Raw genomic sequence first — 57,671 nt, forward strand, 5'->3', positions numbered from 1 at the left:
TTGCTTCTTCAGCTCACGGATTTCAATTTGTTCAGGGGTAATCGGAGATGCTTTTGGTGTGCCACCCTGGCGTTCTAGTTTTAACTGTCTCACCCATTTATCCATAGTGGACTTACCTACGTTCATCGCCTTTGCAGCTTCGATGATGCTATGGTTTTTATCGAGGACTAATTGGGCTGCTTCAAGTTTGAATTCAGCACTAAATGTTTTTCTGGTTGTTGCTCTCATGTATTCACCTAAAGTCATCTACGAGGCAATAATATCACCTCTATTTAGGTGGCCAAAATTAGTGTGCCACTACACACGCACTACCAGTGAGATGCAAGGCTAGATTAGCGCGAATATCTATCGCAATATCGGGATCAACTTGATCAATAACATGTTGTTGCGGTAACCAATGCCTTAACTTTCGACCAGTTCTTCCAGCATTAGATACTTCAAGAAATGCTAGTAGGATTTCAAACACTAGAAGTTTTTCCGGTATGTCAGGATAAAAATTCATATCAATCATCAAGATTTTCTGCAAATCAATGCCTAATGATTTAATACAAGTAAAACTCAATTCCAACGAACCATTGGACGCCGCTTTGTTGAAAATGCTTAGCCAACTGGCGATTGCAGTCATATCTCTATCAACTGGTTCAGCAATATCATCTACAAACGTTAAGTCCTGTTTGCGTAAAAATGCTGGCATATCAAGGCAATCAAGCACTGAACTGCTATACACTGGCGCGGCAAAACAAAGAGATACAACCCCAGCCCCTACCGAACCAAACCCCGCTTCACCGGCTGCACGAGTGTGCCTTATAGTTCGCAACTCTGGTAAACCGTCAGCTTTTTGGTCCCGCACGGCGACCAACACACAGCAGGTTTGCTCACAAAGCAAACTATACTTAACGGTAATTTCCTCAGGATCCTTGCTGCTCGACAATCTTTGGTAAGCTGCCAGACGTGACAGTGTTCCAGGACCAATCCCTCGAAACTGTCTTACCGGGATTACCTGTTTTTGCTGCATAATTTCAATATTCACGTAGGTTTTTGGTGATATTTCGGTCTCAGATGTGGCATAGCATTGATAACCATCACCCTTAAACAGTAACTGTTTATCAACTTGCTCATTAATTGGTATCGGCCAATGTATTTTAAGATCTGTTATCTCTGGCTGACGGCATCGTTTAAATTGTCCCACAGTCGCATCTGCCATCGACTCGTTTGGCGATACATAGATGGCTGAAGCGCCAGTACTGCGTGACAATTTATTCAGAAAAGCTTCGTTTACTGCAGAACCCACGCCCACACTGAATAATCGTATATTTGCTTTTATTGCATCCGCGATTATTGCCGCGGTATCCCACACTTCACCATCAGTGATCAGCAACATTTGCGTCGCAAATTCTGCATGCCGTCCTGTTTTGCGAGCCAAGTTTAATGCTGCTGCAATTTCAGTTCCCCCCATGTTGGCCTCTAGCTGGTTGATGTATGCATGAAGTTTTGCAAGATGCTCACTATCGGCAGGAACAGGGGATGGAAACAAACTTTGTGCTTGAGACCCAAAGGAGATGATGTTGAACCAGTCTGATGGCTTGAGAAGTGTTTTAATTGCGACGAAGGCCTTACGCACCTGCTCAATAGCATCTCCACACATTGAACCTGAACGGTCAACAATAAACTGGAAGCACTGAGCTGACTCATGGTGGTTATCTAATGATGGTAATAGCAAGTTGGCGCAGTACTGCAACCCAAAAGCACTCTTTTCAACTAGAATTTCGCCAGTAAATGAAGGTAATGCTTCTAGTGTAATTATGATGTCCCTATCAGGAATAACCCTATCCCCTGATAAGATTAAAGAACTCTCTTCTCGTTTTACCGTTAATGAATGACTTGGACTGGTGACTAATGAGGAAGATAATTCACCGTTAATCGTCAGATTAAATGTTAAGCGTGCACCATTATCTAGTGTATGCTCAATCTGTTGATAATCTTGTAAATTTGCTGATCGCTGATGTCCGTAGCGGTCACCAATTGTACACGGAAAATAAAACCGCAGTTTACGCTCTTGCCAGTTCAGGACTTGGGCATATTGAATAGAAATGGTAACGTCATCATTAGGTAGCAAATTACCAACATTGAGACAATATAACCCATCATTCCACCGCTCCAGTAATACAGCACTGTCACCTTCTGCTATGGCGCCTTCGTATTTATCAGTTCCAATAGCTTTTAGCATCACTTCACCTGTGAACTGACGTTCACCAATCGCCATGGATAACCCTAAAATGACCGCATCTAGTGGTAACGTAAATGAGAATATGGCTTCAATAGGGCAAGTTTCACGATTTACAAATTCGTGAACCAATTCGACTTCACTGATAGCACCATTCAGTTGCGCATTAACTAAACTGTGCTTTAAAACAATGTCATGATCAAACCCAAACCCTTCAGAACTACCTAGCGCTATGTTATTCATCACATTGTTGTTCATTTTCCACCCCACCATTATTTTTAGGCAAAGAGCACTGCATAACCTGCTGATAGCTACTTATCATTGCAGGTACTAACATCCTTAACTGCTCACTACTCACACCTGCCGCAATTGGGTCAATCATTAGCGTCAGCCCTTGGCCCAGATGTAAATGACTGATTACACGCATGTCCCCAGCTTTTGGTTGAATATCAGGCAACTCAGGTTCATTTGCATAATTCAGTAACTCTTGAATTCGCTCTAAAGACAGCCCCGCACTTTGCCAACGTTTAATTTTAAGCAATTGCTCAACATGTTCTGTGTCGTACCAGGCTCCACGACCAGCACCATGAGGCCCTTTAATCAGCCCCTTTTGCAGATAAAACCTGATCGTTCTAACTGGAAAGTCGAGCAATCTCGCCAGATCGCTGATGCCATATTTTTCTTGCATCCTGTACCTCCATATAAACTTCACTTAAATTTATACACCAACAATGTACAGTTCAAGTGTAATGAATAATATTTTTTATGAAGTTTGAATCAATAGAGAAAAAATTAACAATAAGGATAAGTTGGTTAGCTTAAAACTCTATCGGTAACTTATGTTCTTTCTGGTATTAAAATTTTTCTATGTAAAATCTAAACCCGCCTTATTCAAAGCTTCTTTGATATAGCCTCATGACATTGACCAATTCATATTTTTTTTATCTATTGCACTTTTTCCAAATCTTTTCAGATATATATCACTCCTGTGCATAAGCCCATTAATGCTTTCAAGGAGCCTGATATGTCAACAAAAGCGATACCCACCAAAACTGAACCTAACAACTCGATAGACCAGCCAATCAACCCGTGGCCGCAAACTGCCGATGAGGTCCTCGCCTCTGCCGCCAATATCATTGCCGAGCGCTATGTGAAGAAGGACGCCTATACCAACCCTCAAGCCACTAAGGATTTTTTAACTTACAAACTCGGCGGTTATGAGCGGGAGGTGTTTGCGGTGATGCTGCTCGATAATCAGCATCAATTACTGGAGTTTAAAGAGCTGTTCTTTGGCACTTTAGATGCTGCCAGTGTCTATCCACGGGAGGTGGTTAAGGCGGTATTGGCCATCAATGCCGCAGCGGTGATCTTTGCCCACAACCACCCATCCGGTGAATCTGAACCTTCGGCTGCAGATAAGCACATCACCAAACGGTTAACCGATGCATTAGTACTTATCGATGTGCGCGTGCTTGACCATATTGTGGTTGGTCGTACACCGGTGTCCTTTGCTGAACGAGGCTTACTTTAGCCAATGTTTAAACCTGCCACGCCAAATCAAGGAGTCCATCATGATTGAATTTACCGACAGTTTTTCGCAGGCCTGTGTCGCCGAAGCCTGCGCCGCTTTTCCTGAACTGCGTAACCGCTTAGCGGTTGAGCTAATTTTGCCGATGTTTGTACGCCCGCTAAATGCCATGGGCCAAGTGATTGGCAAGCCAGTCGTTGCACCACACCGCGAGCTACATAAAACCGTATTATTTGTTTTTCACCGTGATGTGGTTGAGCACTTGCCCAGGGAGATCAGCTTTTGCCGCTATGTTTGCCCCTGTGATAGTTATGGTGTGCCAACAGGTGAATGGCAGCGTGTGATCAACGGTGTGTACTTCAACCATGGCAGCAACGAGCAACCGAATTGGAGCGTACACACCTAAAGAACGTTACCTGTCATCACCCACTCCACTAGTCGGCTGTATTAACCGCTCTTATCACCCACTCCACTAGTCGGCTGTATTAACCGCTCTTATTAGCACTGGTATTTATCACTGCTCTCGCTAGTCAGCTAACGAACCCTACTCCCTAAAGTTCTTTTCAACCATTGAGGTCACTATGACAACGCTAAAACTTTTCGATATTGAGCACGCCTGGGGCTTGCCCCGTAAAGTATCTCCCCGCTTTGGTGCAAGGCTGATTTTACGTGGTCTGCACTTGGATTATCTCAATGACCGTTCAAGCTTTGTCGGTGAATTTCCACCAGCAATTAAACAACAATTTATCGAGGCCTTTCCCGCCATGGTTAAACAGCTTGAACGGCTGGTGGCCACCGGCGATATTGATGCCACTGAGCAGCACTGCGTCACCATTGAGCACGTTGGCTTTACCTGTGAGGCTGACACCTTAGGCAGCCACGGCTATTTGTATATTGCGATTTATCAAACCGAAGCTAAACCACTAACCACCAGCAACCAAGCCCTGACTCGATAAACCGTTCGATCTAGCAAGCCTGCACCAATCAAACACCTTTCCTAAACCCCAGCTTAGACCCCAAGCAAGTAACGCTTTACCTACTTGCACAAAGCCGCTTGGCCAACACCCGTTTTATTAACCAAACCGCATAGACAGCAAAAGCCAAGGCGTGACTGCGCCTTGGCTTTTGCGTATGCCCGTTTTTAAATAAGGAATATTCCATGACATTAACTATCAAGCGTAATCAACTGCCAGCGATGCCTGATCGTTTTTACCAAGTGATTGAAAAGGAACTGACTGAAGTCACACCAAAAGACGCCAACGCCATCACCCTTAATTTTCGCGATCCTGGTTACAGCGCCGAAGCTGGCGGCTTTCATCCCGTCGAAGTGCGGCTTGAGAAACAGCAAGATCATTGGCGTTTAGTCTACGTCACCGACTTTGCTTTTCGCGGTCATCCCTTCCCTGAACTGGTTAAAGACATCGATATCTGCTTTAACAGCAAGCAGGTCTATAGCCTATTTAGTGGCTGGATTACTGAGCGGGAATCACAGGGGCTGATTAAGTTGTTCAGCGATAACTTTGTCAGTTACTACCAGATGGAAGTCTATCAAGTAGAAGTGAGCTTGGATTAACCCGCCTCGCCGTCATTTCACGCGAGCATCCTAAGCCTATCTACCTGTTTCTGCTCTATCGCAATCAACGGGCCAAGCACATCACACCCGCGCCCTTGTAACCTAAATCATTACGACAAGCCCCTGTCGTTAACAACAACCTACCCCGCCCGCAACGCCCGTCGTTAGCGGGCTTTTTGTTTTGGAGTCCACCATGAACATCTACCGCGAAACCATCCTGCCACTGCCAGAGCAATTTTATGAATTGTTAGAACGGCAACTGGCCGCACTTAATAAGCCCAACCTCAACATCGTCACCTTTAACTACCGCGATCCCGACTACAGTGCGGATAGAGGTGGTTATCACCCAGTGGAGATCAACCTCTACCGCCAGGGGGATTGCTGGTATCTCAATTACTTCACCGACTTTGCTTACTGCGGCGGGCCCTTCCCTGAGCTTGAGAAAGAAATGGAAGTATTGTTTCAAGAGAAGCAGGTTTACAACAGCTTCTTTGGTCGCTGTTACCTGGAACACGCCGACAACTTGGTACGGCTGCTACTGGAGAACTTCTGCAACTACATCGAGATGGCGGTGTACCAGGTTCAGGTCAACGCCGACTGAACGTGGTGCCCACAAAGGTATTTTGGGAACCAAGCAACGCAGGCCCGATGCGGGTTTGCAATATGCTGGTGCCCACAATCATCACATAGCTAATTGAGGGAACCAAGCATGAACGAAGTCGAAGCGGTCAAGAACCGCGACACCATCAAGCTTATCAGTTACCTGCTCGAACGTCACTTTGGTGAGCAGATGGCCGATGTCTGGAATATCGGCCTTAACCTGGCACTGCGTATCTCTGACTTACTGGCCATCAAGTTCAGCGATATCGACGGCGACCGCTTAAATATCATTGAGCAAAAGACCGGTAAACGCGCCAGCATCAAACTCAACCCGAAGACACTGGCGTTGATTGAGGAGATCCACCAGCGTCATCCCGAGCATATTTACCTATTTCAATCCCACCGCTCGAGCCAAGCCAAAGACCGGCAGGCCCCCGCCAAACCGCTGACACGGCGTGCAGTCGCCAAAGCGTTTGCCTTTGTCGGTGACGATATCAAGTTAGCCCTGGGCACCCATTCGATGCGTAAAACCCGGGGGTATCACCTGTATCAAGCCTGCAAAGACATTGGCCGGGTGATGCGCATGCTGCGGCATCAATCGGAAGCGGTCACCCTGCGTTATATCGGCATCACTCAGCAGCAAATCGATAAAGACTTTGTCGAGCTGGAAATCTGAGGTCAATCAGCACGCCCTATTCAACCCTATTAGCAGATGCGACCTAGGGGTATCTGCGTTGTTTTTCTTGGAGTACATACCATGTATAAATTTCATCCAGGTGATCATCTGGTCACCAATATCGATCCGCTTGGCTTAACCGAACACCATGGCCTCTATGTTGGCCATGGCAATGTGATTCACTTATCTAAGCAGGGCATCATCGAAGAAATCGATCTGCAGCAATTTGCTGGTGGCCACAGTATCAGAGTGAAAAAGTCCACGCTGTTTCCCCATCAGGCCATTGAGCTAGCGCGCAGTCAACTGGGTCACAGCCCATACGGCGTTGCTACCAATAATTGCGAGCACTTCGTCAATGAATGCTTAGCGGGAAGTAGCACCTCCAATCAAGTCAGTAATCTCACCCACATTGCGCTGCAAGGCTCCGCCAGAGCAGGCTTACTGGGGAGGAGCGCGTCAAAGCTTGCCACGGGGACTGTCGCAAACGTCGTGTTAGCCTCTACCGCCATCAAAATGACCGGTGAATACCTAGGGCTACCCGACAACGTCAACACACTACTAGGGACACCTGGAGATCTTGTCGCTAAACCTGCCGAATGCCTACTAAAAGGCACCAGCCAAACTCTAGGTGAAAGTTATGCTTGCTTACGTCAAGGAGAAATAACTGATGCAGGGATCAAGCTCGTCACGGGCAGTGTAGAAACCGGCTTAAACACCGTGCTGACGACAGCAGAAGTGGGCATCAATGGCGTAAAAGCCGGTGCTGAGCTGATAGCCGATGCATGGCATTGGTTAAGGTCATGATGCTTCACCTGCAATATTGAGAGTACTCAGTCACCCATTAGCCAACCCCTCTAAACGAAGCGGCATCACTTGCCGCTATCGTTTTCACTCCTATTGCGATTACGCTCAGTGCGTTAACGCTAAAGATTAGCCTTATACTGAAGCACCATTTATGCCCAGTTAAGCGATACAAACTATGTTCTATCATCCTTGAGCTTTATGGCGTTGCTCGAGCTGACGAGTAAACCGTGTAATCATTATTTTTTTGTACCACGTTATGCTAAGGTATTACCTAGTAGTACTAAGCATTACCTATGGAGTAACAGATGAGCACAATCAAACCCGTGTCGGTTAAATTAGATGCCGATATTAAAGCCAGAGTCGAGCATTTAGCCGAAACTCGTAAACGTTCATCACACTGGATGATGCGTGAAGCGATCCGTGAATACGTTGAGAGAGAAGAGAAACGCGAGGCACTGCAGCAAGAAGCGTTACGCGCATGGGAAGAACACCAGACATCAGGCTTGCATGTCACCGGTGACGAAGTGGTGAGTTGGCTGGAGTCCTGGGGAAGTGAAAATGAAAAGGCTGCCCCTACCTGCCACAAATAGTCTTCACAGCCACTGCGTTAGCTGATTTAGAACGCTGACCTTTAGCTCTTCGTATTTAAGCCTGACGCTCGATGAATTAACTGACCGCTTTACCTTTTAAATTTAGACTGTATCACTGATGATAAAAAAGGCCTGTCCAATACTAAAATAATCGCCATAATATATCTGCAGCTCACTCCACTATCAATTAGGAGATAGATAGACTTCCGAGTTAAATACACTAGTCTCAAAAAACCTAATTTCACCTGCAGTCAATGAATGTGCTAAATTCGATAATTTCATGTAATTTTTATCATCCCAATGTTCCTCCGGTACCCATGTTTTCATTATTGGAATGCCTGAGTTTTCTTGACGAACAAAAGGTATATAGCAATTTCTTGTAACCACAACAAAATCTTCAAATTTCACATCGGCATCTGAGTAAATCATTCTAATTGTATTCTCATTAAATATACCTGCTACCGTATCAACAACGACTTTAATGCTCTGTTTACTATTACGAGTAATCATTCTTGCCATTGCATGCTCAGATATATACACTAATGCTCTGATACAATATCCATCATTTCGCATAGGCCGTTTTTTATCCACTATGTGGGAGCAAAGTGGATAAAAATGTTCATCTTTTGTATATTTATAACCTTCTATGTCAATAGCCGTGGCGCCAACATATATATATTCTGTTAGCTCTGCGGTTTTTCCCTTGTTAAAAGTTTTATGTTCAATCAATAACTCAGACAAAGATTCTCGATTGATATCAAGTTGTAGTTGATAAAAATTTTTCAATGTTTTATTTTTTCTTTCAAACGCTAAATTATGCTTATCATTCACCGAATTAAAAAGCTCCCTAAGCCGTCTAAACTCTCCTCGTATAAAAGCCTTTGCAGCACTTTCGTTAGATATTTTGATTAGTTTACTGTTATCCATATACACTCCTTTGCTAACTAAATAACATATAAGTAACGTCACATAAATTTTGTAAATTCTGGACTCGAAAAATACCTATCAATATCTACCTGACTACAGCTACTCGTTTGTTCATGGGCCAACAATTTATCTATTGGAATTATCACACCTTCAACATCTGTCGTTGACGTAGCTTTCAGCCTAAATGCATACCCCGAATCTTCACCAGATTCCCACACAAAGACGCATGACACAGAACCATAATCATCCCATTTTTTTCCGACACGCCCTTTTATTCTCAACAAGTTTAAGGCTCCATCAGGGCCTTTAATAGCCATTTCTACCGATGAATGTCGTGCTTTTCGCCATGGACTGCGAGTATGAATAGCTCGATAGTTTATCGTCATTGCTTTGCTCCCTGCCTCTATCGGTTGTTTCGTTTAAACTATCTATTATTTTAGCAGGCTTCATATCAAGGCATGTCAAAAAATTCACAACAAGTGACCGTCTTCGTTAGCTAGTTTATTGTAATTCCGAAAGTGGTCGTCCTATCTATGGCAATGACTATTGTTTTAGGGAACTGCTTATCGACTTTGGTGACACCGGTTATCTGGCAATGTACCAGTATGATGGCAGCGAACGATTGACCGTGTTGTGTATCCGCCACCAAAAAGAAGCCGTCTATTGAGAGATGCATCAGCAAAGAGGTCTTCGCATGGATGAGCGATTATGAATATACTGCTACTCTCTATAAACACAAAAGCAAGGGATTTGAACCCCTTGCCCTTTACTTCCCTATTTGTACTCGCAGCAATCGTGCTAAGTAAGTTAATCACCAACTTTGTAACCGACCCGAGATACGACTACAACCAAAGTTGTGATTGCCATTCCCATAAATTTTCGTGTCAGTTTTAGCAAAATAACTTAATCTTTTAAACAAGTCTTGGTAAATGTAAATGAAATCAGCTTGGTTACGACACAGTAAATATTGAGCATTTTCTGGGAAATGGATCAACCCTTGAGCATTGAAGATATCTAACCTTAGTGCACTCGCCCAAGCTTTGTGTATTCTGTTATACATATTAGCCCGACCCAATTCAAATTTCCCTAAACTTTTATACGCATGGCCATTGAAGAACAAACAGACATGGTAATGACACTTATCCCTTCCACTCATCTCTTTAACCCAAATGTAAAATAACTCACTAGCATGAACCTGACCGTCAGTTGTGTTTCGTAGTTTCGCCTGATAATCCGCTTTTAACTGGGCTTTTAATGATTCGAAGAAACGGGTGATCACTGCTGTATCACTCGATTCAAACGTATCAGGAAATCGTAGATCAACTCTTATCGCAAACACCTTTGAATACTCCATAACCACGCCATTTATAACCTTTGAAATTTTATTCAGATATTCTTCAATAGCACCATTCTTAAAATAAAGTGTTTGCAATCCATCATATCGAGGTGTTGTTAGCACCGTTAAATTCCTATTGATAATACTATCCATAACTCACTCTCCCATCATTATTTAAAGGGTGTAGTTAACCACTCAAAATTAACACACTAATTTTGATGAATACAAAACAACCAAGTAATACACCAGGCAACCAAATTAAAAACATTAAGCAAGAAACATATAAAACACAGATATAATACTATTAAAACCCTAAATTAAAACTACCGAGAACCAACCAAACTCAAGCGATATTTTAAATTTAGATAATAAAGTTCACTGCAAAAATATTTATCACCACTCTGAATTAATATGCATACTATGAGAAAAAATAAATCTTGAGAAACAAACCATAAACGTTAAGCACTTATGTCGATTAAAAAGTAACACTCATAAATAGCGCGCCAGATTTTCAGCTAGTTGAGCATTGTCAGGTTCTTGATTGCAAAATAAGTCCATTACTCTAGTCTTACCTATAAAAACTTCAGCCATTGGGTTGCTTTGCTTTAAATAATCTAATGCAGATTGTAAGTCGGCTTTTTTACGAATACAGTTTGGACCATATTGTAAAATATAATTCTTTCTTATATATCTTATTCCCGAAGCGGTAAATGGCTGAAACCATGCGATCAGCTCCTGTGAATCCAGTACATATTTAGGCGGAGGGCAAAAGACTCGCATAAAATCTCTTGAGAAATAACTTAACAACTCAACGGCTAACCACAAAGATTGTGAAGATATTTCAAAATCGTCTGGATGTTCAAAACAATGGATCAAGGCGGCAACTCTGGCAATGTTCTCTGATAACTTGGATGCATGGTCTCTTGCACATGCATACATGCCCCCGGGAGCCATTTTAGTTTCGATGTCATTATAAATATTCCACCAGATTTTTTCAGCTGCCGAAGAAAAAACCACCTTTTTCCGATGCCAATAATCAACTAATCCCAAAGACTGCTCGAGTAGTTGTCTAATCCTGCAATTAAACTCTTCGATACCCTCACGGGAATGCCGATGACCATTAGCTTGGCGAAAACCACAGGTAGAAAGTGGCTCGCAGATCAACATCCGAGATAGAAATCCATTATCACGGACATTAACGTTAGACTTATTCAAAAAGTTCTGTAACGTATCTGGTTGCACCATGATATGCATCGATAGTCGAATATCGTTTAATTTAAATGATGGTGAGGTTTTTCGATTTACCGTCATATCATCACCACTCCACATCGGGTTAAAATTAGCAGCGTTGCTCATAACCCTACTTTTAAATATTAGATCTCCTTCACTGGAGCCGAAAAAAACATTAGGCAGATCATTTTTTAAACCATCAAGTAACGCTTCACTGGTGGTATCCTCATATATCACTCTAGGGGCTCGAGGTTTTGTAGGTTCTTGTTCAGATAATGCTACCAATTGCTGGGTCGTCTCTTCATTTTCAGCATTATCCAGCGTAATAGTCTTTTTTAATTTTGCTTTTTTTGCCTTATGTATATCCATCTGAATGTTGTACTCTTTTAAAATTTGCTGATAAACAGCCTCTTGTTCTTTTTCAATACTTTTAATCTCTCCCATGAACAAGTTATCAACGGTCGATTTACGTTCACCCGATTGTGCTATGGTCATTACCATGAGTGATACGGGAGCGATTTTCCGAGTAGGTATTTCAACATTGAACACCCCTTGCATGGCAGTTGCCATCGACGTTAACTGACAAGCCAAGATCATACCATCGGGTGCTTGCAGCAATGCTCTTACTTCTTCAAACGCTTTCTCCATCTTAGGAGCGACGGTTAGATTTGGAACATAACCGTAGGAGATTGGAAATAATTTCTGGTAATAATAACTATTCATAATCCACCTTTATTTAATAAGTTAATCACTCTTAAGGTCAGTAAAATCTTCTACCTTGTAGCCACTGTTCGACTTCTTGCATGTACCAGCCAACGGCACGAGCGCCAAGGCAAACTTTTCGAGGAAAAAGTGGATCAAACCTGGGGGATTTGGGATTGAGTTTATCGTAGATAGTTGAACGCGAAAGCCCTGTAAGCTGAACCAAGGTCTTCAGTCTAATAATGGAATTGCTTGTGAGAGTTGTGTTCATAATCGTCCTCAGAGTTGTGAATAAACGTCTACAACCCTGAGATTAGATGGTTATCAAGCATGAATAAACGGGGTAAAAACGGTCCCCCTAGCTCACCTAAAATGCATTATTAATTGTATTATATGCGTTTTTTGGTGCCCTAAGAAATTCTCTCGGTCTTAAAATTAATTCAGCATATTTAGCATTATCACTCGAAAAGCCTTCTCCCTCTGATCCCTCTAAAAACTTTTGTATTTCAGATGTTATATTTTTATCGTAAGCCTGCTTATGATGCCAAAAATGCTCGAGGCAGTGAGTTAAGTATGGAAACTGGCAACCATCTGCAATCGATTTAGTTTTACCGCATCGACCATCAGGATTAGGGTTGAGAAAAAAAGCCGCCGCTTCTGCCTTTTTTTGAGCATAACCGAGTTGATTCATAATCAACTCTACCAATCCTTTAGCTTTAGGTAGCTTAGCTGTTTTCCCCCAATAATAACGGAAACCTAAGATAGATAATTCGTCAAGGTCTGATTGTTTACGTAACATGTCATCAATATAGTAAGGACTATCTATTGGTATATCGCTTATAGATGTTTTTTTATCTACATCTTCGACAATAAATTTAACAACATCCATTTCATACACATATACTGAATCAACAGATGCCTTTAAATCTTTAAACTCATTTTCAATGCAATTATTTTCCTTCCATTCATTTACTGATTTAGCTGAAAAAACAAATTCTACTTCAATAGAATTTCTAGCAATAAACATATCAAACTCAGTCATCGAACCTTGTTTTTGGCGTAAATATTCTGTTTGACATCCCTTTCCATCAAGAATTTCAATATCACCATTTGAATCAAAAAACAAGATAGCGAGAGGATTTCTTACGCTGCATCGCCTTTGTTTTAAAAGCAAATTTAAATCTTCTTTTTTCAACTGAACATATGAAGCATGTTTAATTAAGTGAGCATCAAATACTGGTTTAACGACATTAGGTTTACCCTTAAACCTAGTATGAGCATTTAAGCCACGGGTTGTGCGCAAATTTCTTCTGAATAAACTTTTATCACCTTTGTAGGTAACCCAGACATTTATGTTAGCGGGAACTTCAATTAAAACAGGTTTATTTTGTTCAAATAGATAAACCAAAACACTGGTAAAATCTGTGTTTAACTTTATTTTCGATAACTCTATAATTCGACCCATTGAAGCTACCACTCCACATTAACCTGCTATTTTTACTACTAATAGCAGAAATAGCACCAAAATCCCATTTCATTCTAAAATTTGAGACAAATCTTTTGCTTAGATAAAATAAGGATAAAATCACAGTAAAGCCACGAGGATGACCGGAGTGTTGGCCTAACCTAAATCCTCTCTAAACCACTTTCAGATCTCTTAAGCCAGTTACTGACAAAGAGCCCACTGCTGCAGTGGCAATATGATTGCTCCACCACTCCATTAACTTGGTACGTCGCTCTAGATAGGTAGTGCGATTATAGGCACTGCGGATTTGGTTTTTATCAACATGGGCTAACGCGGCCTCAATGACATCACCATCAAAGCCTTGTTCGTTTAAGGTAGTACTCGCCAGCGAGCGTAAACCATGACCCGTTGTTCTTCCCTTTAATCCCATGCGCCCTAATGCTTTGTTGATGGTTTCAGGATCTGTGTGCTTTTTGGGATCTTTAGAAGACGGAAAAACGAATTGGCTGTGTTCACCAATCGGCTTAACAGTTTCCAGTATCGCGAGGGTATGCTCTGTAAGCGGGATAATATGCTCACGATTCATTTTCATGCGCGATTCAGGAATAGTCCAAAGTTTGGCATCAAAATCGATTTCTTCCCAACGGGCTCCGGCCGCTTCATTTGGCCTGGTCATTGTGTGCAATTGCCATTCAATCAAACACCGGGTCGTTAACAATAAATTGGCGTTTGCAATAGTCTGCAGCAACTCAGCTAGCTCTGCTGGTTTTAATGCTTTCAGATGTTCTACTTTGCTCTTTCTAAAAACTTCTCGAATACCTGACAACGGATTAGCATGAATGTAACCAGAGTTAACTGAAAAGTTCATGATTTCATTCAGCAACTGAGCGGTAAGTTTAACCGTTTCAAGGTGCCCCTTCTGCTCTAGGGGCTTGAGCGCGGCAATGGCTATGGGAGCCGTGAGTCTGCTAATCGCAATACTCCCCAGTTTAGGGAAGGCATACAGCTCAAGCTTACGCCAATTGCCTTCGATGGTTTTAGGCTTAATGCTTCCCTGCTTAGAGTCCATCCACATTTGCGCAATATGCTTAAGAGTTTGAGCGTTCTCTGTTGCCGCTTTTAATTTGTTTTCAACTTTAAGTAATTGAGGGTCGATGCCTTCGGCCAAGTTTTTTCGCGCTTCTAGCGCTTTATCTCGCGCCTCAGCTAAGGATACGTCAGGATATGAGCCTAAACCAAAATAGGTGGGTTTGCTGGTGGAGGGGCGTATGTATCGAAATTCCCATGTTTTCCCTGCTGTACGCACATAGAGATATAGATTGCCACCATCTGACAATCTATAGGGCTTTGCTTCCGCTTTAGCATTGAGCACCGCTTTTACAGTCAGCTTATTTGTAGTCCTTCCCATACCGTTCTACCCCCTCAAATTAAGCCCCAAAGTAATGCTTGATTTTGGCATTATTTCTAACTCTAAAATCAAGCATTACTTATTACTGAATAAATTAAGATAAATCAGGATATTGCCAAGTTAAATCTGGGCTATAAAATCGAGAAAATCAAGTAAAAAAACGACATAAAAAATGGGTATTTTTTGAAGTGAAAAGTAATGCATAAATTTGCCAAATTTCCTTGGCATTACTTTTGGCATTACTAAAGATTTCGGATGCTGTAGGATGGCATTAAACAATATAGGATGGTAAGTTATTGATTTTTATAAAATACAGATAAGAAAAAAGACGCCCTAGGACGTCTTCAAACTTGAATTTGGCGGTGAGAGAGGGAGTCGAACCCTCTAAAGTACCGTATTAGCGCCATTTATGTGGCTTTCGGAGGGTCTGTGAGGGTCTATAAGAACCTGTTTGGATCCCAAAAAGTTCCCAAAGAGATCCCACTCGGGATCTTCTTAACACTCAGAAAAAAATTTTAAATTCACACAGATGTTTTGCACAAAACTGAACCATTGAATCCCCAAATACGACAATTTATCACACCATGTTTCTAGTTATTCAGGACATACTTTCCTGCAAAGCGAGAAACCACGATGATGCAATCGACTGCGTTTGAACAACAAGCCCACAATCTGCTGATGGTCTTCGAATTGATGACCTATGTAATTAAAAAAGAGATGCCTGATATCAACACCTTTTCTTACGAGGACAACGTTGAGCAAGAAATACTCCTGCACATGCTTAAACAACGCTTAGTGCGTGAAAAAATGTCCGTCGTTCAGATTGAACTCGCAATTTCATTTGCTGAGCAATTTATGCAAACAGGGCTAATTTCCATGGCACAGACCTAAGTAAAAGTTGAAAGGCCAAACCAATAGGAGTAACAAATGGAACACTCAACTTTTATTCATGTAAATCAGCTTAAAACATTGAGTCCTTGGAATGAACACTGCAAAGTCGTGTTACTTGCAGATATTAAACTGAACGACCAAACCTCAATAGAGCTGCAGTTTACACGCTACATTTATCTTCACTTAAATATAGATGGTTATGTTCTAGGTGTGAGTATTAGCCAATCTATTTTTGAGGAGCATCCTGAGTTTAGCTCTCAGTTTTTAAACAACTTAGAAATGATGCAGCTATTACTCATGTATGTTGATGATATAACAAATTTTTGCCAATTATTTGCCGCAGAGTTTGAGTATGTCTTAGGGTATCACCCGACAGTCTACTTTGAAGCCGCGGAACAATATTGGGAAAAGCAGATTATTGAAGCACAATCTAACGCGCCTCAATAATCACCTACTAGCGAACCTCACGGTTCGCTTTTTTTGCTTAAAGCCTTAGCTCACATCTAAGCAGCCAACGCCCACAAACAGCGAACTATCAGATAAAATCAGCAATACACTGTACATTACAGTATCCGACCTGCAACCCACGTTTCCAATACATCAGCCAGTTTAATGAGTTGTTCTTGATGCTTGGATTTGTTTTTCGCTAGGTTTTGGATATTCAATAGCTTCCATCTCACCGCAGGTAGTGCCGCAACGCTCGGTTCATCAAACAATGACCAATCAGGCTGACCCTGTTTAAAGGATAATAAAAAGTCTCTGTCTCTTACAGTAAAGTGATGCTGCAACGCTGTTAGCATTTCTGAGCGAGTTAAAACCAGCTCATCGAGTTTAATCGGCTTTGTCGTCATTCCATTGAATTCAGTTTGAAAGCTTTCATCAAGCGGTTTCCAGCGTGGAGACATCACTTCATTAATGGGCCTTGGATGGCTAAGTGTATAAGTGAGAAAGCCGACTAAAATCTCTCGAGTGATCCCCTCTTCCGCCAGCAGCATTTTCACATCGAAAAGATCCCTTGGGTGCTGCCTATCCATCGCTGCACATAACTTACCACCGTATAGATCAGGCAGGCTTACGACGGGGATCTCTGCATACCCAAATTCTTCTTCAACTAACTCAACGACTGGCATTAATACCGCTTTGTGTAGCGTACCTCTAGCAACAGGAGAGACTTCAATTTTTATTGTGACTCTATCACTTGTCACGACAACCCTGAGCTCATCATATTTATTGTCTTGAAATACTGCACTAAGGTTCGGTTGTAGATTGATCTGCGCAGTCAAACGACCAAGCGCTTCCTTCACACTTTGTAGCGCTTGTTCCCTTGGCTCCAAAGGAAGATAAGCCAAATCGATATCGACCGATAAGCGTGGGAAGTTGCGCACAAATAGGTTGATAGCCGTACCGCCCTTTAGGGCAAATACCTTCTCTTGGGCGACGAGCGGCAGCATCCGAATAAGCAAGGTCACTTGCTGGTAGTATATCGATGACTTATTCATATCGATTTTCTTCTGTCTTAATAAACGATGCTGGCACTGTTATTTGATAGCGTCCATCGTAACGGCCATGAGCCACCACCTGACGCTTTCCCGCGCCTAGCGTGATTTGCTGCTCATCTAGCCTTTTGCTCCACTGGTGTTGATAGTAGTGGCCTAAAAAGAGAAATACGCGATTAGCTTGTACGGCTTCACTTCGATTCAGTATTGACTGTATTTTACGTGGGCTGAGATTCACTAACCCTTGAAACAGCTCCGCGGCATGCTCAAAACTGATATGTTTGCCAATGGCATTGACGACCTCATAGGCTGCAAGCTCCGCACAACTTGCCTTAACTTCCCTATTGTTCACCCCTATAGTTATAAAGTCTTTTTCCAACGTTTGGCTCAGCTTGCTACTGGTATAGAAAAGCCAGTTTTGCTCCTCCAATTCGCGGAACCACTTTGGCAACGCCTGCTTACTTTGACAGCCAACCCAAACTTGCTCGCTGCTTAGTTGAAGATAATGACTAAGCCCTTGATGCGTTAGGCTACTGACTCCCGCAAGGTGAACAGGAAGCTTTAGCTGCTCATTCACAGCCTTGAGCGCTTCAACCCAATGAGGCTGTAACTTGCCTGTTGACTCAGGACGAACGTAAACCCCCGCACTTATCTTGTACAACCAACCACTCTGCACATATTTTCTCACCAAAGATGAGCTGATCTCATTTTGTGTCAACCACGACTGAAGCACTACCGCACCAGGACTCGTATGATTAATAAGCCAGTTTATTTTTGATGACATAGTTGCACCATAAGTACCAAAATATAGAGTAAATTAAACCAACTATAGAAGTAGAGTTTATAAATTGCAATTACTTAGTACCCTAGGTACATGTTTGTTGAAAAATGCAAACTAGCAGATTGAGGGGAAGATTAGTTACCAGCAAAAGGCTAAGAAGGGATTCTTACTTAAAACGTTAAACTTAACCCCTGAACCGACAGAATTTCCGGTGCCCAATTCTAGTTATTGATAAGGACAATAACGAGGAGTTAATAATGAGTCAGTCACCGTTTATTCGCGTATATCAACGAAAATCAAAAAGCCCTTGGGATGATCATAGTACCGTCTTGTTACTCGCTGACATTGACGAAAATGATAATAATCCTAGAGCCTTACAATTCACTCGATATATCTATCTTCATCGCGACATCAAAGGACAACACTTAGGCATTAGCATCAGTAAATCGCTTCTTGAGGAACATGCTGAGTTTGATACTCAGTATTTAATGGGCTTGGAAATGATGATGCTATTGTTGATGTATAAAGATGATATTTCTGCCTTTTGCGAGTTGTTTACCGCGGAGTTTCAACAGATATTCGGGTTACCACCGAGCCTCTATTTTGACGCTGCCGAACAATTCTGGGCTGAGCAGATTATTGAAGCCGAAGCTTAAGCTAACATTCAGCCGTAATGTTAAGCGTTAGCCACTTACTCGCGAACCCGAAAGGGTTCGCTTTTCATACCGAATCAAACTTGTGCACAAATTAAGTCCATAGATCATATTTGATGATGCTCTAGCAACATGTTACAACACAAACGCTTTGGGACAAAAACGAGCTAGATTACTAACTCTAATTTATGAGTTTGGGATTAAAATTTGTATGGGGTAACGCCGCAAAAAGCCAGTCAGACTAGTTTGATTGTTATACTTTTAGTAAAATCCATACCGAGACTCCATATAGCTCATTAACTCTCTCAACGAGGATTCTATAGTATGCATAGAACTTTCTAGGTACTGATAAGATATATCAATAACATCCGACTCTATGGAGAGTCCAACTACTTTGCCTGAAATACTTTTTAGTTTTTCGATTTTGTCCTCACTAAGAGATCCTATATTTCCATTGCAGTGGGCTATATAATTCCTTACTGTATTGATTTCTCCTATATCTTCCATTATTTTTTTGGAAAACTGATATTCATAACCCAAAACGTGCTTCATATACTTATTTTGAGTTGATATTGGAGATTTTCCATTAATATCTTTCAGGGATAACTCTTTTTCTTCTTTCATCTTCGCATAATCAAGAAGCCGTGCAACTGAATTTTCGAATATCGCGTAGATGGTAACAATAAATGGAATCCTAATAATTCTTGGCATTTCGTCTTCGGCAATTTGATATACATGCTGATACTCGTGGCAATCCGAATCTGAATATTTTTTCATTTCCGCTGAGATATAGCTTTCACACACAGATTTTACGCCATTTTCTATCTGCGAAAGATAAGCTTGTAGTACGATCAATTCGACCTTGATCTCAATGCCTGGATACCGAAAATCCATATTCAATATACCCATACCATCTTACCTCCGAAGCATAACATTTTATTAGTACGCATGCGCGTTGTTCAAACCTACCTCCCAACCGTCACTACCATTAACAATCTTATTTTAAATGGCTTAAATCAATGCGTCTGAGGTGTGACGCACGAATGTGTAACCAAACGGCCTCAAAAACCAACGTTCTCAAATACAACTATATGCCTATCCAGTTACGAACACTATATGACGAAGAATTAAAAACAGTGGATACTAAAAATTTGTAGAGTAAATAGTGCATAAGTTTTCGATTCGCCAAACGCTTGCTAACACGCTTTGGGGCAAGAATAAGTTAATCACTTTCACTACCACCCAGATATTAACTTCAGGAGAGACAGTAACTTTTTATGTACTTTGTTTGATATTCAAGCTCAGGAAATAATGTAGCTTCGTATACTCCACACAACCTAAGTTCTCGAAGTATATCGATTTTGCACTCTTTAGGGACTATGAATGATTTTGAATACCCATCAAAACTATCGTTAACCTTTACGTATTGCGTGCCATGAAAAATCTTTCCAGTGTGGCATGTAAAGCATCCTTGTTGTGTTATTAGCCGTTTATTGATGCGTTTGGGAATATACATAAACCCAGCATGTTTTATGAAATCATTATTACTAAAACCCTTGGAATCAAATCGTAAATCCAGTCCTATTGGAAATTTATCTTTAGGGGATGATGATTTTTTATCGACATATTCCCCTAATTTATAACCATCGATGTATAACTGCTCTAATATAAAACTGGTACCCCTTTCATTTATTTTATGTATGGATGAAAACATAAAATAATCAAAATCATCAGGGTCGCTGTAAATAATTAATTCTTCTGTAAATTTAGTTCCAAAATTAGAATTGTAATAGTCAAAAAAGTCTAATTCTTCAATGTAATTGGGAAGAAAGAACAACTTACCATCATTGTTATTGTCATTACTGCAAGCAAAATAGAGTGCAACTAAAACGTTTTCAGTCCAGTCAAGAAGTCTTGTCGGCAAACCATAATGCTGTGCGTAGGTGAGCAGTTCAAGTGTATCAACATGCTTCTCTCTCGCTTCAGGATGCATTCGTAAGAATTCGTCAATGAGCTTATTCTCGTCATAAAACTTACCATCTACGGGGCGAAATAAACTTGGAGTCAATTTATGACAAGAATTAGACTGACCACGGAACCACCAATGATCAAGATTGTGTGATGTTTCTGTTTTGGCCAGGTTGATAGCATCAGCAACACAGGTGATTTTTAGCTTAATAACAGTATTGCTTTCTGACATCGTTGTTCGCTCTAATCTATGAATAATCAATATTGATTCAATAATCACTTTGTATCATTAGAAAAGTTTGGTCAACAAACCTTTGCTACAATTTTAAATTTACTCGCTACAAACATACTTTGGGGCAAAAGTGAGTTAGGTTCCTAACTCTAATTCGTGAGTTTCGGATTAAAATCTCTATGGATTAACGCCAAGCTAACCGGCGACGTGCTGGCGCAATTTTTGCGTCTCTTTGCGAAAAAATGTGACAGTTTTGGCCGTCTGCTTTAGGTTTTTGCTAGCGAATCCCCAGATAAATTCGATGGGATTCAAATAAGTAGACACGCATGATGCTGTTTGATCTAATCAATTTCGCCAAAAACCTACTAGATCCAACATCATGCGTGATATCGACATATTACACGATTTACTCAAAAAACAATGCCCTCAAATACACCAAAAACGCCTTAATTCTCTGATGGTTGCTACTGAGTCTTTACTCGATGGCAATCAACTCTCGTTAACCCAGTTAGGACGGAACATAACGGGTAACGTTGCACCAAAACACAATATCAAGCGTATTGACCGACTGCTCGGAAATCTACATGTTGTCAAAGATAAGTTCGCTATTTATCAATGGCATGCACAGTATCTCTGCGGCTCAAATCCGATGCCAATTATTCTTGTGGATTGGTCTGATGTGCGCGAACAACTGCGAATGATGACCTTACGCGCATCAATCAGTGTTAAAGGTCGCTCCATTACTTTGTACGAACGCACTTTTCTGTTTGAAGATTACAATGCCCCACGCAGTCATAACGCTTACTTAGCTGAGCTTGCTAACGTATTGCCGCCAGGATGCTGCCCGCTCATCGTCACCGATGCAGGTTATCGCAATACTTGGTTTAGGGAAGTCGAGCGCCATGGCTGGTTTTGGCTAGGTAGAGTTCGCGGTGATGTCAGTTTTATGCTCAACGGCCAAACATCATGGCAGTCAAATAAATCCCTCTATCCTAAAGCGAATTCAACCGCGAAATACATGGGTAGCGTCAAGTTAGCGCGCAAGTCTCCGCTACAATGTTACCTGCACTTGTTTAAAGCTAAACCTAAGCTGCGTAAGGATAAACATTCTTCTAAAGCTGGGCGAAATCACACCGCACAAAAGAGTTACAGCTTAGGGAGTAAAGAGCCTTGGCTACTCGCAACAAATCTACCGCCGGACTACTTTGGCCCTTCAAAGGTCGTCGATTTATATGCTAAGCGAATGCAAATTGAAGAAACCTTCCGCGATTTAAAAAGTCCGCAATATGGCATGGGCCTTAGACAAAGCCGCAGCCGTTGTCCAAAGCGATATGATGTATTGCTGCTCATCTCTATGCTGGCTGAAATCGTGTTGTGGTGTATTGGGTTAGCGGCACAACACCTTGGATGGCAAAGATATTTTCAAGCCAATACAGTGAGAAAGCAGGCTGTGCTATCAATTGTTAGACTTGGAAAGGAAGTACGCAAAAGAGACAAATATCCGGTTAAGGAGACAATTTTTCGCTGGGCATTAATCGAATATATAAACTTAGTTCATGACGCTGGAAGACCTCAATTATGAGGGGATCCCCCCAGAGGTTTTTGTTATGTGCGACTTCATTAAGCTACAGTTTATTTTCGATATATAAATCTAAAGCGACCACCGCCTTGTAGTGATCGAAAAATGAACTTTCAGTATAACAATAATCATTAAAATGCTCGTATTGTTGAGTTGAAATTTTTATGAAGTCTGAGTATTCAATTTTATTGATTAACTCAAGTGCTGTTTCATCTAGCAACACATTAAACTTGTCTAACATTTAAAATGTTTAGCTTTATCGTTTAAACAAAGGCACACAAGCTGTTCTTTATAAGTATGAGGCTGCATCTTCATACCTAGAATGTTCATTCTTACAGAACTACGTTCGACATCAATATATTTATTTAATGCGTTGAAACCGTCTTTAATCAATAGTTAATGGCTTATTATGATATTTATCATACAACAACTTATTATCAACTTGATTTGGAATAAGTAATGAGTTGCTGATATTAAATTTAAAATCATAGACTATTTATTTTAGTAATGGCCTTAGCGTTTCTCTTCTCTTTTTACGCGTATTTATCTTGGGAATAAAAGTAGAAACCATATAAACAATCCAACCCGCCAAGTAGGATAAAGAAAAGTTTACTATAATGTCAGAAATTTCTTGCCCCTGAGTGACAATTTCCCGCCAGTCAGATGCAAAAAATTGAAACCAAATAATTATTGCTATACAAAAAACCACACCATAAAAAAGGTAAAAATATTCCTTATCAATGTATCGTCTAATTCCATTCACTTCAAAAACCTTATTAATTGACAATCAAACTAGGCAACAATGGCACATAACGCCAAAATAACGGGCTTAAAATGGTTTGTTAAAATGCTTGAGGAACGAAAAACAACAAACTTTTTTAAGTCCTGTTGATTTTCTTGTTAGCCATCATTTTCACCAAGCCATTTTTCAAATGTTTCTTTAGAAGCATTGGTGAGAACTGAACTGAATACATCTTTATTACCATAGTACAAGCAGTGTCTTATCATGGTATATGGATTTAAAGTATCTTTTGAGTTTCCATTGGCTTCAAAGTCAGCTTTATAGCGTTTTACTTTTGCAATACCTTCCTTCATGTAGGTATTCAACTTAGTTCTTGTTATATCAGGTTCCAAAGAAACAATTTCATCTGTAAACCCATCAACTTTATGTGCTTCAGCATCAAAACCAGAGAAGAAGTGATTAGCTATTTTTAGAAGTCCGAATGCAGTTAATAATCCATTCCCATTAGATGATATTAAATTTTTTGGGCCTGCAACGTTAGAGTCTAATGCTTCATCTGTATCATCATCTTCGGCTTTTTGTATTTCAAGTTCAGTCTCATTTCTTATTGCAAGGAATTCCCTATCAGCCAATTCAAATAATGCAGCCAATGTATTTATTCTTCTTTTTAATTTATTTGGGATTTTTTTCTTGTATTTGATTTTATGATCCAAAACGCTCCATGAATCTTGAACGATAGTTCGTATTTGAATTTCAAAGTTAAAACCCACAAATGCTTTATATTCAGGCATCTCACTGCGATCGTCTCCTAGTTTTAAGTCTAAGTGCAACCCCTTATAACCGAATGAATCTTCAGTTTTCTCCATTAGAGAAATTTTATCTGTCACGTCAATGACTGAAAAATGCCGATCTAATACCGCCTTAATTTTTTCGATGTCATCCTCATATAAGCAAACGACTCTGAGGCCAATTAAATCTGAAATATGGTCTTTAATTTCATATTCAGTTTCATTCGCTTCAAGCTCTTTACGATACTTTAGATTAAACTTTCCAAGGCATTCTTCTTTATCTTTGACTCTGCCTTCTATTTTGGAAATTGCGATATCCCCAGAATGTGAAACCAAAGCATTTATCAATGCACAGAACGAAGTCTTTGCATCATCAAGAGTTTTCAAGTTATCACTATAAAACTCTCTAAAATAGTTTTTTTCGAAATCGTAATCTAAAGATGCCACTGGAACTCCTTTTGATGGCTAACGTCTTAGTATTTATGCGCTGCGCTGTTTGTAGGGCATAAATCGCTTAAACATTTTATTAGCGCGCATGCGCGTTTACCTCGTTGTACCAGTGAAAATGCGCACACTTAACTATCTGTATGCAAACAACTTATCAGCTTTCTCGGTGTTTTTCAAGATAGTTGTCACTCTTTGTTTAAATATTAAGCTGCATTTATTACGCCTTCTTCTGGTGCCTTATCTGGGTTGAGTGTTACAGCGCCAACCGCTTCACAATTTCTGATCTCTGTAGACCAACGCATCGGTTTTCTTTCCTTCGCCGCCTCAAGCACTTTCTTGCGCTTCGCTAAAATAGCGCCATCTTGCAGTGCATGACGTTGCCCTGGTGAGACAAAATTTAGCTGGCTGTGTTTATGCTCATCGTTGTACCAGGTTACAAACTTTTCCACCCATTCTCTTGCTGTTGCTAAGCAGCAAAAACCTGATGCCGGCCACTGTGGGCGGTATTTCAACGTTTTAAATAACGACTCTGAAAAGGGGTTGTCATTACTCACCCGCGGCCGACTTAATGATGCCGTAATACCAAGCTCTTCCAGCTTGGCTTTCATGGTCAGTGACTTCATCGGCGCCCCATTATCAGAATGCAGCACTAATGGCGTGTTAAAGCATTGCTCGCGTAACAGACAGCGTTGGATTAGCGCAGCGGCATATTCCCCACTTTCTTGCTCATGAACTTCGTAACCCACTATTTTTCTACTGTAAATATCTTCAAACAGGTACAAATAGTAGAACTGGCCTTTGACGATTGAGGCTAAATAAGTGATGTCCCATGACCACACTTGATTCGGCCCATCTGCCCGATAACTCAACGGTTTGCTTCGATTGACCGCAGCCTGAGTGCGGCCACGATGGTTAAGTTGACCATGAGCATTTAACACTCTGTAGAAGCTGGATTCCGAGGCGATATAAATCCCGTTATCTAATAATGTTGGCACAATTTGCGACGGGGGTAAGCTGGCGTACTCCGCTTGATTGCACACACTTAATATCTGTTGTCGCTCAGTTCTTCGAGTTTATTTGCTGGCTCTGGTCGAGCTGCTGTTGGCCTTAAATCAGCTTGCACTTGACCTTCTCGATACCAACGTCGATAGGTACGCTTACTGAGGCCCGTTTCAGCACAAGCCTTATAAAGGCGAGCACCCTGGGTATACGCCTCTTGGATTAAGGCAATCAATGCTATGCGCTCAGGCAAGGGGGTTAGCTCTCCTCGCTGTCGTCCCCCCAGAGCGCATTGAGCTTTTTTCTGAGCACCAGTAACGCAGCAGCTTCAGCCAGCGCTTTCTCCTTATAGCGCAATTCCCGTTGCAGCGATTTGATTTCGGCTTTGTCAGCCTTAGCCTGCTGTTTAATGGTTTTAGTTTGTACTTCTGAGGTTTGAAAACCAGCTAAACAATCCTGTTTCCACTGCTGTACTTGCTCGCGGAACAAGCCCTTTTCACGGCAATACTGGTTTATCTCCGCTTCCGACAGCGGCGCTGTTTCAATAATCACGGCAAGTTTTGCTTCAGCCGACCAATCATCGGCTGTTAATGTTTTACCTGGCACGGGGCGACCTTCTTTTCTGGCAATATCTCGCCAATGATACAAGGTTTGCACCGCGATGCCTTCTTCCCGAGCGACCTCTGCGACCGTTAAGTTGTGAGGAGGTAATAATTTTTTAAGGATCGCCTCTTTACGTTCTGGTGAATACCGAGCCATATCGTTCTCTTTTGCCGCACCCTGTCTTTAAACATAATGATTATTTAGGGGTGACAACAATCCTGACACAGGGGGTTCTGTCAAATACACCATCTTGAAAAACGCACATGCGCGTTTTCCAAACCTATCAACTAAAAGCCGACCAGCATAGTTACTTGATTTTATAGAATTTTATTTGTTCTCGATTGAATTAATGCGCACTGATTTTGTCTTCAAATCCCCCCTAAATATCTAAATTTAAATACGACTGTATACACATACATTGTTAGTCGATTTATGGTCGGGCCAAACATAGGCAAATAGATAAGAATTTGTAGGACAACAGGAGTAAGAATTTTCGATTTAACTAACGAGCCGAAACACGGAATGGGGCATAAATGAGTTAACCAACTAGCCCATTTGGGAGGCAAAATCCTGTAATACATCACCGTCCTCGCCTGGAACTTATGCGAGGTTAATTATGACTTTCCAAGATAAGGATACAAAAATTCACTAACTTCTCTTGAAGCGATACCAATATCAACTTTTATGCCCTCTTTCTCTAGAGCATAAAGACCCTTTCCATTGTTCCTTTCATCAGGATCTAGAATAGCAACTACAACTCTCTTAATTCCTGATTTAATGATTACAGAAGAACATGCCGGAGTTCTGCCAACAAATGAACATGGCTCAAGAGTGACATATGCAGTCACTTCTTCCATAGGGCCATCATAAGCACTAATCGCTTCGACCTCAGCATGGTTGCCACCAATTTTCTGTGTGAATCCTTCGGCAATGACTTGCCCGCCTAGAACGAGAACGCAACCTACCGGAGGATTAGGTTGGCACTCAGGCAGAGCAGCCCGAGATACTTCCAATGCTTTAAGCATAAATGCCTTGTCTAGATTCATCTAAAGTTCCATTTCATTGAATATGTAGTCATTCAATATCACACGTTTGAAAAGTAACTTTCGCGTTACTTCAGGGACATCTACTTCATTACACACGGATTCAAACTCTTGGATAATCGTATTAATTTGCGAACTAATAATTTCTTCCGCTTTTTCGGCCTTAATATTGAAGCTTGGTGCTGCTTTCAGACAAAGTGATAACAGAGACAAATTTGAATTGTCGAAGAGCTTCATTCCATGATTCGCCACCCCACCGCTATGGTTTTGTGGACAAATATCATAAGCAGGTGATAGAGATATTTTATCCCCTTCGACAAAGAAAGCGTGATTACGAGCATGGTCATCCGAATTGCCGATCAGCACGTTAAATACCATCCGTGCAAATAGCTCTTGGCTATCAGAGGCAAATGCGATGCAATACTGCTTCATAACGTTTACTAGGTCTACATAAGAAGCCTCGCTAGCCCATGCTTCATCTAAGCCTAAAACTGTCAGTCCGGACACCATAGAGCGACGACACCAAATACCACCAATCAACTCTCTATCGAATCGTTTAACAAGAAGAACATCTTTGCCTAATGCTTTTTTTAATACAACTTCGGCCACATTGAGTCCGGCTAACTTAGCTAACTTCATGGCTACGTATTCTGAATAAACAACCTCGTAAGTATCATTTGGGGATGAAAACTTAGCAATATACTTAGCTTCGCCACCAGTGATCATCCCTTTCGGACGAGCACCTCCCAGCGATGTACAATGCATAAGTGCTCTATCCAAATCCAACGGGATTTTCTTACCTTGAGCGACGATTTCAGACACCAGGTATAACTCTTCAAGCGTGGCTGCATCAGTAGAACGATCAACATACTCAGTGGCTGAATCTTGAAAGTCGAGAGAACCGATCCGGTCTGAAGCGGAATGCATCAAATACGTCATTTCGTTAAACTCAGCATCGTAGCCTTTGCTCATCAGCCGAGAAATAATGGCCCTACGTCCCCAAGCATCAGGAGCTGCATCACGCAAGCATGAGAATATAGACATGCCTTGAACTGGCCCCATAGTACCAGCAGAAAGCGGTAATTCATGTGAGTAAATTGGCTCTGCATCTGGACGCTTCAAGTAAGACTGACCATAGGTAAAGTGTTGGCCAGATTCATCAATAGTGAGTTTACCAGCTACCACAGGTTCTGAATGTCCTCTAAGCCATTTCCAAACGAAGCATTGGTTACTAGAAGTCGTCATCCAAAATTACCTTTTTCCTTCTCACTCGATTAGGCAGCAGTGCTTCTATTTTCGCATTTGTTTTATGTTTAATAGCAAACCGATTTTCATCGGGTTCAAATAAGGAAACACCTAACACCCAAGCAGTTTCGAAGTAAAGTCCGATACTTACAGACGGATCACCCTTAAGAATCTTTATCATAGTGGGCTTAGATGCCCCAACTCGTGAACACAGCTCTTCTACTGTGATTTTCTTTTCCTTACGCTGGATTGAAAGCAGAGTGGCGAAATGAGCTAGTGCAGCACTAGCAACAGTGCCAACTTGAATTTTATTCCTTCCCATAGAAAATTACTCTTCACCATAAACCAGTTAGAGTAAACAATAATTTACCAAAACCCAAATGTCAAAATAATAGGCCAAGTCAGATTGGTAAATACTACTTTACCGTAATCGTTTAAAAGTAAACTGTATTTTACTAAGTAAACAGTCGTTGAGACTGCAGTAAATGAACAACAGAGATCCAATCTGAACTCTTTATTGAGTGATTGGTTTAACACGCTTCGGGGAAAAACGTTTTAAGGTATCAATCCACTTCTGGATATTTTCCAAGCTACAATTTTCAGCTGATATATCTATCTTCATCGCGATATTAAAGGACAGCACTTAAGCATTGGCATCAGTAAATCACTTTTTGAGGAATATGCTGAGTGTCACTTAACTAACAAAATTCACTTAATCCCAGCAGCGAACAAGGTGGTTAACTCATTCAACCATTTTCGTTACGCCTAAAAAGTGCACTCACGCTAAATTCTTAAGATAAACATCAGTAAAGGTAAACATGATCCATTGAATTGATCGAGAAAGATTCGCTTACAGCAATTAAGTAAGCTTAAACCACTTCGTATCTCATCTCAGCGTAAATAAACCCTCTAAGAACATAGGACATCAACCATCATCTTTTCGTGTTGAATCATCGCTGGTTGATTTTCTGGATCCCAGTGTTCATAACTCATCATAAAGACCAGCTTGAGGCTTTCAGCCAATTGTTCTCGGTTCAACTTATCCTTTACCTGATTTTTTTTGGTGGCGGGATCGTTATTACTAAATTTGGAATTATCGCTATGGCTGATCAAACATAAATTACCAAAGCTATGGAGTATCGACTCGTCCATCGGTTCACCCGCTATGGGATGCTGCGGAAAATAATGTTCCACTGACGTTCTAAAAGTAAAACGGAACTTATCTAAAAATGACTTTACAAAGTCCATATCGACATCAAACTCATGACCATCTTTCAATTTACGCCACAAGCGATAATCTAGGCGATTAAAAATAAAATTCTGGATATGCGTTCCTAATTTGAGGTTATGATGATCAAAGTCGTTTTCTGGCATAACATCTTCAAAACAAATATCAAAATACTCAATGGGTTGCTTGCCAAAACGACCATAGAAAAATTTATTACTCAACTGATCTAAAAAAGCAGGGTATTGACTAATGCGAAACTCACCGAGTTGATGCTGCTTTAGCAAATAATACAACACCGCACTTAACCAGTGTTTATACACCTGTGTAGGAAAGGAAACATGGAACATAGACAACTGCATAATCAACTGTTGATTAAAATCGCCACCACTGGAAACATAATGATGCCTTGTTTCATTCGGTTTTAACTGTTCCAAACTCCAGTCGAGATCATTTTTTCGCTTAATAATATAACGATCAAACAATAGCCGACATCTTAGCAAATTCATGACAAATTCACGGGAAAACGTTGCTATATCCTCATCAGTACGATTGCTAAACCGCTCAAACGCGAGCAATAACCGCTTATCGTCTAATGGCACATCCGTATCAATATGGCTTACATGGGTAATGCGCAACACGTGCAGTAAAAAGTTAGGAAAACTAATAATTGAAGCATATTGTTCAGAATCGTCATTAACTGGGTTTTCTTTCTTGTCTTGCAATACTGGATGTTGAACTATCTCTTCCAAGCTAACTAATGGCGCAGGGCTATCAGAGTTCACCATTTCTTGCCTGATTGATTCAAAATCAACAGGATGTTGATCCCAGTTAGCGCCAAACAAGGTGCAGCGCAAACTTTTCTCAAAACCGAGTTGAGCATATCTGTCCATACTGGCACAGGCATCCCAAATCGTCGAAAACACTTTACGTTCATCGATACCCAGAGGCCGCATCAGCCTAGCTTTAAGCACCTCGTGCTTTTCAAGTTGCTCACCTCGGTTATTCATAATCTCAAAATAATGGTTAAGATCGGTTCCTTTAGGAACGGCAACGCGCAAAATAACCACATTGTTCAACAAATAATCCGTGAGAGTGCATAACTCCTGCTTATGCTCTTCAAAAAAACGAACCGCAACATCATAAGCCCCATGCATAGAGGCCTGTTCACAGCCAGTCGTTATCCCCTGTGCTAATAAGGCTAACGTACTGGTCGACCGTTTACGATTGGTAAATGATAAATTAAGCGATAGCGAGCTAAGCTTTTGAAAAGGTGTATCTTCGGTTGCTTTAACGTTTAAACAACTTTGCTGATTTATGCTATCAGCAAACTCGTTTTTTAATGCAGATAACACCACACACAAAGTGGTATGGCGCTGTTGACCGTCAATCGTCTCAAACTGACCTTCGCCCCTTTTATCGACAACTAAACTACCAATGTAATACTGGCTTGCTGGATGACGACTGTTTTTAGCTCTACGCGATTCATCAAGAATATCTTGCAGTAACTGTCTAACTTCAGGCTCGCCCCAAGCGTAGTTACGCTGATAAATAGGGATAAAATAATGTCCTTGGTTGAACAGCTCAGCCACAGTCAACGGGGTAATATCTGGATTATTGGGCATCAATAAAATACCTTTTCGCTTTGAAGCATTCGAGTAAATCTTCAACTTGTGTTTGATTACCATCTAGATCGTTAGCGCTTAACATTGGCACCATAAATGACAATACTTCTTTAGGATGCAGCGCATTAGCAATCACTTGGATCAGCCCTGCATCAAACTTACCTTGCCCACTGCCAGCATTATCAACGGTGATAAGCTGAACAGTATGATGAGTAAGCCTGATGCGGTAACTCCAGAAAAAACACAACCACACCACTTGTTCAAGAGAATGCTCACCGAACTTATCAACATAAAAGAGCACGGCACATTCAAACAGATTGCGGACATAACCATCACCGGTTCGATGTTTTCCCGGATAATGATTAAGCACCTCAAGTACAGGCTGTAAGACGGGATGAACTTGTACAAACAAACGGTGATGTAGCGCGATGTAATAATGAATATATTCAAAAAAACGTCGACCATTAACCATGATTTGATCAATCTGAAATGGGAAGTGACGTTGGTTCAAATCCCACTGCCGCGCGGGATCCGCGTTGTAGAGATCCACGGCATAATTAGCGGCCCTGAAACGATCAACAAAGGGGAATACTGTATTGGCAAGGTTAACCCCTTTAAACACCCCAATCTCTTGATTCGTAAATGTGCGCCCAGATCGCCCGCGAGCCCATCGGCGCAGGCGGTAAAGGTGATGAGACATCACAACTTGTAACTGTGAAGGTTGATTATTTTCAACAGACGTTGCTGCTAATTCCCATGCCTCAACACACCCCGCCTCAGCATGTTTGTCTTGAATACCTATCTCACGCAGATGATAAGCTTTCAGTAAATCATAGGGCGCAAGTGGCTTACCACGGGCATTTTGTGAGTCAAAAAACTGAAATGCTTCGCTGAGGTTATCCAAGGTGATACAAATGAGCTCACATTGCCCCAACAAAAATCCGAGTAGTTTATTTTGCTCATCAAAGGTTAAGCGCCGTACCCGACTCTGCAATAGCGCTGCGTTATGCGACAGGTTTTTGATACTTTCAGGCGAGCTAAATTGGGTAGACAGTAAACCCAACTTAAGCGGTCGCGGCGTTGATCTTGATGTTGCTGATGATGTTAGTGCTAATTCCCGATACAAGGCATCAATGAACAGCGTCAAAGTGAGTAAACGTTGCTGACCATCAACGATGTCAAACTTCCCACTATGTTGCTCGCGACATAACACCAGAGTGCCCAGTCGATAGGCTGCTTGTTCACTATGGTGCATCACATCATCGAATAGCTGGTTAACATGCTCAGCTTGCCATTTATAGGGGCGCTGGTAATCAGGGATCGCCAACGCCATGTCCATAATGCCTTTAACAGCGATCACATCCTTGTTAATAATTGCCATCGTTTAAACGGCCTGTTCGACGATGGCGTCGGTGAGGTGCAGTTGGGTGGTTTGCGCATCCGCTAAACGGACTTTGAGTTGATCACAAAGTGCCATTAACTCTTCGACTTTAGCGACGATGCGGTGTTGTTCTTCGAGTGGTGGAAGAGGCACTATTGTTGAAGCAATTTTACCTACATTTAAATTTGGTTGTGCTCCACCAGCAGCGTGCTCTCTCAATTCTAAGTATGCTTTTCTAAAGAATAACTTCACATAATCTTTATGATTTACAGATTCATCTACAAGCCTGATGGCTGCACAAGCTTGGTTAGTTCCCGCAGGCTCCAATAACTCTGTTATCTGTCCTCTCGTTTTTCCCTGCCCATACATAGCTACAATTAACGTACCTGCTGGGTAAATTGACACATTTGTCTCTTTGATGGCTAACTCTGAAACTCTTTCTTTTGTTTGAGTTACAAAGAAATTTGAAGTTTCACCACTCGAAACCCAGTTGATTTCAGCTGGTTCCCAGTACAATGGATTACTTCTTGATGGTGTTGATCCCGTACCGACTATCCCAAATGTTCCAATTCTTTCATATGCCCACCCACTCGGTAGTTCAAACTGTTTTTCTTCGTCGGTGATGGCGGGCAGTGGCTTCTGCTTTTTGATTTTCCCCTCTTTGAACAGTTGGGCTTTTTCTTTGGCGATACGCGCAAGTAGTTTGGCTGCTGGTTCGTCATTAGGGTCTTGTTTTACTAGCTTACCCATCACGGCAAGTTGGAGGATAGTTTGTTTTAGGGTGTCGATGCTGGCGCTAGTAGTGAATAAGGTGTCGAAGTGCTCGGCAACACGTTGCCAATCCTTAACAAAGCTATTTGTAAAAGGCCGTTCAAGGCTGATATCAGATTGACTTGCCGTATTAGCAGCCGTTTGTGGCAGTAGCAGCGCATTGAGCAGGGTTTCAACTAAGGTTTGGTGTGCCGCAATGCTCGCTTCGGTTTGTGCTTCAAGGGCATCACACAAACTCATCAACTCATCGACTTTAGCGACGATACGGTGTTGTTCTTCGAGCGGAGGAATCGCCGCAACATAATTCAATAGCTGATCTTGAGTTATTCCAGCAACCGTAGTTCCAGTTCCTTCAATTTTTATCGTCGAATAATAATTAATGAAAAACTCAATATTAATGTGAGTAGACAAAGTAACTGCTTTTAAATCTTGATTGAAGGCTAATGGTTTTTTTACAACTGCAATTTTACCAAGACCCATTCTGGTACAAATAAGCAGATCACCAATATCAGCCAGTTTACTGCCGTTATCTAATCCTGCCCGTGATATAAAGTCTTGGGTGGTCGATATACTTCGACTTGACCCCAAGTCTTTAACACTTGCCCAAGGAATATCACCTCCCCAATACGAGCTTTCTCTTTTACTTGGGGTTCCCCCACTCATAATAGATTTAAAAACAGTACCAATTCGACCCCACTCCCATCCGTTAGGCAATTCAAACAGCTTTTCATCTTCACTAATCTCAGGAAAAGGCTTCTGTTTTTTAAGCTTCCCCTCCTTCACCAATTGCGCTTTTTCAGCAGCAATGCGCTCGAGCAATACTGACGCGGGTTCATAGTTTGCACTATTTCTCGCCTCGCGGCTGGCCTGCGGCACTAACTTACCACGCACGGCGAGTTCTAAAATCAGTTCACGCAGTTTTTTGATGCCATAAAGCGAAAACTTATTGGAGCTACCACGGCCTGCTGAAGACTTTTGCTCAATGGCGGTCGTCCAAATATCAAGGTGAGTGGTAATTAAATTTTCAGCCGTTGGCGTGGCTTTGATATTGCGAGAGTAAGTGTCTGTTATGGATAAATCAGCCATTACTTGCCCTCACCGTCTGATGCTGCCGAAGGTGACGATAATGCCGCAGACAAGATGCCTTTGAGTTGGTCACGCAAGGCTTGAATATCCGCTTGTTGTTTAGCGTAATCGGCTAACAAGGCTTGCGGATCGTGGCTTACTACCTCGCCCACATGCGGGTTTTTAATATCAAGGTTGTAGTTACGGGCAATAATGTCGTCGATGGAGACTTGCCACGCTTGCTCGTTTTCGACCCGCGCAGCAAAACCATCGGCTTCATCGCCCCACCACGCGAGTTCTGTCTCAAACTCTTCGAACTTCATAGGCTTGGTTTTATTGTAGTTTTTTACCCCTACTGGGTAGGGATGCTCGTAAAACCAGACATTTTTAGTCGGCGTGCCTTTAGTGAAAAACAGGATATTGGTTTTAATGCCAGTGTAAGGATTAAACACACCGTTAGGTAATCGCACTATGGTGTGCAGATTACATTCTTCGAGCAGCATTTTTTTAATTTTGGTTTTAACGCCCTCACCAAACAAGGTGCCATCGGGCAATACCACGGCTGCGCGGCCGCCCTTGCCATTTGTTGCAGGGGCAAGCACTTCGATAATCAACTGCAGGAATAAGTCGGCAGTTTCGCGGGTTTGGAACTCGCTAGGGAAGTTTTTTTCAATCCCGTCCTCTTCGGTGCCGCCGAAAGGCGGGTTGGTGATGATGACATCGATATCTTCATCCCAGCTTGATAAGGGTTTGTTTAAGGTATTGCCGTGTTTAATTTGTACGGGCACTTCAATACCGTGCAACATCATATTGGTGGTACACAGTAAGTGCGGTAATTGCTTTTTCTCTACCCCATGAATTTGCTGTTGCAGAGTTTGGTGATCATCCGCTGTCTTGACGTAATTTGCTTTTACATGATCAAAGGCACAGGCCAAAAAGCCACCGGTGCCACAGGCCGGATCCATAATCGACTCGCCAAGTTTTGGGTCTGTTACGGCCACAATAAACTTGGTGATGGCACGCGGAGTATAGAACTCGCCTGCATTACCCGCGCTTTGTAAGTCTTTTAAGATTTGCTCGTACAAATCACCAAACAAATGCCGCTCTTTTGAGTCGGTAAAGTCGATTTCATTGAGTTTATTGATGACTTGACGCAGTAGCGTGCCGTTTTTCATGTAGTTAAAGGCATCTGAAAACGCCGCTTTTACCACATAACCGCGGGGATTTTTATCTATCGGGGCGGTGAGATTTTTAAGATCTGGGAATAGCTCATCATTCACAAATTCAAGCAGCTCGTCACCTGTGATCCCTTCGTTATCGGCCGCCCAATTACGCCATAAAAAATCACTCGGGATAGGTGTACTGTAATCATCGAGTTCTAGCTCTAACTGCTCTTCTTGGGCATCGAATACTTTTAAGAACAGTAACCAAGACATTTGGCCTAGTCGCTGGGCATCGCCATCGACGCCGGCATCTTTACGCATAATGTCTTGAATGGATTTAACGGCTGAACTGATAGACATAAATTTCTCTTTTCGTTTTTAATGCTTAACGCTTATTTTTTAGTTATAAGTAAAACGCACCAAAATATGCACGGCATTATCCAACCTGCTTATTAGGCAGATTATTGTGCTATTTGGTAGATTTCGGCTTCTAACTCACTAATGGCTTGTTCGTATTGGGGTTTGCCACCAAAGCCTTTTTTGATGATGTCACTTAAACTGCCTATATCATTAAATGGCTGAACTTTAAGCACTTGCAGATTTTCAATTTCTTGCACGCCCACATCGGCGTATTTTACCAATAAATTCTCGAGTACGGCTTGGGCCGTGTCGGAATATTTAGTGAAATAATTGCGTTTTTTAACGTTTGAAGCGCGCTCGGCACGGGTTAACGGCGGTTGGTCGTAGACGACATGGCAAATCATATCGAAGGGATCCATGTCTTTACCCACTTCTTCCTCAAGTGCTGACCAAATAATCCCCTCTTGCGCCAGCTCATCGATGACCGCTTGTTTACGGTCAGCGTCATTCCAACGCCTGACAAACTCATCAAGCGAACTGAACTGTTTCGCCATGGTTTTACGGGTGTAATCCTTAAAGGATTCAGTGACCAGTTTGCCGTCGCTGTCATAATACTGCACCCGCTCGGCAACTTTGCTGACTATCACGCCAGATACGCGGTACTTGTTAACCTTACGAGTTTCGCCTTCGTCCCATTCACTTTCATCAAAGCTACCATCGCCTTGAGGGTCATTTTTGGTGTTGTCTTGGCCTTCGACTTGTTGCTCATCTTGAATGTCCCCCAGAACATCTTCCTCATTTGGTTCATCATCAGCGGCATCAATATCCACGTCTTCATCTTCAATGTCTTCAGGCGTCACTTTAATGATTTTTTCAGGGGTGCCATCAAAACGTTCGTCGGCAAATAACTCGGTTGCCTTTTTGAAATCCAGAATGGTAAACCATAACTTATTGTATTTATCATCTATTCGAGTGCCGCGACCGATGATCTGCTTAAATTTAGTCATGGATTGAATATTTTGATCGAGCACCACTAACTTACAGGTTTTCGCATCGACACCTGTGGTCATGAGTTCTGAGGTGGTCGCAATGACCGGATAGGCCTTTTTAGGGTTGATGAAGTTATCCAGCTGGGCTTTGCCGAGTTCATCATCACCCGTGATCTTCATAACGTATTTGTCATTTTTCGCCATTTGCTCAGGGTTAAGATTGGCAAGTGCGCGTCGCATCCGTTCGGCGTGATCAATATCGTTGCAAAAAACAATGGTTTTACCCATAGGATCGGTGCGTTTAAGGTAGTTAGTTATGGTTTCGGCCACCAACTGAGTACGCTCATCAATCACCATAGTGCGGTCAAAGTCTTTTTGGTTATAGATCCTGTCTTCGATCACTTCGCCATTGTTGTCGATTTGGCCCTTTGTAGGTCGCCAGCCTTGTAAGTCCACATCAATATCCACACGAACCACTTTATAAGGCGCTAAGAAACCATCGTCGATACCTTCTTTGAGCGAATAGGTGTAAAGCGGATCGCCAAAATAATCAGAGTTAGAGACCTCATCGGTTTCTTTTGGGGTTGCGGTTAAGCCCACTTGCGCGGCACTGCTAAAATACTCGAGAATTTCGCGCCAAGCGCTGTCGTCACTGGCACTGCCACGATGACATTCATCAATAATGATCAGGTCAAAAAAGTCTGGAGCGACTTGTTTGAACGCTTTTTGACTCTCATCAGGGCCAGTCAGTGCTTGATAAAGTGCTAGATGGATTTCATAAGCAGGATCGACTGTTCGGCCAGTAATTTTGGTCATCGATGTGCCAAAGGGCTGAAAATCGTTTATGCGAGTTTGATCGACCAAAATATTACGGTCAGCGAGGAATAAAATGCGTTTCTTGGCACGGGATTTCCATAACCGCCAAATGATTTGAAATGCTGTGTAGGTTTTACCTGTGCCCGTTGCCATCACCAGCAATACCCGATCTTTACCCGATGAGATAGCTTCAACGGTTTTATTGATGGCTTGCAACTGATAATAACGCGGGTGCTTACCCGTGCCGTCATCGTAATAGGCTTCGTTAATGATAGGTAACTGCGCTGCGGTATAACCTTTCCAAATACAATATTTAGCCCAAAGTTCTTCAGGACTAGGAAAATCTTCTAAGCGGATTTCGGATTCAAGGTTGTGAGCCTCTGGGGTGCCTAGTTTGGTCTTGTCGTGGAAGATAAAACCATCGCCGTTAGAGGCAAACACAAAGGGAACATCGAGCAAATGAGCATAATCGAGTGCTTGTTGTATGCCCTTACCGACTTCATGCTTATTCGCTTTAGCCTCAATCACCGCCAGCGGCATACTCGGTTTATGGTAGAGCACAATGTCGGCTGACTTAACCGTTGTGCGCATGCCCATTTGACCCCGAACAATCACCTTACCATCACGCAACTTCACCTCCTGGCGAATTTGCGTCATATCATCCCAACCCGCATTTTTTACCGCAGGCATGATGAACTTTGTGATGATGTCTGTTTCGGTTAACTTTGCTTTATTGATGCTCGCGTTATGGTTGACCATTACTAATCCAATTCCCTCTAGATAGATAACCGAATATTCTGGTTATTGAGTTTGCCACAAAGCCCTTAAGTAACCTAGGGTTAGAACAGCAATTACCCTGTAATTATCTTATTTTGTGTTTTACATCAAAACCAAATAACGTGGACATTTCATCATAAATATCCAATCAACTGATTAATTTGCCCGAGGATGCGCTTACTTATCAATGTGGGGAACAGGGACGACCTCGCAATGAAGCCTTAACAGGCTGAAATAATAAAAATTATTATTTCAGATGGCAGTACCAAAGTGTGCAGCCGACTTCATCTACTGGTAATGCATTGTAAAATCTTTGTATACCCTTCAAAAGGCACTTAGGTGCCTTTTGTCGTTTTGGAAATTAGAGATTGTTTGTTAGCGATAAAACCGTTCGGTGAGTTCATCACACAGCAGAGTACGATAGATAATTCGTTGCTTAAGTGATGCCGCATCTTGCGCGGTTAATAAAGGCTGACGAGTCTTTTTATCAGGCCTTGTGGTTAGCTCATCATAGAGCTGCTCATGAAGTCGTTTAATGTCGCTAAAAATGTGCAAGGATTGAGAAAACAGCATGACCTTATCGTAATAGCCTTGCCCTATCCCATCATGCCATTTCAATAAAATGGTTTGCCGCGCGGCTTTTGCCTTAAAGGAATGCTCTATTTCGACGGCACAAATTGTTCCATCCACCTCCCTCACTATCCCATCCACATTTCGCACACTGCTGTGAGTAAAACGCCGTTTAAACTCGGGCTCAGTCATCATGGCACACCATAGCGGATTTGACTCTCCATTAGGCTTGTGATGATGGATGCCTTTCAACAACACAAACTGCATGATTAAGTCGTGCATTAAAGTGTTCTGGTTCACTTGCAGCGCCGGATGCTCTTTCGCACGATAATAGACTGCAACATTCAGTAACTCTTCGGCGTATTTTGCGCCACTGTAAGTGAGTGTATAAACACGGCCATCGTGGGAACGATGGGTAGTAACAAGGCAAAGCAGTTGCTCTTGGACAAGCTTATTTAAATGCTCCAGAGATTGCCGATGGCTGATGCCATAGAGCCAAGCAATGTTACTCGGTGAAATCAGGCCAAATCGAGCCACCAATTTCATGGTGAACTCGCGGCGGATTTTCCCCGTTTTATTGTTATTTACACCAGGTCGATATTGCATATCGAAATTCAAAAACGGGTCGTATCGAAGTGGAAGATTCGCGACAGATTTATCCTTTACGCTACTGTGTGATGTCATTAAAAATACCTTTGATTAAATGGGTACAATTAACTAGCCATCGAGGGGACAAATTTAACGCATTGATGATATTTTTGAGTGAATAGTTGCAGATTTTCATCACGATAAACTGCTTTCATCCTATCGGAATGAAAATAGCGATGAACATCGCTACCAAGCCAGCCTTTGGCTGATGAGTCACTTGCTGCGCAAACGACTCAGATGCCCTGAAGCGCCCGCCAGCTCTGATGACTCGTCATCGACGCTGGCTTACGAACTCCGTTCTAGCACTTCACGACATCAGACGCGCATGCACCGAGCTACGCTCTGTACTAACCGCATTTTCGCCGCTCACGTCGAGGGGGCGATGTGCCATCTTATTCCCCCTCGCGTCTCGCTCACTTTTCTCACGAAAAGTCTGGGGTTTAGCGGTGTATTTGTGCCAAATTCACCCCTAAATTTTGCTGAGGCAAAACTAAAATGCGGTTAGTACAGACCAGCTGTACATGCGCGTGCTCCTTTGAGCCATTACTGCGTAATCGCCCAAATCCGCGCTTGAAAGCTTGTTATCACAAGCACTTTTGTCGCAGAAAATCGTACCGATTTTTGCTCGTCAAAAGCACATTCTGTTAACGCCAACCTGCAAGCTCAGCATTAAAATGTCGTCAATAATGTGAGTGTGAAGTCCGAGACAAGATAAAAAAATGAAAGAAAAACTACAAAACTCACTCAACATTTTTATTGTCCACCATTGCGAAAAATATGCTTGAAAAAGTGCTTTTTTTCATTAATGTCAATTTAGGAGCTTTACTCTTAATCACATTAAAGGAATAACAGCATGACTGACAATAATCACAACGGCCCGATCGTAAACATTGATGGCACACCTATGATAGGTAACACAGGAGTCGATGTGCATGGCAACCCATTTGGCATTACTGAATCCGACACATCGACGTGTAATAGCAGCATAAGCGATGATGCTTGGTCATTGCCTAACGACACATTTAGCTGCGATTTCGACAGTGGATTTGGGGATGGTTTCTAATTATGCGCCGTCATCTAAACGACAAAACACTTGCCAAATGGATACCTTTAGTCCTTTTGAGCATTATCACCATCATGTGCTTTTGCTGGTTTATCTATACTGAGGATATGAATTGCCTTTTACCTCCGTTAATACTGCATATTAAGTACGCCTTCGGTGTTTTAGCCTATGATAGACGTTATGCAAATACACCCGAGCCCGAGGATCCATGGGTGCGTTTTAAGTACATGATGTTCCGGTTTTGCTAAACATCAATGTAACTAACCAGACAAATTAGTGAATGACGCCTATAGGGCGGTTAAGGAAAAATGATGGAATTTTTACTACCAATTGCACTAATGATTATTGGCAGCATAGTGCTTGTGAAAAGATGTAAGCCAAAGAAATAGATAAGAAAAAACTCAGAAATCCATGACCATAGTAAGGAATCTGCCTAAATGTTAAAGCAGTTTCCTTATTTAAATCGCATCGAAATCAATCTGGCTCAACCACCACTTCGAGCCAACAACTTTCGCCAGTTAGCTTGACTATTAAGTAAGGCGTCATCATCTGAGAAAGTTATTAAATAACTCAATCTCAACAGCACTCCAGTCTGGAAAGCGTATTGAACCAAACTGCCACAAATCCCCCTTAAAAAACTCTTGGCCCTTTCCTTCAACGTGGTCGTCGATAAGAATATCTCCCTTCAGCAATCCTTTGTTCGGAATGATGATAAGACGACTGACATATTCCATGCCTAAGTGTTGCTCTACCCAAATACGCTTCTCCATATAACACAATGGATTTTGCAAACTTGGCGCTGTGGCTATGTAAGGTTCAATTTCTGGATGTTCGAGCATCTTTTTCATCACAGCAATGCCACCTACTTTAGGGGCTAAGCAGCTGAAAAATCCCAATTCAGCTTGAGGGTATGCCTGCTCAGGTTTCTGGAGTTTTTTAAAGGTTACAGCTTCTGTATAATTTACAAGCACATCGTCCATATCAACATATACGATTTTTGGCATATATTAACCTTAATTAATTTCAATCATTTAAATCATTTAAATCAAAACGTGAAGGCTTTTTCAGCCATTTCTCTCATGCAGTATTTTTGCGTTGGTAGCCACTTACCATAGTGTTTCTCGATCATCTTTATGCTGGTATGCCCCATTTGCCGAGCAACCCATGATAAAGGTAGTCCTGCCGAAATTAAGTGCGATGCAAAGGTATGCCGCGTTTGACTTGGCCCTCTAAAACGAATCCCAGCTTTCTTCAAGTGGTAACAATAAAATCTTTGTCTCAAGTGGGCATCTGAAGTGTATGCTTTTCTAGTATTACTATTACAAAATACAAAGTGAACACGCTGCCTCTCTATAGACTTATTGTCCTCTCGAAGCACATTAATCGTTTCTAGTGCAGAATAATTATAATTATCACGCTGATCAATGAGTATTGTTTTTGCCTGCGGGAGTAACTCTATATGCCTGTTACTAGATAGGTTTTTTGGCTTTTTGTAAATGCCTTCAACGACTGCACGCGAGATATGAATTGTATCGTTCTCTAAGTCAACATCTTCCCATGCCAACGCCATCAACTCACTGACCCTTAGACCGAGAAAGCAATTACAAATGATCATATTGACTTCAGATTGTCTATCTGTGGCCACTGATGCTATTTGGGTTATCTCTTCGGCTAAGAATGGATCTGGTACTTGCGTTAACACTTTGAGATTTGTAACGTTAGTCGATTTTAACCTATCCAGCGGATTAACCGATATTGCCTCATCCAACAGCGCAAAGGTAAATATCTGATTTAAAATGCTTAAAATCTCCTTAATCGTTTTGTTACTCAAATACGCTAGTTTAGTATTCATCCATGATTCAATATCTAACGGCTTAATTTTATCAACTGCATCATTTGCAAAGCGAGGCACGATATGCGTCAGAATCTTATTCTCGTAGTTTTTAATCGTACATGGCGCTAACGTTATCCTTTTCGCGTTCAAAAAAGCGTCAATGTAATGATTGAATAATTTAGCTTCAAGTTGTTCCTCTCGAATGAAATGATAATTATCAAGTTGCTTCAAAAATTGCTCATGATTATATTTAGCTATATTTTTCAAATCACTAACGATTACTGATGCGCGTAACAATCCTTGTTCTGTGCACTCAATATCATCCAATGCCATTCGGTATAGTTTTGAGTTAAGTTTAAACATCATTCGGACGCAGGTACTTGAGCGAATATCTAGATGTTTAATATTTTTTTTCTTACAAAACAATTTCGCTTGCTCAACTGTCATTAACATCTGGTCTATCCAAAGTATGAAATATACCTTGATATTAACTTAAATTAATGATATTAAAAGGAATCTTCACTGTGAAACTCAGCTTAAATTCCTTCCTAAACAAAATAATCACTCCAAGAACTGCCCTAAAAAGTAGTCAATTCAAAAATATTTTTTTTAAATATCAGTAGTGTTGCCTGGTTCGACAACAAACCTTAAGTCAAAACAAAATAACTAAAAATCAGCAACATAAAAAAAACTATGAAGCTTGGGTTACAAAAATAAAAAGCAAAGAAAGCATAATCAAAATTTTCAGAGCCAAATCACTTCGATGACAATAACCTCATACCAACAAAATGCGAGGTTAAGATATGTCTCAAAAACTAGGATGGGTCACTGCAGAAATTTTGGAACGTTACAAAGGGTTAACTTATAACGCAATTAAGAGCAAAATTCGTCGTAAGGTGCTGATTAAAGGGATTCATTACAAGAAATTCGATGGTACGAATATGTTTCACTACGAAGCAATTGACGTATTAATCAATGAACAAGGGAATTAAGCACAGTGAAACAATTTCCTTTAAATACTGTGCAACTAACACCTGCTGAAGCAAAAGGGGTGATAAATCAGCATCAAATTAAAAATATTGAAGTACATGGTAATTCGTTAAGAGCTGTGTTTAAACGACAAAACAGGACTTATAAACAAACACTGTATGTGGGTCTTACATCTCTAGAAATTGTTTCCGTGATATCTAAGTTAGATGGATGGCGGAAGTTATCGCCAGCCGAGTTGGAACTCGCGTTCGCTAATTATAAAAGAAATAATACCAAAGTCCCTTTAACTATTAATGACTTAATAGAAAACTATACAAAAAACCACTATCCCACCTTAGCTCCCGCTACAGTCAAAAGCTATAAAGGTCACTTTAAGCGTATCTCATTGGCTATTGGTGAAAAAAACATACTTGAAATTAACTCAAATGATGTCTTTAAGTTTCGTAACGAACAATTATCTACGTTGGCATGGAAAACAGTGAATGAGACGATCAGGCTGCTGGATGCACTCTTACAAAATGCCGTCGACAACGGTGATTTAGTTAAGTCGCCGATCAATTTACGAAGAATGAAAATTAAGCAGGGTCATGGCGATAGCACAATCACTGAAAAATTATTCACGATCGGGGATCTTAACAAAATTCAGAATAGCATTTCTATTAACCCAATGATTGCACTCATTATATTGTTCAATTGTTGCGCAGGGCTCAGGTTTTCAGAGCTAATGGGTTTATCTTGGGAGGATATTGATTTAGAAAAAAAAATTATTACCATCCGCAGAGCGAGAGTAGATGGAAAATATAAAACCTTAAAAGTAAGAGGCGTCGAATCTCGTCGAGTCGATATTTTAGATCCTGCGCTTTGGATGCTGAATGAAATGAAGAAAAGGTTCTATGAACTATCACCTCAACAAACAATCAAGACTCTTGGTGCGGATTATAAACAAATCAAACAAGAAAATGTCCGATTCGTTTTGCTATGCATGGATACACAAACAAGCTATCAAAACGAACAGAAATTTAGAAAGGATTTTTATCATTTTCTGAAGGTTATCAACGTCAGCAAGACAAAACCAAACCATTGCCGACACACTTTTACATCCTTAGCATGTAATGAAGGTGCTAATCAAACGTACATTTCAAAACAACTCGGCCATGCAAGCGTCTTAACAACAGAGAAACACTATCTTAAATGGAATAAATCTCCAAACAAAGTAGAACGAGATAGCGCATCCCAAAAGATAAATTCTATTTTTGAACGGTTCACAACCGCTCAAGGGTAACTATAGAGCTGCTTACATTAGATAAAATAAGCATGCCAATATCCAGCATTATTAAGGTTCTAAAAAATCACCGGAACAATGCTGGTTTCAACATTTCAACTGTTATTACCTTCACATTAGCTAAGCAACATTTCAGTTGTTTTCAGCCCATCAAATAATTCTAGAAATTGTCGAACTAACATAGATGATTTTTTACACACCTACACTTGATAACATACCAACTGCCAGTATGCCTAAGATGGGTAGATAAGTGCTGAATGAGTGAAAGAATATCACTAAGGTAAAACCGGAAAAAAATGATTGGAAGGGAGATTTTAGACTAAACAACTATATTAAAATCCACATTTGGATCCCAAATAGTTCCCAAAACAAAAACAGCGACTCGTAAGTCGCTGTTTTTGTTTAATAATTTGGCGGTGAGAGAGGGAGTCGAACCCTCGATACGTTACCGTATACACACTTTCCAGGCGTGCTCCTTCGGCCACTCGGACACCTCACCATATGTCGATTTATGTTAGCGTGGTTAATCTTTCACGTTTAAGAATGGCTAGCGATTTTATATAGCCTTGCCGAGAGGCTTTCATCGTTAACGGAGCGGTACTGTACGCAAAAGCCTAAAGGGGGTCAAGTAAAAAAGACTCAGTTTCAGGCGGTTGCACAATTGCTAAACAAATCACCGTCATTTCCTGAATCTTTTCACCGTTTTATACCGTTAATTGACGGTAAATTTGTGTACTTCTTTTGACATTAAATTCGCGTCAAACGTCAGGGCTTTGGTCAGTTCCCTTAGCTCATCGGAGATCCTTTGAGTATTGAGGTAAATCTCACTGATCTTCAATGCATTACGGTTTACGTCTTCCGATACGGCCGATTGCTCGTGGGTTGCAGTAGCAATTTGCTCGTTCATGCGGTCAATAATGTCGACTTGCTCCACAATCCGTTTCAGTTCAACGCCCGCTTGCTCGGCCTCATTAACACTGTTATTCGCCTGCGCCAAGCCTCTGTCCATGGCTTTTACCGCAATGCTCGCCCCTGCCTTCAATCTATCTGTCATGTTTTTAATATCAGAGGTCGAGGTTTGTGAGCGCTGTGCCAAACTGCGGACTTCATCGGCAACAACGGCAAAGCCGCGGCCCATTTCCCCTGCTCGCGCGGCTTCAATCGCGGCATTGAGTGCGAGTAGATTGGTTTGCTCTGCAATACTGCTGATCACCTCAAGCACAACCACTATGCCATGAATTTCACGGTCTAAGTCATTGATGGCTTTAGAAGCCCCACTGATATCATCGGCTAAGGCTTTGATCGCTTTGCTGGTTCGGCCGACTTCGAGGTTACCTTCTTTAGCCTCTATATTGGCGGCGGAGGACGCTTCGGATGCCTGCACGGCATTGCTGGCAATCTCGGCCACTGTCGCACTCATTTCAGTCATCGCCGAAGCCACTTGCTCTGCCTCGCTGTGCCCCGCCATCACATCTTGCTCCATGGCGTGGGTACAAACATCCATTTTCGCCACCGCTTGTTGCAGTTTCGCGCCGCTGGAACGCACATGCAAGATCACCTTTTCAAAATCACTCATCATATCGTTAAAAGCGATGGCAAGTTCACCAAACTCGTCCGAGCTTGTTTGAGTCAAACGCACGCTTAAATCGTAATGTTTGCGGGCTTGCGTGATGGTCGAATACAAGTGATGCACGCTATCGTGCAAATAACGGATCACAGATAAACTCAATATCAACACAATCGCTAACACTGAGATTAAGGTCGCGAGCACTAAGAACATTTTCTCATTTGCTAAGGATAATCTTTCATGGGTGGTATTGAGTAAATCTGCCGAGACTTGCTGTTCAAATCCACGTAATAACTCAATCCGTGCGGTTGATTTACTGAACCAGTCTTCGGGACTTTGTTGTTGGATTTTTTGATTGTCTTGTTCAAATGCAAGCTGACGTAACAACTCAACATCGTGCATTGCCGCAGAACTCTGCAAACGATTAAATGCCGCTAACAAATCTGAGTCTGCTAATGCTAAGAACCGTTCTTGATAGGTATTTTGCTCCGACACTAAGGTAATAAATTTAGCGTAAACCTTAGGCTTAAATCCGGCTTGGCCGAATGTTGAACTTAACACCGCCCTTTCTATCCCCGCCCTCTCCTTTAATTGCAAAAAAGCACTAAAGGCAGCAGCTTTGATGGCGATTTCTTGGTTGGCACCCGTTTTTGCGGTTTCATCGACTATCGCCAGTAGTAACTTATTTAACTGAGTGTAATAGGCGACTTCGTCGGCGACGCTGATACTTAAACTGTCCACCTGCGAGCGAATTGAATTTAACCGCCCTAACTGTGAATTAAGTTCCTTAAGTTTAGGAGCAAATATCGCTGGCAGCTGATTTTGAGTGATAAATTGCTGATAGAGACTAAGCTGCGTATCCGTTAACTGTCTTTGGCTTGGTATTTTACTGGCGAAGGCTTTTCCTGCTGAGCCGATAAATCCAGCGCTCATACCGCGCTCTTTTTGTAACTCGTGTACTAAGTTACTGTTCGTAACAGCCAACTCACTCAGTTGCACCACTAAGGTTAAATCTTGCTTATATTCATACTTTTCAATGAGGTAAAGGGTACCGCAGAGGAGACAAGCTAATAAGGGAGGTAAGACAACCATTAATAATTTTTGTTTTAGACTGAGATTACCAATCCATTGCCATTTCATAGAAATATCCTTTTAAACTTAGTGTTAGACCGAATAACCAAACACTAGGTATAGCATAAGATTAGCCATATAACGACTAAGGCTTATGGGAAAACTCAGGTTAATCCTCTGATAAACGAGGATTTACCTCATGTCTCATCAATAGCGTTAGATTTAGCTTTTCAGGTAAGGTGAACCGCGGGATAAACATCAAACGAGTAACTGATAAAAACAAAAAACGCACGGGATAAAATCCAATGCGTTTCATCAAAAGAAGAAAAACTTAATCCTGCGGGGTAATACGACTCTAGCTAAAGAGCTGCGGGAATAATCCCTTTACACCAGCCGCAATCACTTCAATACCTATGGATAGCATCAACAGCCCCATAAGACGAGTAATGACGTTAATCCCCGTCTTACCCAAAATCTTATAGATGATGGATGCCATTCTAAACAGGCCAAAACTCACTAAACCAAACACAATCACAGTAATGAACATCGCAATGATGTTCGACAAAGAATTATGCTCAGCGGCAAAGACGATCACCGAACTGATCGCACCTGGTCCGGCCATCAGTGGTAAAGCCAAAGGCACAACCGCCACCGACTCCATCGCAGAAGATTCGCGATCTTCCTCTTGGTTACGCTTCACTTCGCCTAACTTACCTTGCAACATCGACATCGCAATAATGGCGATCAGACTACCACCCGCGATCCTAAAGGCAGATAACGAAATGCTGAACATATTCAGAATGTGCTGACCCGCCACAATCGTGACTAAGAGGATCACCACAACCGCAAAGTTGGCCACTTTACCCGTGTGATTCCGCTCAGCTTCAGTTTGATGGCTGGTTAAGCTCACAAACACAGGCAACAACCCGACAGGGTTGATGATGGCAACTAGGCCAAGAAAAAATTTAACGTAAAGAGTTAACTCCAAGTTGCTATCCTTATGTGCGTGTCACGCCGTCTTCATCAAAATTTGCTTGAGGGCAAGTATAGTATCTCAAGCGCTATTGACTGAAAAATGAGATTTTTGAGGTTAAATCACAACTTCGAATAATATTTAGTTATCGAAGTCGATGCATTTTCAACGCAATTTTAAACAAACAAGTTACCCTAAGTGTAGTTTTATTACATAAAAGCCCGATATTGTCGGTGGTGTCACACTTTCAATGCGGCTTTAGGTGTAATTTTCTACCGTAAAGAGGATTTAGTGAATGCCTTGATTCACTAAATCTTTTTAGGAGTATTAATCATGACAGTGACCAATGCACAAGAACTGGATCTCATGGTCGAGCGTGTGGCAAAAGCACAAGCCGAGTATGCGACATTCAGCCAAGCGCAAGTCGATAAAATTTTCCGCGCAGCGGCCCTTGCCGCTGCCGATGCGCGTATCTCGCTGGCGAAAATGGCCGCCGTAGAAACTCGCATGGGTGTCGTTGAAGACAAAGTGATTAAAAACCACTTTGCCTCCGAGTATATTTATAACAAATACAAAGATGAAAAAACCTGCGGGATTTTATCTGAAGACGTCACCTTCGGCACTATCACCATTGCCGAACCTGTGGGTATCATTTGTGGCATAGTACCGACCACGAACCCTACATCGACCGCGATATTTAAGGCCTTAATCAGCCTTAAAACCCGTAACGCAATTATCTTCTCGCCCCACCCAAGGGCCAAAGTTTCAACCACAACCGCAGCAAAATTAGTGCTCGATGCTGCCATAGCTGCGGGTGCACCTAAAGACATTATTGGCTGGATTGATGAGCCCAGTGTCGCACTGTCGAATCAATTGATGACTCACCCTAAGGTTAACTTGATCCTCGCAACTGGTGGCCCAGGCATGGTGAAAGCCGCCTACTCTTCCGGTAAACCCGCGATTGGCGTAGGTGCGGGTAACACGCCTATTGTTATCGATGAAACCGCCGACATCAAACGCGCGGTCAGTTCGATTCTCATGTCGAAAACCTTCGATAACGGCGTCGTTTGTGCGTCAGAACAAGCCGTGATTGTGGTTGACAGTATTTATGAGCAAGTAAAAGAGCGCTTTATCTCCCACGGTGGCTACATGCTATCGAAGGATGAAACCGCGGCGATGCAACACGTCATTTTAAAAAATGGCGGTTTGAATGCCGATATCGTTGGCCAAAGCGCCGCCAGTATCGCGCAAATGGCGGGCTTTGAAGTGCCGCACTGGACTAAGGTTCTGATTGGTGAAGTCACCGACATTTGCGACAGCGAAGCCTTCGCCCATGAAAAACTATCACCACTGCTTGGCATGTACCGCGCCATCGACTTTAACGATGCCATGGATAAAGCTGAAGCTTTAGTCGCACTTGGCGGCATTGGCCACACTTCAGGGCTTTATACCGACCAAGATACCCAAACCGAACGTGTACATGCCTTTGGTTTTAGAATGAAAACGGCGCGTATTTTGATCAACACCCCAGCCTCACAGGGCGGCATTGGCGATCTGTACAACTTCAAACTAGCGCCTTCACTCACTTTGGGCTGTGGTTCTTGGGGCGGCAACTCGATTTCAGAAAACGTTGGCCCGAGCCATCTGATCAACAAAAAAACCGTCGCTAAGAGGGCCGAAAACATGTTGTGGCACAAGCTTCCTGCATCCATCTATTTCCGCCGCGGCAGTTTACCCATCGCACTCGAAGAACTGAGCGATAAAAAACGCGCTTTGATCATCACCGACAGATTTTTGTTTAACCACGGTTATTGCGACGAAACCATGCGGATTTTAAAGGCCCAAGGCCTTGAAACCGAAATCTTTTACGATGTTGAAGCCGATCCCACTTTAGCCATAGTCCGTCAAGGCGCTAAGGTGGCCCAAAGCTTTAAACCCGATGTAATTATTGCGCTCGGCGGCGGCTCACCAATGGATGCGGCTAAGATTATTTGGGTGATGTACGAGCATCCAGATGTGGATTTTGCCGATTTAGCGCTGCGCTTTATGGACATTCGTAAACGTATCTACAAATTCCCTAAAATGGGCACCAAAGCCATGATGGTAGCAATTCCAACTACCTCAGGCACAGGCTCAGAAGTCACCCCTTTTGCGGTAGTGACAGACGAAATTACCGGTAAAAAATACCCGATTGCCGATTATCAACTCACGCCCAACATGGCGATTGTTGACCCAAATCTAGTGATGGACATGCCTAAATCTCTCACCGCCTTTGGTGGCATAGATGCGGTGACCCATGCTCTTGAAGCCTATGTCAGCGTGATGGCGAACGAATATAGCGACGGCCAAGCACTGCAAGCCCTCGACTTACTGTGCAAATATTTACCCGATGCCTACAACTTGGGCTCACAGTCACCCGTCGCCCGTGAAAAAGTCCACAATGGCGCCACCATTGCAGGTATCGCCTTTGCTAACGCTTTCCTCGGGATTTGCCACTCAATGGCGCACAAACTAGGCGCCGAGTTCCATCTCGCCCACGGCTTAGCCAATGCGCTATTGATCAATAACGTAATACGCTTTAACGCAACGGATCTGCCCACTAAGCAAGCGGCCTTTAGCCAATACGACAGGCCAAAAGCCCTGTGCCGTTATGCTGCCATTGCAGATCACTTGAAACTAGGCGGAAAAACGGATGAAGAAAAAGTCGAAAAATTGCTTGAGAAAATCACACACCTCAAGAAGACGATTGGCATTCCTGCTTCTATCCAAGAAGCCGGCGTCAACGAAGCCGACTTCCTCGCCAAGTTAGATGAATTAGCCGAAGATGCGTTCGATGATCAATGTACCGGTGCCAACCCACGTTACCCATTGATTAACGAGCTGAAACAACTGTTCCTCGATAGCTATTATGGCCGTGACTATAGCGATAACAACTAGGCAATCGCCTAACTATGCTAAGCCCGTGCTAAATAAACGTAGCGCGACATAAATGAAAAAGCCCTCGAATGAGGGCTTTTTACTGCGTGATGTTCCGTGAATGACCTAATTAAGGAGTCGATGCATTAATCGATCGCACGTAAAATCACTTCACTAGCCGCTAACTCAACTTACGATCACTAAGCTAATCACCACTTAGCTGAGCATCACAACAAACTACGACTAACGCTGCACCAGTACATAATCGATGGCGCTGGTGATGGCCGCAACCTGAGCCAGATTACATTCGGCCGGCGTAGCCGTTGGGCTATCTGGGTACACTTCTGTCGTGGTGTTATAGATACAACCCGTGACACTGCTGCAAAGCCCTAATGACTTAAGCGGGTAGTTAATCACTCCGTTTTGCACCACAGTCGAGCCTATGATCTCGCCTTTCTCGTCGGCTGGAGCAATGTGCGTCACTTTGCTCACGCCATCGATAATGGCTTTTTGGAAAGCATCCATTGAATGTTCGGTATCGCCCACAGCATAAAAGCCATCTGGAATAGTGCCTTTGTCATATTCAATGCCATCGCGGGCTGACAGCGCTGGACGAAATTCTAACTCATCTGAATCTGTGGTTTCATGTAAATCCACATGCACATCAAAACCTTGCGCAACTGAAGCAACTAGGGCCATCAAGGCCGCCGATTCCTCTGCAGGACTGTTGGCATAGAATGAACGGTTCGGATCGATAGCCTTTGGATTCCAGCGATTAATAGTCTCGTAACCCCAAGGACTCACGCACACGGCAACTACTAAGTTCACCTGTTGCACGTAATTCGCCGCTTCATTCGTTAAAAAGGCCAATGCGCCATGCACACCGCTGGTCTCGTAACCGTGCACGCCGCCAGTCACCAGCACGGTTGGCTTTTGTGGATCAAATTGTTGGCTTTTTACCGCAAATAATCGGTAACGCTCGGCGTTAATCGACAAAGCGCCATATTGCACAATGCCAAGCCCAAGCGCTGACAGCTCAGCTTCCATCGCTCTGAGTGGCGTCACGACATCGTCTTGATATGAACGCTTGATTTGGGTGCTCGCCAGCCATGCGGCTTTTTCAGCCTCGCCCCATTTCTCGCCAGCGGTGCCGATGGGATAAAATGTTAAATTTGCCATAATTCCTCTATTTTTAGTTCTATTCGGTAAAGTTCTTTTTATTCCAGCTCTTTTTATTCAAGTTCTGTTCGTTCAAGCTCTTCTCGCTCAAGCTTTTTCGTTGAATTGCTATTCAGTCGAATGATAGTGCTCGTGTTTGGATGATAAATGAGTGCAGTCAACCTAAAGCGTCAGCTGCATGGGAATATCACGGATGCCACCGCGATCTCGCTCGGGTCCAAGGGGCACAAAGCCAAAACCTAAGTACACAGCTTGTGCATTCAATGCCGAGTTCACGGTAAATATGCCCGGATTGCCTTGAGCTACACACTGAGCTTTGGCATGTTCCCACAACATTCGCGCCACGCCTTGCCCCTGTGCATGGGAGGCAACAAAAAGATGGTACAAGTGACTATTCGCCTTCATCCCCACTACGCCTGCGAGTTGGCCCGAGTCCGTTATGGCGACATGGTACTGATAACCCATAGCAAAGTAGCTACCAATCGCTTCTATCGACATGGCATTGACTAAGATTGTAGCGCCCTCTGCAGTGCAAGTTGGGGCAATAAAATCTTGGGTTAATTGAGTGAGCAATACGCTTATTTCAGGGATATCAGTTAAGGTTGCGGCTCGAATATTCATCTCAACTCCTTGATTAAAAAATAAAACCATTACATGGCGCAATAAAAAGCCAGAACAGAGTCCTGGCTTTGTTAAAACGCTGAACAAAGGGCGCTTTATTGAAAACGCTTCGCTTAAGACACTTTAATTGTCCCTCGCATTAAATGACTCGCCGATGACAACCCTATCAGGACGAGCCTTGCGTCTATGGGCTTTCGTCGGTGCAAAACCATAGACGCTCAGGCTGTTATTGCTTAGTCCAGCGGTCCATCCAACGGAATACATTGGCATACCATTGCTCTAAGTTTTCAGGTTTTAAGATCCAGTGGTTTTCATCTGGGAAAATCAACAACTCAGATGGAATACCTTTACGCTGCATAAAGCTAAAGGCCGCTAAACCTTGATCATAAGGAACACGGAAGTCTTTCTCGCCGTGGATAACCAACATGGGCGTTTTCCAGTTTTCCACATAATTCACTGGGTTAAACTTCTCATATAAGGCTTTGTTATCTGAGTAAGTGCCGCCAAATTCATACTCTGGGAACCATAATTCTTCGGTCACATGGTACATAGAACGCATGTCGAACAGGCCAGCGTGGTCAACAAGACACTTGAAACCATCGTTCCAGTTACCTTGGATCCAGTTCATCATGTAGCCGCCGTAAGAACCACCGAGCGCACAGGCGTTTTGCGGGTCGAGCCATTTTTGTTGTTGGCTCACAGCCGCTAGGCCTTTTTGCAGATCTTCTAATGGCTTACCGCCCCAATCTTGGCTGATAGAATCCGTAAAGGCTTGACCGTAACCGGTTGAGCCGTGGAAATCCACCATGACAACGCCATAGCCTGCACCCGCCCATAACTGCGCGTTCCATCGACCGCTGAAGGCATTACCAAATGAACCCTGCGGTCCACCATGCACTAAGTAGGCAATCGGGTATTTTTTACCTTCTTGGAAATTAGCCGGTTTGATCCAGTAACCGTAGACGTCTTCGTTATTCCAACCCTTGAAGCTGAACTGTTCAAACTTACCGAACTTGATCTCGGCTAGCTTGTCTTTATTCACTTCGGTCAGACGCTTAAGCCCTTGGCCATCTGTAGTGATACTGTAGAGATCGCCTGGCTCAACTAAGGTTTTGCTGTCGAAAATCAGTTCATCGTTAGTGACCGCAATTAAGCTGTTTGTGCCATCGCTGTAGATAGAACGCACATCGCCAAATTGGGTATTCACTTGGAAAATAGACACTTGGCCTATGTCTTGCGCCGTGACATACAAGGTACGATTGTCAGGGGCAAACATCAGTGAGCTTGGGCTACGATCCCACAATGGCGCTACTTCTTTAGTTTGGCCAGTGGTTGTGTCACGCAGCATGATGCCGTAACGATCCGCTTCAAAACCCGGTTTCTTCATCGCTAAATAGGCCATATAACGGCCATCGCTCGAAAACGTTGGCTGTGCATCCCATGCGAGATTGTCTTTAGTTAAGTTAGTTGCAGTGCCGCCCGTGACTGGCACTTGCCACAAATCATAGTTAGTGGTCCAAGCTTGATCTTTGCTCGGCGCTTTAGCGCTATAAACGACGAATTTACCGTCTGGGGTGAAGGTCACTTCTTCCATACCCGAGAATGGTTTTGGCGGTGTTTCAGTGTCTAACCCTTGGGTGACATCAACGACTTTAGTCAGTTTCTCACCGTTGACTGCGCCAACAAATAAGTGGCTACGGGCATGATCTTCCCACGTATCCCAGTGGCGGACCATTAACTGCTTGTATTCGCGCCCCGTCGATTTACGCTCAGATTCAGCGGTAAATTTATCCTTTGAGCAGGCTAAATCCTTACACTCTGGGAATACACGCATGCTGAGTACAACTTGTTTACCGTCGTTTGATAGTTTGTAACCATCTATATCCAAAGGTAAATCAGAAACTTGAACCGCTTCACCGCCCGTTAATGGCAGTTGGAATAGCTGGCTTGAACCGCTACGACCGGCAAGGAAATAAATCGATTTGTCGTCAGTGGCGAAACTCACATCGTGCTCAGTGCCTGCGGCAGAGGTCAGTTGTAACGGCTTCGCTTTAGTGTCAGTCAGATCCAATAGATACAGATCAGAACTGCCCTCTCCCTTATCGTTTACCGTTTTAAGACCATAAACTAATTTAGTGCCATCGTGGGACACTGTCGCAGAATGCATCTTATTGAGTTTAATGAGTTGTTGCACAGTAAAAGGCGTTGGATCGGCCGCTTGGGCTGATAACGCCAAGCCTGCGGCGCCGAGCGCCAATAGGAGAGGAGCTATTTTCATTGTTATGTCCGTCTTTTGTTGAACAGGTTCGAGGCTTGCAAATATTCGATAATCATCATTGCTGCAAACACGAATGTTAAAAACGATCTGAGATCGTATCTTTTGAAGATAAGCTTGCCACACTATCGAAACAAAAACGCTCAGGCAAGCCAAATGGCGAACCTGAGCGTATTTTTTTGTGACAAAATGTCAGTGGCGCAACGATTTGTCTAAGGAACTGATATCAGATAACCGAAGCAACCGATATCAGAGCGTAAACTTGAACTATTTTGCTTAAAAAGCCATCAAGTTCAATCCGCTAATGCCTTAGCTTCACTCCCACTTAGGCTTTCGCGTTGGCGATATTCACTTTCCAAATTGCTGGGCCAGTTTCATGGGCGTTCACGCCATTTGAATCCACAGCCACAGTCACTGGCATATCTTGCACGTCAAACTCGTAAATCGCTTCCATGCCTAAATCGGCAAAGGCCACGACGCGAGAATGTTTAATCGCTTTAGACACCAGATACGCTGCGCCGCCAACGGCCATCAGATATACCGCTTTGTGTTTTTTGATTGATTCAACTGTCGCAGGGCCGCGCTCAGCTTTACCTATCATGCCCATCAAGCCAGTTTTCTCTAACATTAAGTCAGTGAATTTATCCATACGGGTTGCTGTGGTTGGGCCCGCAGGACCGACAACTTCAGCACCGACTGGATCAACGGGGCCAACGTAGTAAATAAATTTACCGGTAAAGTCCACGCCTTCTGGCAGACCTTCACCACTTTCGATGAGGCTTTGAATGCGCTTATGGGCCGCATCACGACCTGTGAGCATTTTACCGCTCAGCAGAATAGTTTCACCGCTCTGCCACTGCTCGATATCCGCTTGGGTCACAGTATCTAAGTTAACGCGGCGCACATCATCACCCACTTCACGGGTGATTTCTGGCCAATCTGACAATGATGGTGGCGTTAATTCAGCTGGACCTGAGCCGTCTAAATGGAAATGTACGTGGCGAGTGGCCGCGCAATTAGGGATCATCACCACAGGCTTTGAAGCCGCGTGGGTTGGCGCCGATTTGATTTTAACGTCTAACACTGTGGTTAAACCGCCGAGACCTTGGGCACCTATGCCTAAGCTATTCGCGCGCTCAAAAATGTCTAAACGCAGCTTTTCTTCGGTCGTTTGCGCGCCACGGGCCATCAACTCATGGATATCCACGCTTTCCATCAGTGCTTCTTTGGCTAATACGGCGGCTTTTTCTGCCGTACCGCCAATGCCGATACCCAGCATACCCGGTGGACACCAGCCTGCGCCCATCGTCGGTAACGTTTTTTCTACCCAAGCGGCGATATCATCAGATGGGTTTAACATCACCATCTTAGCTTTGTTTTCACTGCCGCCGCCTTTGGCCGCAATCGCTACTTCGATGTGGTTGCCTGGCACCATGTCGATATGCACCACAGATGGCGTGTTATCTTTGGTATTTTTACGGCTGCCCGCAGGATCTGACACTATTGATGCACGCAGTGGGTTATCAGGATTGGTATAAGCACGACGAACACCTTCGTCGACCATTTCCTGAATTGTCATATCGGTTTTGTCCCATTGGACACCCATACCCACTTTAACGAAGGTGGTCACAATCCCTGTGTCTTGACACAGAGGACGCTTGCCTTCGGCCGACATACGCGAGTTAATTAATATCTGGGCAATGGCATCCTTCGCCGCAGCACTTTGTTCACGCTCATAAGCTTGGCTCATGGCATCAACAAAATCCTTCGGGTGGTAATAAGAGATGTATTGCAAAGCATCCGCCACACTTTCAATAAAGTCGGCTTGCTTAATCACAGAATTGACAGACATTTCATGGTTAGATGACATAGTAGGAGCGCTCCAGCAGCCTTTGCGGCCTAACTTATTTTTGTTTAATTCTTTCTGGGCCAATATGATACTCTTTCCCATCTTTTTGGGCTACATCACATTTTGAATAG

At 42.6% G+C, this 57,671-nt stretch carries 49 protein-coding genes, 1 tRNA gene and 1 pseudogene; 16 read left to right on the plus strand and 35 right to left on the minus strand.

All coding sequences use genetic code 11. The annotated features are described in order from the left end of the window. The 3 genes from KV201_RS08180 to KV201_RS08190 form a co-directional block, all read right to left on the minus strand. A partial coding sequence (locus tag KV201_RS08180) for a transposase (RefSeq protein ID WP_226059022.1) occupies nucleotides 1–228 on the minus strand: 228 nt, incomplete at its 3' end. Between the two features lie 58 nt (nucleotides 229–286). Then, nucleotides 287–2,482, minus strand: coding sequence for a VIT domain-containing protein (locus KV201_RS08185; protein ID WP_226059023.1), 2,196 nt, complete (start codon nucleotides 2,480–2,482; stop codon nucleotides 287–289). Next, nucleotides 2,460–2,912 (minus strand): MerR family transcriptional regulator, encoded by a 453-nt coding sequence (locus tag KV201_RS08190; protein ID WP_226059024.1) that lies wholly within the window; start codon nucleotides 2,910–2,912, stop codon nucleotides 2,460–2,462. Before KV201_RS08190 ends, KV201_RS08185 begins: the two co-directional genes overlap by 23 nt. Nucleotides 2,913–3,248: 336 nt before the next feature. On the opposite strand from KV201_RS08190, the gene radC reads away from it, so the two are divergent. From radC to KV201_RS08230, 8 genes are all read left to right on the plus strand, one after another. Next, a complete protein-coding gene (gene radC, locus KV201_RS08195; protein ID WP_226059025.1) occupies nucleotides 3,249–3,755 on the plus strand; it encodes a DNA repair protein RadC in 507 nt (168 codons plus the stop codon). A 40-nt stretch (nucleotides 3,756–3,795) separates the two neighbouring features. After that, on the plus strand, nucleotides 3,796–4,158 hold the full coding sequence (locus KV201_RS08200; protein ID WP_226059026.1) for a hypothetical protein: 363 nt from the start codon (nucleotides 3,796–3,798) through the stop codon (nucleotides 4,156–4,158). Between the two features lie 175 nt (nucleotides 4,159–4,333). Beyond that, on the plus strand, nucleotides 4,334–4,708 hold the full coding sequence (locus KV201_RS08205; RefSeq protein ID WP_226059027.1) for a type IV toxin-antitoxin system YeeU family antitoxin: 375 nt from the start codon (nucleotides 4,334–4,336) through the stop codon (nucleotides 4,706–4,708). A gap of 203 nt (nucleotides 4,709–4,911) precedes the next feature. Beyond that, nucleotides 4,912–5,325, plus strand: a complete 414-nt coding sequence (locus tag KV201_RS08210) for a DUF2787 domain-containing protein (protein WP_226059028.1) — start codon at nucleotides 4,912–4,914, stop codon at nucleotides 5,323–5,325. Between the two features lie 193 nt (nucleotides 5,326–5,518). After that, nucleotides 5,519–5,926 carry a DUF2787 domain-containing protein gene (locus tag KV201_RS08215; RefSeq protein ID WP_226059029.1) on the plus strand — a complete coding sequence of 136 codons (408 nt, stop codon included), beginning with the start codon at nucleotides 5,519–5,521 and terminating at the stop codon, nucleotides 5,924–5,926. A 108-nt stretch (nucleotides 5,927–6,034) separates the two neighbouring features. Next, the gene (locus KV201_RS08220) at nucleotides 6,035–6,601 is read left to right on the plus strand and encodes a site-specific integrase (RefSeq protein WP_107947286.1); all 567 of its coding nucleotides are present in this window, start codon (nucleotides 6,035–6,037) and stop codon (nucleotides 6,599–6,601) included. An 81-nt stretch (nucleotides 6,602–6,682) separates the two neighbouring features. Next, nucleotides 6,683–7,405: a lecithin retinol acyltransferase family protein gene (locus KV201_RS08225; protein WP_226059030.1), complete on the plus strand. Its 723-nt coding sequence runs from the start codon at nucleotides 6,683–6,685 to the stop codon at nucleotides 7,403–7,405. Nucleotides 7,406–7,710: 305 nt separating this feature from the next. Beyond that, entirely contained in the window at nucleotides 7,711–7,995 is a 285-nt protein-coding gene (locus KV201_RS08230; RefSeq protein WP_011920070.1) for a CopG family ribbon-helix-helix protein, read from the plus strand. A 183-nt stretch (nucleotides 7,996–8,178) separates the two neighbouring features. Here KV201_RS08230 and KV201_RS08235 read toward each other — a convergent pair whose 3' ends face one another. From KV201_RS08235 to KV201_RS08265, 7 genes are all read right to left on the minus strand, one after another. After that, nucleotides 8,179–8,922 (minus strand): hypothetical protein, encoded by a 744-nt coding sequence (locus KV201_RS08235; protein WP_226059031.1) that lies wholly within the window; start codon nucleotides 8,920–8,922, stop codon nucleotides 8,179–8,181. A 38-nt stretch (nucleotides 8,923–8,960) separates the two neighbouring features. Further along, nucleotides 8,961–9,308 carry a hypothetical protein gene (locus KV201_RS08240; RefSeq protein ID WP_226059032.1) on the minus strand — a complete coding sequence of 116 codons (348 nt, stop codon included), beginning with the start codon at nucleotides 9,306–9,308 and terminating at the stop codon, nucleotides 8,961–8,963. A 425-nt stretch (nucleotides 9,309–9,733) separates the two neighbouring features. Continuing rightward, on the minus strand, nucleotides 9,734–10,411 hold the full coding sequence (locus KV201_RS08245) for an inovirus Gp2 family protein (RefSeq protein ID WP_226059033.1): 678 nt from the start codon (nucleotides 10,409–10,411) through the stop codon (nucleotides 9,734–9,736). Between the two features lie 336 nt (nucleotides 10,412–10,747). Continuing rightward, nucleotides 10,748–12,211, minus strand: a complete 1,464-nt coding sequence (locus tag KV201_RS08250) for a YfjI family protein (protein ID WP_226059034.1) — start codon at nucleotides 12,209–12,211, stop codon at nucleotides 10,748–10,750. 37 nt (nucleotides 12,212–12,248) lie between these two features. Next, nucleotides 12,249–12,461 carry an AlpA family transcriptional regulator gene (locus KV201_RS08255; RefSeq protein ID WP_126492074.1) on the minus strand — a complete coding sequence of 71 codons (213 nt, stop codon included), beginning with the start codon at nucleotides 12,459–12,461 and terminating at the stop codon, nucleotides 12,249–12,251. A 96-nt stretch (nucleotides 12,462–12,557) separates the two neighbouring features. After that, nucleotides 12,558–13,655, minus strand: coding sequence for a cytoplasmic protein (locus KV201_RS08260; protein ID WP_226059035.1), 1,098 nt, complete (start codon nucleotides 13,653–13,655; stop codon nucleotides 12,558–12,560). 172 nt (nucleotides 13,656–13,827) lie between these two features. Further along, nucleotides 13,828–15,063 (minus strand): tyrosine-type recombinase/integrase, encoded by a 1,236-nt coding sequence (locus KV201_RS08265; RefSeq protein ID WP_226059036.1) that lies wholly within the window; start codon nucleotides 15,061–15,063, stop codon nucleotides 13,828–13,830. A gap of 633 nt (nucleotides 15,064–15,696) precedes the next feature. Here KV201_RS08265 and KV201_RS08270 point away from each other — a divergent pair. Continuing rightward, entirely contained in the window at nucleotides 15,697–15,954 is a 258-nt protein-coding gene (locus tag KV201_RS08270; protein WP_226059037.1) for a hypothetical protein, read from the plus strand. Between the two features lie 36 nt (nucleotides 15,955–15,990). Next, entirely contained in the window at nucleotides 15,991–16,401 is a 411-nt protein-coding gene (locus KV201_RS08275) for a hypothetical protein (protein ID WP_220778116.1), read from the plus strand. Between the two features lie 116 nt (nucleotides 16,402–16,517). On the opposite strand, the gene KV201_RS08280 is transcribed toward KV201_RS08275, so the two are convergent. Next, on the minus strand, nucleotides 16,518–17,453 hold the full coding sequence (locus tag KV201_RS08280; RefSeq protein WP_226059038.1) for a nucleotidyl transferase AbiEii/AbiGii toxin family protein: 936 nt from the start codon (nucleotides 17,451–17,453) through the stop codon (nucleotides 16,518–16,520). Next, the gene (locus KV201_RS08285; RefSeq protein ID WP_226059039.1) at nucleotides 17,446–18,234 is read right to left on the minus strand and encodes a type IV toxin-antitoxin system AbiEi family antitoxin; all 789 of its coding nucleotides are present in this window, start codon (nucleotides 18,232–18,234) and stop codon (nucleotides 17,446–17,448) included. Before KV201_RS08285 ends, KV201_RS08280 begins: the two co-directional genes overlap by 8 nt. 254 nt (nucleotides 18,235–18,488) lie before the next feature. On the opposite strand from KV201_RS08285, the gene KV201_RS08290 reads away from it, so the two are divergent. Further along, on the plus strand, nucleotides 18,489–18,887 hold the full coding sequence (locus KV201_RS08290; RefSeq protein ID WP_220778071.1) for a hypothetical protein: 399 nt from the start codon (nucleotides 18,489–18,491) through the stop codon (nucleotides 18,885–18,887). Nucleotides 18,888–19,145: 258 nt separating this feature from the next. On the opposite strand, the gene KV201_RS08295 is transcribed toward KV201_RS08290, so the two are convergent. Both KV201_RS08295 and KV201_RS08300 read right to left on the minus strand, forming a co-directional pair. Next, the gene (locus KV201_RS08295; RefSeq protein ID WP_226059040.1) at nucleotides 19,146–19,793 is read right to left on the minus strand and encodes a hypothetical protein; all 648 of its coding nucleotides are present in this window, start codon (nucleotides 19,791–19,793) and stop codon (nucleotides 19,146–19,148) included. A gap of 346 nt (nucleotides 19,794–20,139) precedes the next feature. Then, nucleotides 20,140–21,132 (minus strand): FRG domain-containing protein, encoded by a 993-nt coding sequence (locus tag KV201_RS08300; protein ID WP_226059041.1) that lies wholly within the window; start codon nucleotides 21,130–21,132, stop codon nucleotides 20,140–20,142. Between the two features lie 331 nt (nucleotides 21,133–21,463). Between KV201_RS08300 and KV201_RS08305 the strand changes: the two genes are divergently transcribed. Beyond that, nucleotides 21,464–22,666 (plus strand): IS4 family transposase, encoded by a 1,203-nt coding sequence (locus KV201_RS08305; RefSeq protein WP_226059042.1) that lies wholly within the window; start codon nucleotides 21,464–21,466, stop codon nucleotides 22,664–22,666. 493 nt (nucleotides 22,667–23,159) lie between these two features. Here KV201_RS08305 and KV201_RS08310 read toward each other — a convergent pair whose 3' ends face one another. From KV201_RS08310 to KV201_RS08365, 12 genes and pseudogenes are all read right to left on the minus strand, one after another. Next, entirely contained in the window at nucleotides 23,160–23,426 is a 267-nt protein-coding gene (locus tag KV201_RS08310) for a hypothetical protein (protein WP_220778088.1), read from the minus strand. A gap of 137 nt (nucleotides 23,427–23,563) precedes the next feature. Next, nucleotides 23,564–24,640: a (p)ppGpp synthetase gene (locus KV201_RS08315; protein WP_226059043.1), complete on the minus strand. Its 1,077-nt coding sequence runs from the start codon at nucleotides 24,638–24,640 to the stop codon at nucleotides 23,564–23,566. A 203-nt stretch (nucleotides 24,641–24,843) separates the two neighbouring features. Then, nucleotides 24,844–26,398 (minus strand): annotated as a pseudogene (locus KV201_RS08320) (IS3-like element ISSpu6 family transposase). Nucleotides 26,399–26,856: 458 nt separating this feature from the next. Continuing rightward, on the minus strand, nucleotides 26,857–27,288 hold the full coding sequence (locus KV201_RS08325) for a bifunctional diaminohydroxyphosphoribosylaminopyrimidine deaminase/5-amino-6-(5-phosphoribosylamino)uracil reductase RibD (protein ID WP_107404666.1): 432 nt from the start codon (nucleotides 27,286–27,288) through the stop codon (nucleotides 26,857–26,859). Beyond that, nucleotides 27,289–28,530: a type II toxin-antitoxin system HipA family toxin gene (locus KV201_RS08330; RefSeq protein WP_226059044.1), complete on the minus strand. Its 1,242-nt coding sequence runs from the start codon at nucleotides 28,528–28,530 to the stop codon at nucleotides 27,289–27,291. It lies immediately after the preceding gene. Beyond that, nucleotides 28,517–28,852 carry a helix-turn-helix transcriptional regulator gene (locus KV201_RS08335; protein ID WP_106649799.1) on the minus strand — a complete coding sequence of 112 codons (336 nt, stop codon included), beginning with the start codon at nucleotides 28,850–28,852 and terminating at the stop codon, nucleotides 28,517–28,519. Before KV201_RS08335 ends, KV201_RS08330 begins: the two co-directional genes overlap by 14 nt. Before the next feature lie 587 nt (nucleotides 28,853–29,439). Further along, entirely contained in the window at nucleotides 29,440–31,380 is a 1,941-nt protein-coding gene (locus tag KV201_RS08340; protein WP_220777838.1) for a DUF262 domain-containing protein, read from the minus strand. Then, on the minus strand, nucleotides 31,370–32,761 hold the full coding sequence (locus tag KV201_RS08345; RefSeq protein ID WP_220777839.1) for a DUF262 domain-containing protein: 1,392 nt from the start codon (nucleotides 32,759–32,761) through the stop codon (nucleotides 31,370–31,372). The genes KV201_RS08340 and KV201_RS08345 overlap by 11 nt, the downstream gene beginning before the upstream one ends. A 3-nt stretch (nucleotides 32,762–32,764) precedes the next feature. Then, complete coding sequence (locus KV201_RS08350; RefSeq protein WP_220777840.1) at nucleotides 32,765–34,618, minus strand: restriction endonuclease subunit S; 1,854 nt, start codon at nucleotides 34,616–34,618, stop codon at nucleotides 32,765–32,767. Beyond that, nucleotides 34,618–36,120, minus strand: coding sequence for a type I restriction-modification system subunit M (locus tag KV201_RS08355; protein WP_220777841.1), 1,503 nt, complete (start codon nucleotides 36,118–36,120; stop codon nucleotides 34,618–34,620). Before KV201_RS08355 ends, KV201_RS08350 begins: the two co-directional genes overlap by 1 nt. 101 nt (nucleotides 36,121–36,221) lie before the next feature. Continuing rightward, nucleotides 36,222–38,684, minus strand: a complete 2,463-nt coding sequence (gene hsdR / locus KV201_RS08360; protein WP_220777842.1) for an EcoAI/FtnUII family type I restriction enzme subunit R — start codon at nucleotides 38,682–38,684, stop codon at nucleotides 36,222–36,224. Nucleotides 38,685–39,077: 393 nt separating this feature from the next. Further along, the gene (locus KV201_RS08365) at nucleotides 39,078–39,956 is read right to left on the minus strand and encodes a hypothetical protein (protein WP_226059045.1); all 879 of its coding nucleotides are present in this window, start codon (nucleotides 39,954–39,956) and stop codon (nucleotides 39,078–39,080) included. An 817-nt stretch (nucleotides 39,957–40,773) separates the two neighbouring features. On the opposite strand from KV201_RS08365, the gene KV201_RS08370 reads away from it, so the two are divergent. Beyond that, nucleotides 40,774–40,983: a hypothetical protein gene (locus KV201_RS08370; protein ID WP_220778090.1), complete on the plus strand. Its 210-nt coding sequence runs from the start codon at nucleotides 40,774–40,776 to the stop codon at nucleotides 40,981–40,983. Nucleotides 40,984–41,528: 545 nt separating this feature from the next. Here the strand turns inward: KV201_RS08370 and KV201_RS08375 are convergent. Together KV201_RS08375 and KV201_RS08380 are read right to left on the minus strand one after the other, a co-directional pair. After that, nucleotides 41,529–41,987: a hypothetical protein gene (locus tag KV201_RS08375; protein WP_107947332.1), complete on the minus strand. Its 459-nt coding sequence runs from the start codon at nucleotides 41,985–41,987 to the stop codon at nucleotides 41,529–41,531. A 41-nt stretch (nucleotides 41,988–42,028) separates the two neighbouring features. Beyond that, entirely contained in the window at nucleotides 42,029–43,270 is a 1,242-nt protein-coding gene (locus KV201_RS08380; protein WP_226059046.1) for a site-specific integrase, read from the minus strand. A gap of 350 nt (nucleotides 43,271–43,620) precedes the next feature. Between KV201_RS08380 and xisR the strand changes: the two genes are divergently transcribed. Next, a complete protein-coding gene (gene xisR / locus KV201_RS08385) occupies nucleotides 43,621–43,809 on the plus strand; it encodes an excisionase family protein (RefSeq protein ID WP_014620713.1) in 189 nt (62 codons plus the stop codon). Between the two features lie 5 nt (nucleotides 43,810–43,814). After that, nucleotides 43,815–45,089 (plus strand): site-specific integrase, encoded by a 1,275-nt coding sequence (locus KV201_RS22605; protein ID WP_226059047.1) that lies wholly within the window; start codon nucleotides 43,815–43,817, stop codon nucleotides 45,087–45,089. Nucleotides 45,090–45,500: 411 nt separating this feature from the next. Here the strand turns inward: KV201_RS22605 and KV201_RS08395 are convergent. From KV201_RS08395 to KV201_RS08405, 3 genes are all read right to left on the minus strand, one after another. Next, nucleotides 45,501–45,588 (minus strand) — tRNA-Ser (locus tag KV201_RS08395). A 213-nt stretch (nucleotides 45,589–45,801) separates the two neighbouring features. Beyond that, nucleotides 45,802–47,796 carry a methyl-accepting chemotaxis protein gene (locus KV201_RS08400; RefSeq protein WP_226059048.1) on the minus strand — a complete coding sequence of 665 codons (1,995 nt, stop codon included), beginning with the start codon at nucleotides 47,794–47,796 and terminating at the stop codon, nucleotides 45,802–45,804. A 286-nt stretch (nucleotides 47,797–48,082) separates the two neighbouring features. Further along, a complete protein-coding gene (locus KV201_RS08405; RefSeq protein ID WP_006081420.1) occupies nucleotides 48,083–48,715 on the minus strand; it encodes a YchE family NAAT transporter in 633 nt (210 codons plus the stop codon). A gap of 318 nt (nucleotides 48,716–49,033) precedes the next feature. Between KV201_RS08405 and adhE the strand changes: the two genes are divergently transcribed. Then, a complete protein-coding gene (gene adhE / locus KV201_RS08410) occupies nucleotides 49,034–51,637 on the plus strand; it encodes a bifunctional acetaldehyde-CoA/alcohol dehydrogenase (protein ID WP_226059049.1) in 2,604 nt (867 codons plus the stop codon). 222 nt (nucleotides 51,638–51,859) lie between these two features. Here adhE and KV201_RS08415 read toward each other — a convergent pair whose 3' ends face one another. The 4 genes from KV201_RS08415 to KV201_RS08430 all read right to left on the minus strand — a co-directional run bounded on the left by KV201_RS08415 (nucleotide 51,860) and on the right by KV201_RS08430 (nucleotide 57,561). Next, nucleotides 51,860–52,795 carry a M14 family metallocarboxypeptidase gene (locus KV201_RS08415; protein WP_226059050.1) on the minus strand — a complete coding sequence of 312 codons (936 nt, stop codon included), beginning with the start codon at nucleotides 52,793–52,795 and terminating at the stop codon, nucleotides 51,860–51,862. 162 nt (nucleotides 52,796–52,957) lie between these two features. Then, nucleotides 52,958–53,416: a GNAT family N-acetyltransferase gene (locus tag KV201_RS08420; protein WP_226059051.1), complete on the minus strand. Its 459-nt coding sequence runs from the start codon at nucleotides 53,414–53,416 to the stop codon at nucleotides 52,958–52,960. Nucleotides 53,417–53,642: 226 nt separating this feature from the next. Further along, nucleotides 53,643–55,694, minus strand: a complete 2,052-nt coding sequence (locus KV201_RS08425) for a S9 family peptidase (RefSeq protein WP_106650362.1) — start codon at nucleotides 55,692–55,694, stop codon at nucleotides 53,643–53,645. Between the two features lie 322 nt (nucleotides 55,695–56,016). Next, nucleotides 56,017–57,561, minus strand: a complete 1,545-nt coding sequence (locus tag KV201_RS08430; protein WP_226059052.1) for a fumarate hydratase — start codon at nucleotides 57,559–57,561, stop codon at nucleotides 56,017–56,019. Nucleotides 57,562–57,671: the final 110 nt, after the last annotated feature.

The sequence above is a fragment of the Shewanella sp. SR1 genome (assembly GCF_020447145.1).
Taxonomy (GTDB): domain Bacteria; phylum Pseudomonadota; class Gammaproteobacteria; order Enterobacterales; family Shewanellaceae; genus Shewanella; species Shewanella baltica.

Excerpts from the sequence above, each read along its gene's own strand:
- KV201_RS08185 (WP_226059023.1), bottom strand. The coding sequence starts at position 2,482 with ATGAACAACAATGTGATGAATAACATAGCGCTAGGTAGTTCTGAAGGG.
- KV201_RS08190 (WP_226059024.1), bottom strand. The coding sequence starts at position 2,912 with ATGCAAGAAAAATATGGCATCAGCGATCTGGCGAGATTGCTCGACTTT.
- radC (WP_226059025.1), top strand. The coding sequence starts at position 3,249 with ATGTCAACAAAAGCGATACCCACCAAAACTGAACCTAACAACTCGATA.
- KV201_RS08200 (WP_226059026.1), top strand. The coding sequence starts at position 3,796 with ATGATTGAATTTACCGACAGTTTTTCGCAGGCCTGTGTCGCCGAAGCC.
- KV201_RS08205 (WP_226059027.1), top strand. The coding sequence starts at position 4,334 with ATGACAACGCTAAAACTTTTCGATATTGAGCACGCCTGGGGCTTGCCC.
- KV201_RS08210 (WP_226059028.1), top strand. The coding sequence starts at position 4,912 with ATGACATTAACTATCAAGCGTAATCAACTGCCAGCGATGCCTGATCGT.
- KV201_RS08215 (WP_226059029.1), top strand. The coding sequence starts at position 5,519 with ATGAACATCTACCGCGAAACCATCCTGCCACTGCCAGAGCAATTTTAT.
- KV201_RS08220 (WP_107947286.1), top strand. The coding sequence starts at position 6,035 with ATGAACGAAGTCGAAGCGGTCAAGAACCGCGACACCATCAAGCTTATC.
- KV201_RS08225 (WP_226059030.1), top strand. The coding sequence starts at position 6,683 with ATGTATAAATTTCATCCAGGTGATCATCTGGTCACCAATATCGATCCG.
- KV201_RS08230 (WP_011920070.1), top strand. The coding sequence starts at position 7,711 with ATGAGCACAATCAAACCCGTGTCGGTTAAATTAGATGCCGATATTAAA.
- KV201_RS08235 (WP_226059031.1), bottom strand. The coding sequence starts at position 8,922 with ATGGATAACAGTAAACTAATCAAAATATCTAACGAAAGTGCTGCAAAG.
- KV201_RS08240 (WP_226059032.1), bottom strand. The coding sequence starts at position 9,308 with ATGACGATAAACTATCGAGCTATTCATACTCGCAGTCCATGGCGAAAA.
- KV201_RS08245 (WP_226059033.1), bottom strand. The coding sequence starts at position 10,411 with ATGGATAGTATTATCAATAGGAATTTAACGGTGCTAACAACACCTCGA.
- KV201_RS08250 (WP_226059034.1), bottom strand. The coding sequence starts at position 12,211 with ATGAATAGTTATTATTACCAGAAATTATTTCCAATCTCCTACGGTTAT.
- KV201_RS08255 (WP_126492074.1), bottom strand. The coding sequence starts at position 12,461 with ATGAACACAACTCTCACAAGCAATTCCATTATTAGACTGAAGACCTTG.
- KV201_RS08260 (WP_226059035.1), bottom strand. The coding sequence starts at position 13,655 with ATGGGTCGAATTATAGAGTTATCGAAAATAAAGTTAAACACAGATTTT.
- KV201_RS08265 (WP_226059036.1), bottom strand. The coding sequence starts at position 15,063 with ATGGGAAGGACTACAAATAAGCTGACTGTAAAAGCGGTGCTCAATGCT.
- KV201_RS08270 (WP_226059037.1), top strand. The coding sequence starts at position 15,697 with ATGATGCAATCGACTGCGTTTGAACAACAAGCCCACAATCTGCTGATG.
- KV201_RS08275 (WP_220778116.1), top strand. The coding sequence starts at position 15,991 with ATGGAACACTCAACTTTTATTCATGTAAATCAGCTTAAAACATTGAGT.
- KV201_RS08280 (WP_226059038.1), bottom strand. The coding sequence starts at position 17,453 with ATGAATAAGTCATCGATATACTACCAGCAAGTGACCTTGCTTATTCGG.
- KV201_RS08285 (WP_226059039.1), bottom strand. The coding sequence starts at position 18,234 with ATGTCATCAAAAATAAACTGGCTTATTAATCATACGAGTCCTGGTGCG.
- KV201_RS08290 (WP_220778071.1), top strand. The coding sequence starts at position 18,489 with ATGAGTCAGTCACCGTTTATTCGCGTATATCAACGAAAATCAAAAAGC.
- KV201_RS08295 (WP_226059040.1), bottom strand. The coding sequence starts at position 19,793 with ATGGGTATATTGAATATGGATTTTCGGTATCCAGGCATTGAGATCAAG.
- KV201_RS08305 (WP_226059042.1), top strand. The coding sequence starts at position 21,464 with ATGCGTGATATCGACATATTACACGATTTACTCAAAAAACAATGCCCT.
- KV201_RS08325 (WP_107404666.1), bottom strand. The coding sequence starts at position 27,288 with ATGAATCTAGACAAGGCATTTATGCTTAAAGCATTGGAAGTATCTCGG.
- KV201_RS08330 (WP_226059044.1), bottom strand. The coding sequence starts at position 28,530 with ATGACGACTTCTAGTAACCAATGCTTCGTTTGGAAATGGCTTAGAGGA.
- KV201_RS08335 (WP_106649799.1), bottom strand. The coding sequence starts at position 28,852 with ATGGGAAGGAATAAAATTCAAGTTGGCACTGTTGCTAGTGCTGCACTA.
- KV201_RS08340 (WP_220777838.1), bottom strand. The coding sequence starts at position 31,380 with ATGCCCAATAATCCAGATATTACCCCGTTGACTGTGGCTGAGCTGTTC.
- KV201_RS08345 (WP_220777839.1), bottom strand. The coding sequence starts at position 32,761 with ATGGCAATTATTAACAAGGATGTGATCGCTGTTAAAGGCATTATGGAC.
- KV201_RS08350 (WP_220777840.1), bottom strand. The coding sequence starts at position 34,618 with ATGGCTGATTTATCCATAACAGACACTTACTCTCGCAATATCAAAGCC.
- KV201_RS08355 (WP_220777841.1), bottom strand. The coding sequence starts at position 36,120 with ATGTCTATCAGTTCAGCCGTTAAATCCATTCAAGACATTATGCGTAAA.
- hsdR (WP_220777842.1), bottom strand. The coding sequence starts at position 38,684 with ATGGTCAACCATAACGCGAGCATCAATAAAGCAAAGTTAACCGAAACA.
- KV201_RS08365 (WP_226059045.1), bottom strand. The coding sequence starts at position 39,956 with ATGACATCACACAGTAGCGTAAAGGATAAATCTGTCGCGAATCTTCCA.
- KV201_RS08370 (WP_220778090.1), top strand. The coding sequence starts at position 40,774 with ATGACTGACAATAATCACAACGGCCCGATCGTAAACATTGATGGCACA.
- KV201_RS08375 (WP_107947332.1), bottom strand. The coding sequence starts at position 41,987 with ATGCCAAAAATCGTATATGTTGATATGGACGATGTGCTTGTAAATTAT.
- KV201_RS08380 (WP_226059046.1), bottom strand. The coding sequence starts at position 43,270 with ATGTTAATGACAGTTGAGCAAGCGAAATTGTTTTGTAAGAAAAAAAAT.
- xisR (WP_014620713.1), top strand. The coding sequence starts at position 43,621 with ATGTCTCAAAAACTAGGATGGGTCACTGCAGAAATTTTGGAACGTTAC.
- KV201_RS08400 (WP_226059048.1), bottom strand. The coding sequence starts at position 47,796 with ATGAAATGGCAATGGATTGGTAATCTCAGTCTAAAACAAAAATTATTA.
- adhE (WP_226059049.1), top strand. The coding sequence starts at position 49,034 with ATGACAGTGACCAATGCACAAGAACTGGATCTCATGGTCGAGCGTGTG.
- KV201_RS08415 (WP_226059050.1), bottom strand. The coding sequence starts at position 52,795 with ATGGCAAATTTAACATTTTATCCCATCGGCACCGCTGGCGAGAAATGG.
- KV201_RS08420 (WP_226059051.1), bottom strand. The coding sequence starts at position 53,416 with ATGAATATTCGAGCCGCAACCTTAACTGATATCCCTGAAATAAGCGTA.
- KV201_RS08425 (WP_106650362.1), bottom strand. The coding sequence starts at position 55,694 with ATGAAAATAGCTCCTCTCCTATTGGCGCTCGGCGCCGCAGGCTTGGCG.
- KV201_RS08430 (WP_226059052.1), bottom strand. The coding sequence starts at position 57,561 with ATGTCATCTAACCATGAAATGTCTGTCAATTCTGTGATTAAGCAAGCC.